Consider the following 44,762-nt stretch of genomic DNA (forward strand, 5'->3'; position numbering starts at 1 on the left):
TCGCCACGGCTGCGCTTGTCGGCGCCGACCGCACTACCGCCTGCGCCACCCAGCGCAGCGCCAATAGCCGAACCGGTGTTGCCGCCCAACTGCTGGCCGACAACCGAGCCTAGAACCCCGCCCAATGCGCCGCCTACACCGGCTTCGGTGGTGCCGCCGGCCATGGCTGCGCCACTGACCAGGCCAAGGGACAACAAGAGAATCGAGGAGAACTTCATTCAGGGAAACCTCAAGGGGATGACGGCGCGATCCTGAGGTTGTATCAAGACGCTGACAATCGAAATCCGACCGGCGGCAGAAGTTGTATACAATGTGTTAAGTTACTGTTTTGTATGGGGAACTTAAATTGTTTTTACGGGTCTTTAGTTACTTCGGAACGGCCGCTTTTAGGTAAAAGCGGCCTTTTTTGTGCCTGTAAAATGTTGGCTGAAAGTGCTGGCCTCTTCGCAGGGCTAGCCCCAATGCCTGTCAGTTAAAGTTTTTTGTAGGAGCGAGGGGGGCGCCTAGCTCTTGCTCGCGAAAAACTCACAGGCACCGCGTTCATTCAGGAAGCACGCGTTATCGTCGACGTTTTTCGCGAGCAAGCTCGCTCCTACAGAGGGCGGTCTACGCTTAACTGACTGGCATTAGGGCAAGTCAGGCCGAGCGCGCCATGATCAGCCCACTGTCACTCGCCGCTTCCAAACGAATCGCGACGAACTTCGACGTTGGCGTATGGCTGCCCTCTCCCGTGCTTTCCAGCGGCACCAGAGGGTTCACTTCCGGATAGTAAGCCGCCGCCTGCCCGGCCGGAATATCGAACGCCAGCAGGGTAAAGCCTTTCACACGGCGTTCACGGCCGTCTTCCCACAACGAGATGATGTCTGCCTTCTGCCCTGGCTTGAAGCCCAGGCGGATGATGTCGGCTTCGTTGACGAACAGCACATCCCGCTGCCCTTTGACCCCGCGATAACGGTCGTCCAGGCCATAGATAGTGGTGTTGTACTGATCGTGGGAACGCATCGACTGCATGATCAGGTCCGGCACCCGCCCTGTGGCGTGGGTGCGCTCATGAATCAGGTCCTTGGGCAGGATGTTCGGCCGGAAGTTGGCGCGGCCCGATGGGGTGTTCCAGCGGCGTGCGCCGGCGGAATTGCCCAGATAGAAGCCGCCGGGATGTTTGATCTTCTCGTTGAAGTCCTTGAAGCCTGGAATGGTATCGGCGATCAGGTCGCGGATGCGGCCGTAGTCGGCGACCAGCCAGTTCCAGTCCACCGGTTTGCTGCCCAGGGTCGCGGCGGCGATGCCGGCCAGGATCGCAGGTTCCGATTTCATCAGTTTTGACAGCGGCTGCAACTGGCCATTGGAGCCGTGGACCATGCTGAACGAGTCTTCCACCGTCACCGCTTGCGGGCCGTCGGCCTGAATGTCAATGTCGGTACGGCCCAGGCACGGCAGGATCAGGGCGTCTTTACCGTGCATCAGGTGGCTGCGGTTGAGCTTGGTGCTGATCTGCACGGTCAGGTCGCAGTTGCGCAATGCCTCGAAGGTACGGGTACTGTCGGGCGTCGCCTGGGCGAAGTTGCCGCCCAGCCCGATAAACACCTTGGCGCGGCCTTCGAGCATCGCGTGGATGGCTTCGACCACGTTGTGCCCATTGGTACGCGGCACCTGGAACTGGAAGCGGCGCTCCAGTGAGTCGAGGAACGCCGCCGGTGGGCGCTCGTTGATGCCCATGGTGCGGTCGCCCTGCACGTTGCTGTGGCCACGCACCGGGCACAGGCCAGCGCCTGGACGGCCAATGTTGCCGCGCAGCAGCATCAGGTTGGCGATTTCCTGGATGGTCGGCACCGAGTGACGGTGCTGGGTAATGCCCATCGCCCAGCACATGATCACGTTCTTGCCTTTGGCATACATGCGCGCGGCTTGCTCGATCTCCACCAGTGTCAGGCCGGACTGCTCGACGATTTCCTCCCATGAGGTGTCATCGATCTGGCCCAGGTAGTCCAGGACGTTAACGGTGTGTTCGTTGAGGAAGTCATGATCGAACACGGCTTCCTTGCCTTCGGCCAGGGCCTGGCGCTCCCACAGCAGCAGGAACTTGGCCATGCCGCGCAGGATGGCCATGTCGCCGCCCAGGGCCGGGCGGAAATAGGCTGTGTTGGTCGGCTTGTCGCCGTTGGTAAGCATTTCCAGCGGATGTTGCGGGTGCTGGAAGCGTTCCAGGCCCCGTTCTTTCAGGGGGTTGATACACACCACCTGGGCGCCGCGTTTCACCGCTTCGCGCAGTGGCTCGAGCATGCGCGGGTGATTGGTGCCGGGGTTCTGGCCCCAGACGAAAATAGCGTCGGCGTGTTCGAAGTCATCAAAGGTCACGGTGCCTTTGCCCACGCCCACACTCTGTGCCAGGGCGACGCCGCTGGCTTCGTGGCACATGTTCGAGCAGTCCGGGAAGTTGTTGGTGCCGTAGGCGCGCACGAACAGCTGATACAGGTAGGCGGCTTCATTGCTGGCGCGGCCCGAGGTGTAGAACTCGGCCATGTCCGGGCTGGGCAGGGCATTGAGGTGCTTGCCGACCAGGTCGAACGCGGCTTCCCAACTGATGGGTTGGTAGCGGTCGGTCTCGGCGTTGTAGCGCAGGGGCTCGGTGAGACGGCCCTGGTATTCCAGCCAGTAATCGCTTTGTTCCAGCAGCGCGGTCACGCTGTGCTTGGCGAAGAACGCCGCGTCCACGCGGCGCTTGGTGGCTTCCCAGTTGACGGCCTTGGCGCCGTTCTCGCAGAACTTGACCATGCCGCTTTCCGGCGAGTCGCCCCAGGCACAGCCCGGGCAGTCGAAGCCGCCGTTCTGGTTAGTCTTGAGCATCATGCGCAGGTTTTTCAGCGCGTTATCGCTGGTCAGCCAGGCTTGCGCCACGCTGATCAACGCACCCCAGCCGCCGGCCGGGCCTTTATAGGGCTTATAGCGTGGGGTTGGGGTCTGGTCGGCTTGGTGGTGAAGGCTCATGGCTGGTACTCCATCGCAGGGCTGTAGACCCGCGGCGCGCTTTTCTGCGGCAGGTGGATGAGATTGAGGTTATGTCGGCGCGCCCATTGCAGGGCCAGGCCGGTGGGCGACGACAGGCTGACCAGGGTCTGGATGCCCGCGCGCAGGACTTTCTGGATCAATTCGAGGCTGCAGCGGCTGGTGACAATCGCCAGCCCGCCGTCGGTCGGAATCTTTTGGCGAATCAAGGCGCCAATCAGTTTGTCCAGGGCGTTATGCCGGCCGATGTCTTCGCGGCCGATCAACAATTCGCCCTGGTCGTTCATGAACACCGCCGCATGCACCGCGCCGCTGTGTTGGCCCAGCGGCTGGAATGCACTGATGCGCTGGCGCAGGCCATCGAGCCATTCGGCCGGTGGCAAAGGGGCGCCGGGCAGCACCTGAAGGTCGGGCAAGGCCTGCTCCACCGCTTCGACACCGCACAGGCCGCAGCCGCTGGTACCGGCCAATTGGCGGCGCTGCTGCTTGAGGTTCCAGAATGCACGGCTGGAAATCTGTACCTGAGCATACTGGGCGGAACCCGAGCCACTGAGCTTCAGATCGTATATGTCGCTAACATCGCGGATGATGCCGCTGCCAAGGCTGAAACCGACGATAAAATCTTCAAGGTCGGTCGGCGTCACCAGCATGACGGCCTGGCTGATATCGTTGTAGGAAATCGCCAACGCCACCTCTTCGGCCAGCGCAGTGCTGCCGACGTCGGTGTGTTCCAGATTGCTGTACTGATAGCTCTGGCTGGCGGCGGGCGCTGGCGTTTCGAGGGCGGGCGCCGCGCAGGTGGGGCGCTTGGCGTTCATGGGGCAATACCACCGGCGGATTGATCAGTGTTCAGACTAGGCGCGACAAAGGGTCGCGTCTAATCGCCAGTATTGATGTATTGATAGATAGCGTCGATCAAGGTTCGTTTTTTAGTCAAGGAGTGACCCGGAACCCAGATCTTTGGGACTGGTCTAGTCTTGGGCATCAGGTACTTAAACCCAAGGAGAGCGCACCATGAGTATTTTCAGTTTTGTTAAGGAAGCAGGCGAGAAATTGATTGATCTGCTGACGCCGGGTAATGCCAACGCCAGTGAGCAGTTGAAGGACCACATCTCCAAGGTTGGCCTTGGAAATCCGAATGTGCAGGCCACCGTTGAGGGTGACAAAGTCACGGTAACGGGCGAAGTCGCAACTCAGGAAGAGAAAGAAAAAATCATCCTGGCGGCCGGTAATATCGCAGGTGTCGGCAGTGTCGAAGACAAGATCACCGTCTCCGGCCCGGCGGTTACCGCTGCGCGTTTCGTGGTTGTGAAAAAAGGCGACACCCTCAGCGCGATTTCCCTGACGGTGTACGGCAACGCCAATCAGTACAACAAGATTTTCGAGGCTAACAAGCCGATGTTGTCGCACCCGGACAAGATCTACCCAGGCCAGACCCTGCGTATCCCTGAGTAATACGCAGGATAAAATGAGGAAGCTCGCCCTTTTTGCAGGAGCGAGCTTGCTCGCGAAGAACTCACAGGCACCGCGTTTATGCAGGAAATACGCGTTATCGTTGACGTTTTTCGCGAGCGAGCTCGCTCCTACAGATTGGTATGAGGGCGTGTCCCCCCTCCCATACTCGCTCAAAGCCCGGTAATAAGTTCTCGATAATTCCCGACGGCTGCGAACTCTGCAGTGTCCTTTGGCCCCTTTTTGCTGTCGGGCTCTTTGACTGCCAGCAAATGGGCCACCCCGAAATCCCTGGCACTGCGCAGAATCGGCAAGGTGTCGTCGATAAACAGGCTCCGGGCCGGGTCGAAGTCGATGTCTGCTTGCAGCGCTTCCCAGAACTGCGGGTTCTCCTTGGGAAAACCGTAATCGTGGGAGCTGATCAGTTGTTCGAAGTACGGCGCCAACTCGATGCGCTCCAACTTCAAAGACAACGAATCGCGATGGGCGTTGGTGATCATGATCACGCGCTTGCCGGCCTGTTTGATCGCTGCCAGAAAAGTATCGGCGTCCGGGCGCAGGGCAATCAGGTGGGCGGTTTCCAGCTTGAGTTCGCGCACGGGGATTGCAAGCTCCGCGCTCCAGAAATCCAGGCAATACCATTGCAACTGTCCGGCGTTACGCTCGAACAGCGGCTGCAATTCCATTTGCGCCATGGCCAGGCTCACGCCGTGCAGCTCGGCGTAGCGTTGCGGCAGGTGCTCCATCCAGAAGTGGTTGTCGTAATGCAGGTCGAGCAGGGTGCCGTCCATGTCCAGCAGGACGGTGTCGATGGCGTGCCAGGGCAAAGAGGGCATGGGGCGTTCTCATGTAAGTAAAGATATCCGACACAGACAATCGGAAAAGCCACGGTATAGTAACCCGATCACGCCAAGGAGCCGTTTATGCGCCAGAAACCCACCGTCCTCGCCCGCGAAATAGTCGCCAGTAGCCGTTTGTTCCGCGTGGAGGAAGTGCAATTGCGCTTTTCCAATGGCGTTGAGCGCACCTACGAACGTCTGGTGGGCCGTGGTGCGGGTTATGGCGCGGTGATGATCGTGGCGATGATCGACGAAGACCATGCATTGCTGGTGGAAGAGTATTGCGGTGGCACCGATGAATATGAGCTGTCCTTGCCCAAGGGCTTGATCGAGCCCGGCGAGGATGTGCTGGCGGCGGCGGACCGCGAACTCAAGGAAGAGGCCGGCTATGGCGCACGCCAGTTGGAACATATCACCGAGCTGTCGCTGTCGCCCGGCTATATGAGCCAGAAAATCCAGGTGGTGCTCGCCACTGATCTGTACGAAGAGCGCCTGGAAGGCGATGAACCTGAGCCTATGCGCGTGGAGCGGGTCAACCTGCGTGAGCTGTCGGCACTGGCGCAGAACGAGCAGTTCAGCGAGGGCCGGGCGCTGGCCGCGTTGTACCTGGTACGGGACCTGCTGATCCAGCGTGGGGTGTTCACCTTATGAGCGAGTTGTTTCTGGGCCATCCGTTTATCGCGCCGGTCATTGAACTGGCGCGCCAGGCCGGTGAAGCTATCCTGCCGTACTGGCGTGCCGATGTGGCGGTGACCTCCAAGGCGGATGATTCGCCGGTGACGGCCGCCGACCTGGCCGCGCATCATCTGATTCTCGCGGGTCTCACGGCGCTGGACCCGAGCATTCCGGTGCTGTCCGAAGAAGACGCCGATATCGACCAGAGCGTGCGCGCCGGTTGGCAGCGCTGGTGGCTGGTGGACCCGCTGGACGGCACCAAGGAATTCATCAGCGGCAGTGAAGAGTTCACGGTCAATATTGCCTTGATCGAGCAGGGCCGTGTGGTGTTCGGCGTGGTCTCGATGCCCACCAGCGGTCGTTGCTACTTCGGCGGTGCGGGCCTGGGAGCCTGGCGCTCGGATGTGAATGCCGCGCCCAGGCAGATCCAGGTGCGCCAGACGCCGGCGGCGGGTGAAGCCTTTACCGTGGTTGCCAGCCGCCGGCATACCAGCCCGGAGCAGGAGCGTTTGCTGGAGGGGTTGAGCCAGGGTTTGGGCGAGCTGAAACTGGCGAATATCGGCAGCTCGTTGAAGTTCTGCCTGTTGGCCGAGGGCAGTGCCGACTGCTATCCGCGCCTGGCGCCGACGTCGCAGTGGGATACCGCAGCGGCGCAAGGTGTGTTGGAAGGGGCGGGGGGCGCGGTGCTGGAGTTGAACGGCAAGCCGTTCAGCTACCCGGCGCGGGAATCGTTGCTGAACCCGTTCTTCCTGGCGTTGCCGGCCAAGGCGGCATGGCGTGAACGCTTGTTGAGTCTGGCCAGGTCTTAGACCTGCGCAAATTAAAAATGTGGGAGGGGGCTTGCCCCCGATTGCGGTGTAACAGTCAGAAGCGGGTTGCCTGACACACTGCTATCGGGGGCAAGCCCCCTCCCACATTTGCTTTGTGTGATGGCGGCTAGCGGTGCAGGACGTATTGGCCGGTGAAGGTTACTGCGCGCTCTTCGCTGCCCTCATTCACAATCCATGTGTCCAGCGCCAACCGCGCCCGGCCATGGCGTTTGTAGGTCGCCACGAAGCGCTTCCACACCTTCTCCTCCGGCGCCGTGCAAATCACCGTCGCATCCTGCGTCACCGGCAACGGATAACTGATCTGTCCTTCCTGAATCACGATGTGCCCGTCTTCGATGCCGTCTTCGCGCAGTCTCAGGTGCAACCAACCCCAGCCTGCCAGGACGGCGCCGCAGTAGAGGCTGCCGCCAAACATGGTGCTCTTGTGGTTGATATTGGCTTGCAAGGGCAGCTGCAGTTGCAGCTGGTGGTGTTGCCAGTCGAGCACCTTGAGCTTCATTTCCCGAGTGAGGGGGATGTCGTGATGAAGGATGGATTCCAGGTAACGGCTGTCGCGGCTCATGGCGGTCTCTTGGCGGGTGGACGGGGTCATTCGTCGTCTGCGCTGTGGTTGACGCTGTCGGCGAAGTTCAGGCCGTGTTTGCGCAGTTTGTCGTGCAGGGTTTTGCGTGGCACGCCGAGGGCTTCGGCGAGGCTGCGCAGGGAGCTGTGGGGGCGGGTCAGTTCGGCGGCGATCAGGCTTTTTTCGAATTGTTCGACTTGCTCGCTCAAACCGCCAGGCGTGGAGGTCAGGGTGCTGGTGGATGGATCGTCCGGCGTACTGTCCAGGGCCAGTTCCAGGCCCAGGGCGAAGCGTTCGGCGGCGTTTTGCAGCTCGCGCACATTGCCCGGCCAACTGTGGCGCAACAGCAGGGCGCGTTGCCCCGGTTGCAACTCGTGCAGCGGCAGGCCGTGGCGGCTGCTGGCTTCGTCGGCGAAGTGCTGGAACAGCATCAGCGCGTCTTCGCCACGTTCGCGCAGCGGTGGAATGCGCAGCGGCGCGACGTTGAGACGGTAATACAAGTCGGCGCGGAAGCGGCCCTGGTCGGCGGCCTGGCGCAGGTCTTCCTTGGTGGCGGCGATGATGCGGATGTCCAGCGGGATCAACTGGTTGCCGCCCAGGCGCTCGACCACCCGCTCCTGCAGCAGGCGCAGCAGCTTGACCTGCACGTCCAGGCTCATGCTTTCGATTTCATCGAGAAACAGCGTGCCGCCGTTGGCGAATTCGAACTTGCCGATACGGCGCTTCTGCGCGCCGGTAAACGCGCCGGGTTCATGGCCAAACAGTTCGCTTTCCACCACCGACTCGGCCAGTGCCCCGGCGTTGATCGCCACGAACGGGCCGCTGCGACGGTTCGAAAGATCGTGCAGGGCTCGGGCGACGACTTCTTTGCCGGCGCCGGTTTCGCCGAGGATCAGCACATCGGCCTTGGTCGCCGCCAGTGCACCGATTTGCTCGCGCAGGCGCAGCATCTGCGGCGAATGCCCGACCAGGCGTGTGCTCAGTTGCTGCCGATCGCTGAGGGCCAGGCGCAGGCTGCGGTTGTCCAGCACCAGGCGGCGCAGGGCCAGGGCGCGGCGTACGCTGTCGAGCAAGGCGTCGCTGGCGAAGGGTTTTTCAAGGAAGTCGTAGGCGCCGGCGCGCATGGCCTGTACTGCCAGCGGCACGTCGCCGTGGCCGGTGATCAGCAGCACGGGCAGGTCCGGGTCCTGGCCGTGCAGTTCGGCGAGCAGCTCCAGGCCGTCCATGCCGGGCATGCGGATATCACTGACCACCACGCCCGGCCAGTCCCGCGACAGGCGCGCGGTGAGGCCGCTGGCTTCGCCCAGGGTCAGCACTTTCAGCCCGGCGAGGTCGAGGGTCTGGCATAGCGCCTGACGCAAATGGGGATCGTCGTCGATCAGCACCACCTGAATCTGGTTATCGATACTCATACACTGCGGTCCTCGGACGGTTGCACACTGACGCCCGGCGAGCCGGCGCGCAATTTCAAGGTTAACAGCGCGCCGCCTTCCTTGTGGTTGGCGAACAGCAGCTCGCCGCCGAACGCACGCATCAGGGTTTCACAGATGGCCAGGCCCAGGCCCAGGCCCTGGGTGCGTGTCTTGGTGGTGTAGAACGGCTCGCTGGCGCGGCCCAGGGCTTCCATGCAAAAGCCCGGGCCGTTGTCGCGGATGTACAGGTTGACGCCCTGGTCGGTGGTTTGGGCACTCAGCCAGAGTTTGCGCGGCGGGCCTTTTTCGGTGAGGGCGTCGAGGGCGTTGGCCAGCAGGTTGCCCAGCACTTGGCGCAGACGGGTTTCACCGGCTTGTACCCATAAGGTCGCCTCGGGCAGGTCGCGGATCAATTCCACCTCCATCGAGCGCCGCCGCTTGCCCAGCAACGCCAGCGCATCGTCCAGCGCCGGTTGCAACGCCACGCTTTCCGGCGCGTGGCGGTCGCGGCGGGCGAACGCGCGCAAGTGCGCGATGATCGACGCCATGCGCCCGGTCAGTTCACTGATCAACTTGAGGTTGCCGCGAGCATCGGCGGTGCGTTCATGGTCGAGCAGCACTTCAGCGTTTTCCGCGTAGCTGCGAATCGCCGCCAGGGGTTGGTTGAGTTCATGGCTGATGCTGGCCGACATGGTGCCCAACGCCGAGAGTTTACCGGCCTGTACCAGATCGTCCTGGGCGCGTACCAGTTCCTGCTGGGCGTGTTCGCGCTCCAGCACTTCCTGTTTCAGGCGCCGGTTCAGGCCCTCCAGGTCGCTGGTCCGCTCGGCCACGCGCATTTCCAGCTCGCGGCGGGCCTTGGCTTCGAAGGCGATGCGCTCCAGGTAATGGCGACGGCGCTGCATCATCAAGCCGAGCAGCAGCATCAGCACCAGCAATGTCGCGCCGCCGACGGCCACCACGGTGCGCACCGGGCGGTTGATCAGCGACTGGGGGGCGAGGATTTCCACGTTCCAGCCGGTTTCGGCGATGGCGGTGGATTGGCGCAGCCAGGCGCTGCTGCTGAGGTTCAGTGGCTGCGGATCACGGGTCGGGTAGGGCTGGATGGCAATAATGGCCTGGCGTTCTTCGTCGGTCAGCGGGCGTGTGGCGCGGAACCGCCATTGCGGGCGCGAGGTGAGGATCACCACGCCATTGTGGTCGGTCACCAGCAGTTGTTCCGGGGTATTGCCCCACAGGCTCTCGGTGTGGTCCAGGTCGACCTTGACCACCAGCACGCCGATGATTTTCTCATCATCGCGCACGGCGGCGGCGAAGAAATAGCCGCGCTTGGCCGAGGTGGTGCCCAGCCCGAAAAAACGTCCCAGGCGCCCGGCCATGGCTTCGCTGAAATAGGGGCGAAAGGAAAAATTGCGCCCGACAAAGCTGTCTTGCTTATCCCAGTTGGACGCGGCGAGGGTCTTGCCGGTGGTGTCCATCAGGTACATCACCTCCACCCCGGCCTGGGCGGCGACATCCTTGAGCAGCACGTTGGCATTGACCAGGTTGGTGCTGATCTGCGGCGCATCCAGCGCGGTGCGCAGGGCCGGCAGGTCACCGAGGATCTGCGGCAGCACTTCGTAGCGATGCAGGGTGCCCAACAGGTTGGCGACGTACAGGTCCAGGGTCTGGCGGTTCTGCCCGGCCAACTCGCTGCGGTAGTAGCGCTCGGCCAGATGTTCCAGCGGCCATAGCAGCGGCGCCAGGCACAACGCCAACAGGGCCAGGCTGCGCCAGCGGGGTCTTCGTGGAAGAGGTGGGGTCATGGGAATCGTGCGCCTGTGGGTACAGGCGCATTATGCCTAGTGCTGCCTGGCAAGACACTCGTGCAATGCGTCCTGCCATTGCGGCTGGCTGACGTGCCATTGCTGCTGCAGGCGGCTGCAATCGAGGCGTGAGTTCAGCGGGCGCCTGGCGGGTGTTGGGTAGGCGCTGGACGGGATCGCTTCCAGCTCGGCACAGGGTTTGCCTTCGGCGCGCAGTTGCTCGCCAATCGCCTCGGCAAAGCCGAACCATGAGGTTTCACCCTGGGCAGTCAGGTGATAAACCCCCCACTCGCCGGCGTCACCGGCTTGCCAGCGTTCGATCAGTGCGCGCGTACTGTCGGCGATGGTCCCGGCCCACGTTGGCGCGCCGATCTGGTCGGCGACGATGCGCATCTGCGGTTTTTCCTGCAGCAGGCGTTGCATGGTCAGCAGGAAATTCTTGCCGTGGCTGGAATACACCCAACTGGTGCGCAGAATCAAGTACTTGCCGCCCACGGCCGCAATCGCCAGTTCACCCGCCAGTTTGCTCTGGCCGTACACACCCAGTGGGTTGGGCGTGTCGTTTTCGGTGTACGGGGCAGGTTTGCTGCCGTCGAACACGTAGTCGGTGGAGTAATGAATCAGTGGGATGCCCAACGCCTTGGCTTCTTCGGCGAGAATGCCGGGGGCGATGGCATTGATGGCGAAGGCCGCGTCCGGCTCGCTTTCGGCCTGATCGACCGCAGTGTGGGCGGCGGCGTTGATGATCAGGTCGGGGCGGTGAGCGCGCACCTGTTGGCGAATCTGCTCGGCGTTAGCCAGATCAAGCTGGTCGCGGCCCAGCACGACGAGTTCGCCCAGGCCCTGGAGGCGCTGTTGCAGCGCCTGGGAGACCTGGCCGTGCTGGCCGGTGATCAATATCTTCAGGGGCGTTGTCACGGGAACAGGTCCGCATCCTTCAGGCTTTTACCGACCTGATCCTTGGCGGACAGGGTCGGTGGGCCATCGAGCTGCCAATCGATATCGAGGTCCGTGTCGTCCCAGCGAATACAACGCTCTGCCGACGGGGTGTAGTAATCGGTCGTCTTGTAGAGGAATTCGGCGTAATCGCTCAGCACAAGGAAACCGTGGGCAAAGCCCGGTGGTATCCACAGCTGCCGATTGTTTTCGGCAGACAGGCGCACGCTGGCCCATTTACCGAAATGAGGAGAGCTGCGGCGGATATCCACCGCCACATCCAGCACTTCCCCAGCCGTCACACGCACCAGTTTTCCCTGGGCGTGTTCCACCTGGTAGTGCAGGCCACGCAGCACGCCCTTCAACGAGCGTGAGTGGTTGTCCTGCACAAACTGAAGTTTCAACCCGCTGGCGTTTTCAAACTCGCGGGCGTTGAAACTCTCATAAAAAAAACCGCGGTCATCGCCGAATACTTTCGGTTCGATGACCAATACACCAGGCAGCTCAGTGGTGCTCACATTCATTTAGGGTTCCCGGCCAACATGTACAGATATTGACCATAGCCGGTTTTGCCGAAATATTTAGCGCGTTCCAGCAAATAGTCACGATCAATCCAGCCGTTGTCGTAGGCGATTTCTTCCAGGCAGGCGACTTTCAGGCCCTGGCGATGCTCGATGGTCTGCACGTAAGTGGACGCTTCCAGCAGGCTGTCATGGGTGCCGGTGTCGAGCCAGGCGAAGCCGCGGCCAAAACGTTCAACATGCAGGTCGCCGCGCTTGAGGTAGGCGTTGTTGACGTCGGTAATCTCCAACTCGCCGCGTGGCGAAGGCTGCACGGCCTTGGCGATCTTGATCACGTCGTTGTCGTAGAAATACAGGCCAGTCACCGCATAGCTGGATTTAGGCTTGGTCGGTTTCTCTTCAATCGACAGGGCGCGGCCGTCCTTGTCGAAATCGATCACGCCGAAACGCTCCGGGTCCTTGACCCAGTAGCCGAACACCGTGGCGCCGGATGGGCGTTTTGCGGCATTGCGCAACTGATCGCCGAAGTGCTGGCCGTGGAAGATGTTGTCCCCCAGGATCAGGCACACCGGGTCGTTACCAATGAACTCCTCGCCGATGATAAACGCCTGGGCCAAACCATCGGGCGAAGGCTGTTCCGCATAGCTGAAGCGCACGCCGAACTGGCTGCCGTCACCCAAAAGGTTGCGGTATTGCGGCAGGTCCACCGGCGTGGAAATCACCAGGATGTCCTTGATCCCCGCCAGCATCAGCACCGAGATTGGGTAGTAGATCATCGGCTTGTCATACACCGGCAACAGCTGTTTGGACACGCCCAGGGTAATGGGGTGCAAACGGGTGCCGGAACCGCCGGCCAATACAATTCCCTTCATCATGCGATCAGATCCTTCACGTCAGTATTGCCAAGTCGTTCACCTTGATAGCTGCCATCCTGGACCCTGCGGCACCATTCCAGATTATCGAGGTACCACTGCACGGTCTTGCGCAGTCCGGTCTCAAAGGTTTCTTCCGGGACCCAGCCCAGTTCGCGCTCGATTTTGCTGGCGTCGATCGCGTAGCGTTGGTCGTGGCCCGGGCGATCCTTGACGAAAGTAATCAGGTCGGTGAATTTTTCCACGCCGGCCGGACGCTGTGGCGCCAGCTCTTCCAACAGGGCGCAGATGCCGCGTACGACGTCGATATTCTTCTGTTCGTTGTGGCCGCCGATGTTGTAGGTCTCGCCCACCACCCCAGTCGTCACCACCTTGAGCAGCGCACGGGCGTGATCCTCGACGAACAGCCAGTCGCGCACTTGCAGACCATCGCCATACACCGGCAGCGGCTTGCCGGCGAGGGCGTTGAGAATCACCAGTGGGATCAGTTTTTCAGGGAAGTGGAACGGCCCGTAGTTGTTCGAGCAGTTGGTCAACAGCACCGGCAGGCCGTAGGTACGCTGCCAGGCTCGGACCAGATGGTCGGAGGCTGCCTTGCTGGCCGAGTACGGCGAGCTGGGGGCGTAAGGCGTGGTTTCGGTGAAGAGATCGTCCACGCCGTGCAGGTCGCCGTACACTTCATCGGTGGAGATGTGGTGGAAACGGAACGCGCTTTTGGCCGGTTCAGCCAGCTTCTGCCAATAGGCACGGGTGGCTTCGAGCAGGCTGTAGGTGCCGACGATGTTGGTCTGGATAAAATCCGACGGGCCGTCGATGGAACGGTCCACATGGGACTCGGCCGCCAGGTGCATGATCGCGTCTGGCTCAAAGCGCGCCAGGACGGCGCTGACAGTGGCCTGGTCGATGATATCGGCCTGGACGAACTCGTAGCGGCTGTTGGACGCAATGCTGGCCAGCGACTCAAGGTTGCCGGCGTACGTGAGCTTGTCCAGGTTGAGCACTTCGTGCTCAGTGTGCTGGATCAGATGCCGGATCAGGGCCGAGCCAATAAATCCGGCACCGCCGGTGATGAGAATGCGCATGTCGAGGGCCTTTTCCTTAGACGGACATTAAGCGAAAGAAGCATAGCTTGAGTTGTGAATCGAACGGGCGCAAGCACGGCGAGCAGGAGGGGTTGATTAACACCCCCGAACAATGGCGATATAGACGCCTGATAAAACCGAGGTCGTCACAATATTGCTCGCCATATTGGTCCACCGTGCCAGCCTGCCGTGCCTCTGGTTGAGCCTTGAGCAGGCAGCCATCTGCTTGAGCACTATTACGGCCTGAGTGGCACATTGCGATCTCTGGGCAGTCAGCAAGATCTTAACCTCAACATTGACAGCGCCCTGAGGGGCTTCGTTCTGAAAATTTGCCGGGTGACAGTTGTAAAAATCGATTGTTATCGGCTGAATACGATTGTTTTTATAGAATTCCATATTTTTAAGCTACTAAAGCCGATATTTATCCGTTATAAAGTCGGCTTTCACCCCATTCGGAGCCTTCATCGTCATGACTACCTTGCACAGCACGCCTCGCGCCGATGGCTTTCATATGCCCGCCGAATGGGCGCCACAAACCCAGACCTGGATGATCTGGCCCGAGCGCCCGGACAACTGGCGCCTGGGCGGCAAGCCGGCGCAGGCGGCCCACGTGGCCGTGGCCAAGGCCATCGCACGGTTCGAACCGGTGACCGTCGCGGTTTCCGCCGGCCAGTACGAAAACGCCCGCAGCCGCCTCGACGTGCCGAATATCCGCGTGGTGGAGATGTCCAGCGATGACGCCTGGGTGCGGGACACCGGCCCGACATTCGTGACCAACGACAGCGGCGAAGTGCGCGGTGTGAACTGGGATTTCAACGCCTGGGGCGGATTTGACGGCGGTTTGTATGCGCCGTGGAACCGTGACTCACAAGTGGGCGGCAAGATTCTCGAGATCGAGCGTGCCTCACGTTACCGCACCGAAGGCTTCGTACTGGAGGGCGGTTCGATTCACGTCGACGGCGAAGGCACCCTGATCACCACCGAAGAGTGCCTGTTGAACCGCAACCGCAATCCACACCTGGATCGCGCAGCCATTGAAGCGGTACTCAGCGCCAACCTGGCTGTGGATAAGATCATCTGGTTGCCGGATGGCCTGTTCAACGACGAAACCGACGGCCATGTGGATAACTTCTGCTGCTACGTGCGCCCCGGTGAAGTGCTGCTGGCCTGGACCGACGACCCGCAAGACCCGAATTACGCGCGCTGCCATGCCGCCATGGACGTACTGCAAAGCAGCACTGACGCCCAGGGCCGCTCGTTCACGGTGCACAAGATGCCGATTCCAGGGCCGCTGTACGCCACCGAGGAAGAATGTGCCGGTGTCGATCCGGTGGACGGGAGCCAGGAACGTAATCCGAGCGTGCGCTTGGCCGGCTCCTACGTGAACTTCCTGATCGTCAACGGCGGCATCATCGCGCCGAGCTTCGACGACCCGCTGGACCACCAGGCCAAGCAGATCCTGCAGAACCTGTTCCCGCAACACGAAGTAGTGATGGTGCCGGGCCGCGAACTGTTACTGGGGGGCGGCAACATACACTGCCTGACCCAGCAGCAGCCCGCCCCGCAGAGAAATTGAGTGCAGTTGTAACAGTGCCTTGATGGCGAGTGAGCACCGCGTGACAGCGGTGTTCCAGGCAAGCCCGCGGCCCTGCAAGGTCGCGGGCTTTTTTACGTCTCAATACCCGTGAATACGGGACATTGGCATAGCTCTTGTATCGCACAGAGGCGACAGGGACTCAGGTCAAGACCGCGTTGTTCTGTCACATACCTTGAGTACGTTAGCCGCTCACGCAGCAGGAGAGAGCGCTGAAATGAATGCCGAAATCAACCCGATGTACATGCGCACGTTCCACCCGGTGCGGGTCGATGGCGATGCCATCCACGCGCTGGGGCTCTGGTTGAAGGAAAACGGCTCGCGGCAAGTCAGGCAACAGCCTGACTTGCGCAGCGTGATGAGCGAACGCTACCCGGCGGGTTTGTTCACGGAGGATGAGGTGCAGGTGTTGTGCGAACTGATGAGTCACTGAACAGCTGCCACATCGCGCGAGAAACTTCAGAAGCTGTAGGTGCCTGTCACCACCACGCTACGCGGCTCCCCCGGCTGAATCTGCGCGACGCTGGTGGCCGAGGCGTAATAGCGTTTGTCGGCGATATTGTTCAGCGCAGCCCTCACGTCCCATTCTTTCTGACGGAACCCGGCCAGCGCGTCCCAGCGGCCATAACCGGGTAATACCACCGTGTTGAGGTTGTCGGCATAACGGTCACCGACCAGGGTCAGGCCGGTTTCCGCGTACCAGCCCATCTCCGGTTTCCAGGTGATGAACACGCTGGCATTGCGCTTGGCCACGTCGCTGATGCGCTTGCCTTCGAAACCGTTGTTGTCCTCCTCGACCTTGGCATCCTGCAGGCCGACGCCGCCGCGCACATACCAATGGCCGACGAGCTTGCCGGTGGCGGTCAGCTCGATGCCGCGCGAACGTTGCTTGCCTGTCAGCAGGGTAATGGTGCGGTCCAGCGGGTCGCTGGTGCGGCGGTTGTAGAGTTCAAGCTCGTACACCGCCAGGGTGGTGCTCAAGCGGTCGTCAAGCCAATCGCTTTTCACCCCGATTTCCTTCTGTTTGGTCAGCTCGGGGCTCAGGTCGTTGACGGTGCCGGCGGCGTTCGGCGTGATGCCGATCAAGCCGCCGCCTGCCGGGGAGAACGTCTTGCTCCACGAAGCATAGAAGGCGTGATGCTCCAGCGGCGTCCACACCAGGCCGACGCGGGGGCTGGTGCTGTGGCTTTTCACGTCCTGTTGAGTGTTGAGCAGCTTGTTGGTGGTATCGACTTCGAAGCGGTCATAACGCAGCCCGCCCAACAGTTGCCACTGATCGTTCAAACGCAGTTGATCTTGCACGTACAGGGCGAGGCTTTCGACTTCAGTGTGGTTGTCGCTCGAAACGCTCATGCGCCCGGTATGGCTGAGGTGACGGTTGGGTTGGTTCAGATTCAGGCTCGGTACAGCCTGGCCGCCTCGATTGGGCGCGGTGGCCGAGTAGAGTTTCGGGTCGCGGCGCTGGCTGCCCAGTTCAATCCCGGTAAGCAGGCGGTGCTCCAGCCCGAAGGTATCGAAACCTCCTTCCAGTTCAAGGTTGTTGAACACGTTGCGGGTGGTCAGGTCCTGCTGCCAGTGCTGGCGGCTGACGGTGTTGGTTCTCGCGTCGTAGCCGGTCTGGTAGGTGTTGTCGAAGTCGCTGTCGAGCTTGAACACGCCCAGGGTGTGGCGCAGTTGCCAGTTATCGTTGAGCTCATAGGCCAGTTTGGAGCGCAGGGACTGGGAGGTGTCATCGATGTAATCGCCGCTGGAGAAATAGGTAGTGCCGCGGCTCACATCCGCAGGACGCCCATTGACCCCAGGAATGCCGCGGTCCGGCGTGCGGTTGTAGCGGCTGTATTCGTATTGCACCAGCCAGTTCAGCGCGGGCGTGAGTTGCCAGCTCATCGACGGCGCGAACAATTGGCGGTTGCCACTGACGCCATCGCGAAAGCTGTTGTTGTCCTGGTTGCCCATGTTCAGGCGCAGGCTGATGTTATCGCTGGGGTCGGTACTCAGGTCGGCGTACAGGCTGCGCAAATCGTTGCTGCCGCCCTGGGCTTCGAGGCTGGAGCTGCGGCCGGGGCTTGGCAGTTTGCTCACACGGTTGACGATCCCGCCCTGGCCGCCGCGCCCGTAGAGCACCGCTGCCGGGCCCTTCAGCACCTCGACACGCTCGATGTTGTGCAGGTCACGCACGTATTGGCTGTCGTCGCGGATGCCGTCCAGGTAGAAGTCATTGCTTGCATCGAAACCGCGGATACGCAGGCTGTCGAAGCGCGTGTCGGCGCCGCTGCTGACGTTGGGAATACCGCTCAACGCCTGGCCCAGATCGTTGGTGCCATAGGCGCGCAGGCTGTCGGTTTTCACCGAATCAATCGCCTGGGGTACGTAACGCACGGCGGTCGCGGTGCGCGTGGCGGTGTTGCTTTGCTTGATGCGTGGGTCGTCTTCGTCGAGTTCCGCGCTGATCGAGGTGGCAGGCAACACTGTGGTAGCACAGGCAAAACCGGCAGACAGCACAGCAGAAAGTCCAAGAAGAACGGGCGTCAGGCGAGGGGCTGGCATGGGAAAAAGTGTCCGAATTGTCAGGGATGAGAAAGCGCGCAAATGGTAATGCTTTGCATTTGCTTGCGGGATCTATTCCCAAACGTATCGTCTGTTAATTTGTTACTTAGTGTGTTTTTTTGCGGGGGCTGTTGGGATTTCTGGGCGGTTACCCAAGCGCAATAGGTCTGTGCTTAGAATTATTTAGCCTAAATACAGGTGCTTCACGAAATTGACACATAGTTCAACGCGCGCATAGGATTGCGCCCAACGCCTGTGGCTGACAGCCATGACTCATCCAATAAGAAAAGGCCCGCGGCAGTTCAGTCGTCCGCGGGCCTTGTTTTTTCTGGAGAAAGTCGACACCGGAAAATGATAGGGGCCTGGTGTCATAGCGCGTACTCAACCAGTAATAAGGAATATAAGAACATGTTGAAGCAACGGATGAGTCTGATCGCTCTGGGGATTTTGAGCGCATCGACAGCCATGGCGAACGACCAGGAGCAATCCAAGGGTTTCGTTGAAGACAGCCACCTGAACATCGCAGCACGCAACGCCTACATCAGCCGTGACTACAAAAACGGCAAGCAGGACAAAGCCGAGTGGGGCCAGGGCTTCATCGGCAAGTTCGAGTCCGGTTTCACCCAGGGCACTGTAGGGGTGGGTGTGGACGTGATCGGCCAATACGCCATCCGTCTGGACGGCGGTAAAGGTCGCAGCGGCGCCGGCGGTATCGACTTCTTCAAGCAAGGCGACAGCGGCGAAGCGGCCAACGACCTGGCCAAAGGCGGCGCAGCCGTCAAGGCGCGCATTTCCAACACCGTAATCAAATACGGTCAGCAGATGCCGGCCGTGCCGGTCCTGCAGTACGACAACTCGCGCCTGTTGTCGGAAACCTACGAGGGCACCTCGATCGTTTCCAAGGAAATCGCCGGTCTGCAACTGGACGCCGGTCACTTCACCAAGGAAGCCCGCAAGAGCGCCGAAGGCAGCGACAGCGGCCGCCTGAAGAGCATCAACTACATCGGTGGCAGCTACAAATTCACCGAAAGCCTGTCGGCGGCCCTGTATGCCTCCGATATGCAGGACGTGCTGAAGAAGCAATACGTCAACGTCAACTACGTGCTGGCGCTGCCAGAGAAACAGTCGCTGACCTTTGACTTCAACGGCTACAAAACCAAGCTGGACCGCAGCTTCGCCCTGGAAAACCAAGGTGATGCGGACGCACGCGACAACAAGATCTGGAGCCTGGGCGCTACCTGGGCTGTTGGCCCGCACAGCTTCACCATCGCTCACCAGCGCAGCACCGGCGACACCGGCTACCTGTACGGCGGCTACCGCAACGCCGGCGGCATCGGCGATGGCGGCAATACCATCCTGCTGGCCAACTCCTACTGGTCCGACTTCAACGGCAAGGACGAGCGCTCCTGGCAGGCCGGCTACGGCATCGACTTCACCACCTTCGGTGTACCGGGCCTGACCTACAACGTTGCCTACGTGCGCGGTACCAACATCGACGACGGCACCGGCCGTGGCGATGGCACCGAGCGTGAAATCTGGAACCAGTTCAAGTACGTGGTCCAGAGCGGCCCGGCCAAAGACCTGAGCCTGCGTGCGCGTGCCTCGTGGTTGCGCGTTTCCAACAACGCCAGCAACTACAACGTAGGCGGTAACGAGCTGCGCCTGTTCGCCGACTACCCGATCAATGTTTTCTGATTGATTGCACGTCGTGCCTGATGCCAGGCCACGAAAAACCCCGACTGGTTCGGGGTTTTTTTATGCTCGAAATCAAGCTTATTGGAGGGTGATGGTGACCTTGCCTTTTGCCCTTCCCTGATCGACGTACCGCAATGCCTGCGCGGTCGATTCGAAAGGGAAGGAGCGATCGATGACCGGTTTGATAACGCCCGCCTCGATCAGCGCAGTGATTTTCTGCAGTTGTATTCCATCGGCATGCATAAACAAAAATGCATAGCTCACCCCGCGCTTGCGGGCTTTTCTGCGAATGCCGCTGCTCAGCAGGCGCATGACCTGCCCCAGCACCCAGGGCAAGCCTTGCGATTGGGCAAATTGCGCGGTGGGCGGTCCTGACAGAGAAATAAGCTGTCCACCAGGCTTGAGCACCTTTAGCGATTTCTCCAGTACATCGCTGCCGAGGCTGTTCAATACCATGTCGAAATCGTGCAACTCGTTGGAAAAATCCTGCTGTTTGTAATCGATGACCACATCTGCCCCAAGTGCTTTCACCCATTCGACATTCGCCGTACTGGTGGTGGTCGCCACGAAGGCGCCGAGGTGCTTGGCGAGCTGGATGGCGAGCGTGCCGACACCGCCGGAACCGGCATGGATCAACACCTTCTGGCCTCTTTTCACCTGGGCGGTTTCAACCAGCACCTGCCAGGCCGTCAAGGCGGCCAAGGGCATGGCGGCCGCTTCGGCCATGCTCAGGTTCGCGGGTTTGAACGCCAGCGCGTTTTCGTGCACGGCGATCAACTCGGCAAAGGTCCCGATCCGTGACTCGGGAGGACGTGCATAGACTTCGTCTCCCGGCTTGAATCGCGTGACCGCCGCACCTGTGCGAACCACCACTCCGGCCAGATCATTGCCCAATATCAACGGAAACCTGTAGGGCAGGATCAGTTTGAACTCCCCCGTACTGATCTTGGAGTCCAGCGGGTTCACGCTTGCTGCATGCACCTGGATCAGCACGTCATGCACACCGACCGCAGGGTCGGGCACTTGGCCAATCCTTCCGTCCTGTTTGCCGTAGCGGTCGATGAAAAATGCCTTCATGGTAGATAGCGCTGCGCCACGGTGGACTGCTTGATCTGCGCCAAAAGCCCCTGGCGCGCGGTTTGCAGCGCATCCCAACGCTCGCCGTCCTGCAGCGCGGGAATGGTCACCGGTTCGCGGCGGTCGAAGCCGAGCAGTGCGGCATCCACCAGCGCATCTACTTCCATGATTTCGCTCAGGGTGTTGATGTCGATACCGGCGCGATCCCAGATCTCCGTGCGGGTCGCGGCGGGCAGTACGGCTTGCACGTAGACACCCCGAGGCGACAGTTCCAGGCTCAGACCCTGGGACAGGAACAGCACAAACGCCTTGGTCGCCCCATACACCGACATGCCGAACTCAGGCGCCAGCCCCACCACCGAACCGATGTTGATGATCGAGCCTTCACCTGCCTTGGCCAGGCGCGGCGCGATGGCGCTCGCGAGCCGCACCAGCGCGGTGGTGTTGAGGGCCACCAGTTGCGCAACGCTGTCCGTGCTTTGCTCGATAAACGTGCCCGATTGTGCGGCGCCGGCATTGTTGACCAGGATACCGATGCGCGCGTCATCGCGCAGGCGCGCTTCGACGGCGTGCAGGTCGCTGAGTTGCGTCAGGTCGGCCTGGAGCACTTCGATGGCGACGTTGTGTTTGTCGCGCAAGGTGGCGGCGAGGGTTTCCAGGCGTGCGTGATCGCGGGCGACCAACACCAGGTCATGCCCGCGTTGGGCGAAACGCTCGGCATAAACCGCGCCGATGCCGGTGGAAGCGCCAGTGATGAGAACGGTAGGGCGAGTGGTCATGGTGTCAGCTCTTTGGTCAGGGACGGAGATTTCCGTTCGTTTGGAGGAAGGTCATACCGCTGGTGATTAGGATGATGATCGAAATCTAAACTGTCAACGGTTTTGATTATGAACGACATCTATGTATCATTGGCCAATGCATCCAGCGGTAGAGAGGAATCGAACATGCGCGTATCCAAGGCCCAGGCCCAGGCAAACCGGGAGCACATTGTCGAAACGGCGTCAGTGGTGTTTCGCGAACGCGGCTTTGACGGCGTCGGCGTGGCCGACCTGATGGCCGCCGCCGGCTTCACCCATGGCGGCTTCTACAAACATTTCGGCTCCAAGGCCGACCTGATGGCCGAAGCTTCGGCCAACAGCCTCGCGCAATCCCTGGCCGGCGCTGAACAACTGAGCGTGAAGGACTTCATCGATCTATACGTGTCCAGGGAACATCGCGACGGCCGCGCCACGGGTTGCACCATGGCGGCGTTGTGCGGTGACGCGGCGCGTCAGTCGGGGGAATTGAAATCGGCCTTTGCGCAGGGCATCGAGCACATGTTGCAGACGCTCGGCGAAAAATGCCCGACCGGTTCGGATGAAGCGCCGGAAGAGGCGAGGGGGAAAATGATTGATCTGCTGGCGCGTGCGGTGGGCGCGATTATGTTGTCGCGGGCTTGTCCGGATGATTCGGCGTTGGCGGATGAGATTTTGGAGGTGTGTCGGGCGCGGATGGGTGGGGCGCTGTCAACTCCAGAGAAGGCCGCTCCTCAAAGGTAGCCAGCACTGCTGTTCGCATAGCGTCCCAACTGTTTATGGCATTGGCGAAGTCAGCAATATTCAACAAGCATCGACTTGCTGAGGTTATTTCTTCTTCGGACTCGTAGATGCCTGATGCAAGGATGGCAGGAAAACCCAGGGTGAAATCGTCAGATAAGTTTTGCGTCCAACCCAATAGGTGGTCCAGGTTATCAACCCTGGCCCGCATGTTTTCCTGTAGAGCAGGCAACTGGCGATACAGCTCATGGGGCTGGATATCGACGGTTGCATCGCTGGATACGGCAAGCCAACCATCGAACAAATGCGCCATCTCTTCCATGTGATCGAACGCCTTATGAGCGGTATTTCCGATTGCGTCGCAAGCACCCATGAATAAACGCTTCATGCGGTCGCGCGAATTTCCATCTTCATGCATGAAAGCGGCAGGCGACTGAGGAGTGGCGAAATGCCGTTTCCATTCCGCCACCCAGTGCCTCGGCGATAACGCATCGGCAGCGAAATCGAGATGAGCTAGCAAATCCGCAGCCTTGAGGTGTCCAGTCTCTACCGCCATGACCATCGATTGGAGTGCAGTTTCCAGTGCCACAATGGCTTGGCTTGTCGAGAAGTTATCTTTGACCAGGCTGGCAGCATAGCCGTCCAACTCAAACACAATATCCCGGGATTCATGCAGGAAGTCGTAACCCTGTTCTCGTGGAGAATCAAACTGGTAGTCGCAAAATGGGATGCGCAACCAGTCCGGGCTTTCTTGGGTGTGAATATGGATATCCAATGGAAGGCATCTTCGAGCACCGTTCGAGGCGCACGTCATCCCGACATCACGAAAAACCTGCGCGACGAGCTGTGAGCAGACAATGCCCTCCTGGTCGTTAAACTTTTCAGAGGGGTTGCGAAGGGCAAGCAGCGAGTAGCGCTGGCCAAAATAGTAGTGTGCTCGGAGCAGCAGCTTGTCGCGCTGGTCATCGTCAAGGTATTGAAGCCTCGCGACTGATGACTCGCGGATACTGTACTGATCTCTTATCTCACGCCATGCCCGGATTTCTACACCCTTGCCTGGGGTGGCGTGGATGACGCGGAAAGGGCTGATAACCAATGCGACATGCGTGTACAACGCACGACTGTCTCGCACCAGCGATTGATAGCCGAGGTTGAGGGGGCGACTTTTGCTTGTGCCGCAGAGCAGCAATATGTCACCGGGAGCGGCGGCCCGGCTCAAGGCGGCATCATTACTCATTGGTTTGCGGGTTCTTCATGCCGACGCTACGTAGCAGACTGAAAACGAAGTGTGGACGTTTTTTGGACGTTTTGAAGAAAACGGCTCATTAAAATTTTGAGATTTCCAAACCCCAGAAACCACAAAGCCCCGTATTGCGGGGCTTTGAGATATGGTGCGGCACTAGGAATCGAAAATGATCATAACTATATGATTTCCAATATTTTATTATTTTTACGTGTGGGTCGCTATCTCTAAAAGTACCCTTTGTCACTCTCCCGATGCTTCATAGACGCAAGAAAAGCCAAACTAGGCCTGATTGAGCCAAATTTTGGTTCGCCTCGCTTGTTCGACAAGCCAAAGTACACGAAGCGAAATATCATTGAGCGGATGTTCGGCTGGCTGAAAGACAACCGCCGGATCGGTACTCGCTACGACAAGCTTTTCTGTGATGGTTTCGCTAGCTTATTCGTTGTGGTGCTTATGACAGCTAGTTTCGTACAGAGCCTAGACTCGCCTAGTGTTGCTGGGTATTCTCAGCTATCAGCTTGGGGTTATGGCTCTGCCTCGCGTAACTGGTATGACTGTTATCAAGGAATGAATTCATGAAGCTCGTAAGCGCAACTGTGGGACCCTTTCGCTCGATCAATGAGCCGCAAACAGTATCGATTGATCCGGAAGTAACCGTTCTGGTGGGCATGAACGAGGCTGGGAAAACTGTATTCCTCAAAGCTCTGCACAAAACTAATGATGCTTTGGGTAAAGAGTCTTTTAGTATCACGGACGATTATCCGAGAAAGGATGTTACCGCCTACAGGCGTCGTCATGAAGATGATCCGGATGTCGCAGTTAAGCTGACATATATGCCGAACGCAGCTGAGATCGCTCGGGTCAATAAATTGCTTGGCACAGATATTGTGGAGGGCTTTGAATTTTCGATATCTTATTATTATAGTAACTCGGCAACTATTTCGATTAATGTTCCTGATGGTCCGGCGTTAAAGCGTATGGCGGCTGATGCTGCTCTGAGTGATGCTGTAAAAGATGTTTTCAAGAGTGCGACAAGCATCCGAGCAGCTTCGAAAACGCTGGCGACTCTGGAGTCTCCTAATGATGCTGATAAGGCATTAATGGACTCTATAGTTAAGCGAATAGCCGTAGCAGATAGGAATACTGGCTGGAACCAAATTTCCTCACACGACGCGTATATCAATTTTCAGACGTCTATACCAAAATTTTTGTATTTCAGTGACTACGACCTTCTTCCAGGAAAGCTAAATCTCTTGGACCTCAAGCAGCGAGTAAAGGCTGCTGCTGCGGATCCTGCAAATTCGCACAAGCAGATAGAGCCAAAGCACCAAGCGGTTCTGGCACTGCTGCGGATGGCAGAAGTTGATCTGGATGACTTCGATAGCGGCAAGTCTTACGAGGAGCTGAAATCACAAATTGAAGCCGTCTCTATTAGCTTGACTGATCAGGTTCTCGAGTTCTGGAAGCAGAACGAGGACCTTGAGGTTGAAATAGATATACGTACAGACACTTCTGAAGCAGCCCCATTTAATAACGGTCCTAACATTTACCTCCGGATTAGAAATCGGCGTCATCGTGGGGTTTCAACGCCGTTTGACCAGAGAAGTCGCGGTTTTATTTGGTTTTTCAGCTTCTTGGTGTGGTTTGATAGCGTCCAACATCAGATTGATGCAAGTGGTAAGATCAGCAATAAAGCGCTAGTTCATCCTACTGGATGAGCCTGCCCTTGCGCTCCATGCTCTCGCACAGACGGATTTCCTGAGCTACATCGATCACCTTTCCGAAGACTACCAAGTCATCTATACCACTCATTCGCCATTTATGGTGCACTCCGACAGGCTGCATCAAGTACTGGTTGTGGAAGACAAGCCAAAGGTTGGCACGGTGATTTCCAATAACCTTTCTGGATCTGATCCCCGCACCATTTTCCCCCTTCAGGCAGCGCTTGGTTGGAACCTGGCTCAAAATCTATTTGTAGCGAAATACAATTTGCTCGTTGAAGGTATATCTGAGCTATCAATATTGCAGGCTATGTCTCATATGGTAGAGGCAGCTGGTGGTGTGGGTTTGATCAGTAACGCTACTATCGTACCTGTCGGCGGACTGAGCAATGTGGCTACTTTTGTCTCGCTGTTGGGCGCCAATGGTCTAAATCTCGCCGTGCTGCACGATTACAACGGCAAGCCAGAACAGAAGCTGGAGTCGCTTGTGCAGCAAAAACTGCTCAAGAAAAAATCTGTATTTAACTTTTCCCAGTTTCGTGACTTAGACAAATTTGGTGAAGATAGTATCGCTACCGATGTTGAAGATCTGCTGGATCCTGAAAAATACATAGCCGTTTTTTCTCAGCTCTTCAAAAAGGAGCTTAATGGGAAGGTGGTGATGGAAAGCGATCTCCCGTCAGGTGATCGTATTATTCACCGCATTGAAAAATACCTTTCTGGCAACGGTATCAAGGTTCGTCCATCAGGAGGTTATAACCATTACGCGGTTGCTGCTGCTTTTGTGCTTGGCATCGCAGAAAACTGCACCGAAGACACCGTCACCCGTTTTACGGCGCTGTTCAAAGATATCAATTCCGCACTGAAGTAGTTGAGAAACTCAGCTTGGAAGGAGCCCAAGTTAGGCTACGGTCAGCCGCATTCATGCGTTCGGGTGTGGTTGGCGCTATGTTTGGCTCGAAGCGCGTGCGATCTAGCTATGCGCCTGTGTCCCTGGTGCGCGTTGTGATACTTGATCACGGCTCCGTTTGCCGAAATTGGCATGACGTTGCTTTTTCGTCATGCCAGGTCACGCCTGCGAGATTTAGGTCATTCAGGTCTGTCAGGCTTAATCATCGGCTCTGTGCCTGATCAGGCCGCTAGATGCATCGATGTAGTGATCGTCTCCAAGGTCAATTTCATAGATCTCTTTATTACCTGAAAAATAGCTTCCCTTACCCAAGGATCGAGGCTGCAAAGTTAATGGCTGTAGCCGAGAACTTGAAGAGGTTTGAAAGTAGCGGAAGATATCATCGTCACACCGATAGCGACTCATTTCACCGTGAAGGCTGTTTTCGTACGTCACTGAGGATCCGAATTTTTCTTCAATAAACTGCTCCACCAGCCCAGTCATTTGGTCTGGATTCAGGCGAAAGCATTCACTAGCGTTACCTGTACTCTGGTGAGCGATCCTCTCAAGGCCGCACTGATACTCAAGGTGGTGTAGCAATTTTTCTTCGATTTCGTGGACGTTGCCGCGAACGATGTTGAAAGCAGTGTAGATGCAATAGCTGGGGTTTTGCGAGGATCTGTGGCGAGTGTGTAGTTCATTAGTGGTTTTTCCAACTTTGGACCACTCGAATTTTTCAACATCGCAGCCGATGTATATCCAGTTGCCATTATCGAACATCTCATCTAGATCATCGTTATCGTCGTCATACGGGCTCAATTCTAATCTCCTTAATAGTACAGGTGTAATGCGAGAGTTTCATATGATCACAAGCTGCTTAGATCTGGCTGCGGATCACATCGAATAGTACATCTCATTGGACGAGTTGTTCGACATCCGAGCGGCCCACGTTTAACCATGTTTGCCAATTGCTGTCGGTTGTGATTATCAGGATATGGTCCGACTCATTGATTGAAATCCCATGGCTTCTCTAGGCGTCGAGCGAGCAGCCGGGCTGTCAGCACGTAGTAATACCGCGCTGCCTCACTGCGCTGGCTCATCCGATGTTCGAGAAACCAAATCAGATGCTTCCTCTGCAAGCCCCAAGGCGTCTCTCGCTGCCAACGTTTAGCAATCTCAGCTTGGATAAGCTTTGCTTGCCGCAAATGGCGTTGCTGCGTCGCGTGCGATCCGGTCAGCGCGCCAGCCAAGAACAGTTCCATATCGAAGGGCTTACTCACGTCCGCCCTCCAATGTAGCAGAGACCACATCGATCCGACCGTGCCCCAGTTCATAGCTGATTTGCCTCCGGGCCTCACGATCAAGGCACCGATCTACCTGGTGACATTCACCACCGTTGATGGGGGCGCGGTGCTGGGTGATTTGCTTGTAGCGCTCACACACGTATGCCGCTCGTAGTTCGTGAAAGCCTTTGAGGTTGTGTACATGGAGGGTGTCTCGTGCCGGACGGACGATTTGCTGCAGAACACTTAGGTAGTTTTCGTTTGGAGCAATCAGGTTGCGACTACCCGCAGGCGACACCTGCTGTGCAAACCCAAGCGCGCCCCGAATATACTCGGTCACCGTAATCCAACGGGGTGCCGATGCTCCGGCGCGTCCGCCCTTGGTGCCGTCCTGAATGTTGATCTTGCCTAAGTGTTCAGACTCACGAGTTAACCGTGGCAGATCAGCCAAGATGGCCTCACGCAAGCGCATGCCGGTGGCTCGCGCCAATAGAACAATCGCGGCGGTCCGCAGGTGATGATGGCTGCAAAGCGCGTCGACGATCTGTTTAACTTGTTCGCGGTCTTGACCCTGCGGCAACGAGTGTCGAACCCCGGTGCGCTGCATACCCAGCGCCTTGCTCGGGCTGGGCAATTTCACGTTCTGATCACCGCGAAGCGCAGCCATGGTCCTGTTAACGCTGGACAGCCGGTTTTGTGCGGTGCTGACGGCGAGGCCACCGCGCCCAACCACGTCGCGCAGGTACGCTGAGTAATCCGCCAACACCTCCCGATCAATCTGCCGCGCATCATTGATGCCGGGCCCGTTCTCAGAACGACACCACTTCACAAATGCCTGCCATCGATCACAGTGCGCTTTAACCGTGCCGTAGTGGCCACCGCCGAACAAATCTTTCAGCGCCTGCGGCCCCGCATAGCTCAGTTGCCTGCCGTAGCCAAAATTTCGTGCATCGCGCCTACCCACTAATGCCATATAGGTTCCCTCATCTTCTTTCTCCGATCCTCGCCCCACGTCATCCCGCCAAGAATGTTGAGTGTTATCAGGGATCAAGGCCCCTGCGACCTGTGAGGGTTGTCCACTAACGCGGGACTGGCGGCTCTTTACGACCGGAAGCTTGGGCATCTCATGATCTGGCCTCCTGAGCACTTCCGCAGAAGTGGGCAGGTGGAGGCTGCACTGGCTGACGAGACCGTTGCCGCGAGATCCTGAGTCAGGTGAAGGCAGTGAAGCGATGACCGGGGCATGCCTGACTGTCAGTCAGGTGCAGTCCATTCCGTGGGCTGCGGCACCATCATCTGCATCGCTGTTGCTGGTGACTTCGGTGTTTGTCACGCCAATTGTCACGATGGGGGATGCCGCAAAGCCTTGTACGAGGTGGGCTGCAACAGCGGTAGGAGCGCCCGTCTCTTTCCGGGAGAAAGAGACGGGCGCAGGTTGGCGCAAGGAAATGGCCAAGCGGATAGGTTGCTGCAGGGCAGCTATGAAAGGGGATGAGTTGCCGCAGTGGGCACACTGCTAAAAGTAGGCATCCATCACATCGCTGTGACCGTGCGAGCCGCCGGACGCTAATCGCACTTTGGGAGAACCACCACGGTGTGGCGTAGCCTTAAAGGTTCGGGCTACCTGGGTTGCTGTCAACGACAGCGCCTTGCCCGATCTTTTCTACGCCTGTGGATAATCGGGTTAAGGCTCGAACTTTTGGGAGTTCTGCAGCTGTGGATGGAATTACTCAGCGATGGAAATCTGTGGTTTTCCACAGACAGTTGCGTGGGCTTTAGATTAGGTGAGGTCCATTCAGCATGGCGGCTTTACAGCCCTGCTTGGATGGAGCCTCTTGGACAAGCGGGTCAGCGAGATTTAGAGAACGTACGCTCACTTTGCTGGGGACTAAAGGTGAGAGCTCCACTTTCTTATCCCTACCGCCCCTCAATCAACGCCCGCTCCTCCAACCAAATCTCCTGAACAAACTGATCCGTAATCGCATAAATCCCATGCCCGCGCCGCATGATGATGTTCTCCGCCACCAGCGCAATCACCACGGGTTGAATTTCTTCAACCCGCACTTCGCGACCTACCGTCTTGGAGTATTCCGCCGCCGCATCAGTAGAGAAAATCCCCCGAGCATCGCGTTCCGCAGACGCGATCTTGTTGAAAATCGCCTGAGCCAGGCTGCCCAGCTGTTCGACTTTTTCAAGCTCAATACTCGCTGCTGCCGAGCGTAAGGTGCTGGCGATTACGGGTAGGAAAACATCGGGTTCACCGTCCTGCTGCAAGAGTTGACGCAATGCCTTGAGCATTTCTTCAGGTCGATTGCCTAGGGTATTGAAGGCTTCGACTGCGGCCCCAAGTGAGGGGAGCTTTTCCTTCTTCACCGTCATTGCCAGTCGGTTGAGCAGGAATTCCACGTAGTCGCCCTTTAGCAGCGGGTACGCGGCCGATGTCGCACCGGAAAACGCTTGGTTGCGTTTGGCGGTCAGCTCGCTGACCTGGGCTCTGTGGGAGCCTGTGCCGATAAAGAGGAAGTAGCCCGGCGTATTCGGGCGTGGGTTGATTGCATCACGCGCAGCTTTGAGTGCCAGGAGCAGTTGGTTGCCATCGTCGGAGGAAATGGCATGTTGCACCTCGTCGATGATCAGCACGAGATCGGTCTTCGCTTGGTCGACAACCTCTGTGAGTGCTTGCGCCAATGTGGGGCCGTCGGGGTTGCCGATGCTGTCGAGTTTGAAACCGAACTTGAATCCTGCTGCGCCTAGATCGACATTACTGACGCGCTTGAGCGTTTCCAGGATTGAAGAGCCCGGCGTTTGCAGTTCTTTGAGGGTTTTGTGGATGGCGTTGTGCACGAGCGTCGCCGGGTTGGCCAGCGTGTCGCTCCAGAGGTCGACGTAAATCACCAGGGCGCCTGCTGCTTCCAGAGCGGGGATGAGGTCGCTGCGCAGGAAGGTCGTTTTACCTGTACGGCGCAGGCCGGACAGAAACAGACCCGAGCGCAGACCTTCATCTAATACGCCTGGATTGAGAAGCTGGTTTGCCATCGACTCGGCCAGTTCAGGGCGCTGAAATATGCTGCTCATGCAATTATCCCTTTTTATGGATACGCCATAATTATTGCCAGCACATAATTTAGCATAAAGGATGAAATCTGGAATTGTGGCGCAAAAAGGGGTGATTCGAAGGGACGGGAGGAAGCGGGAAGGGGGGATCGAGGATGAATATCCCAGAAACAACAAAGCCCCTGCATTTCTGCAGGGGCTTCGTCTTATATGGTGCCGGCACCAGGAGTCGAACCCGGGACCTACTGATTACAAGTCAGTTGCTCTACCAACTGAGCTATACCGGCGTGTTAGGGCGACGATTATAGCGACTGAAAAGGTTCTGTAAACCCCTGAATTCTGACTATTTTTGCAAACCCTGTGGTTTTTCGTGATCGCCTTGTTTTTTCCACATTTTCACCGGCTGAAAACCCGCACAGACAAATACACCAAGGAAGGTCATAAAATTGACCATTTACCGTTCATCCAAAATTCCATCGCCTATATCACCAAAATAATGACACTCGCTACTTTGTTGTCACAGAATGCCTCACACAAAGGCGACTGATAATAAGACCTGCGGTAAGTACCCGCGCTTGCCGAGCTTCACGTCTTAGGTTGCGTCGTGAGGAGCAGGTAATGGGGCTTGGCAGAGAAATCCTGGCGTTATTCGGCAAGGACGTCATCCGTGATGCCGACGGCATCAATGCGCGAATGCATTTTTTCGGCACTATCCCTCAAGAATCTCATCAACCTGTCCAGCCGCTGGAGAGCCCTGTGTTGCGTCCAAAAATAGTGGCGCTGGTGTCTATCAATGGCGGTGTGGGTCGCAGCACGCTGGTGACGGCGTTGAGCAGCGGTTTGCAGCGTCATGGGGAGTCGGTGGTGGCGCTGGATCTGGACCCGCAGAATGCCTTGCATCACCACTTTGGCGTCAGTTGCACATTGCCGGGTGTCGGGCGCACCAGCCTGGAGCATGGGCAATGGGCCCCGCTGCAGCAGTTGGGTTTTGCCGGGTGCCGGGTGATTACTTTCGGCGATATCGATGTCCAGCAGCAGGAGAGCCTGGAGCGTTGGCTCAAGCAGGAGCCCGCCTGGCTGGCGCGACGTCTTGGGGCATTGGGCTTGAGCGAGCGGCAGACGGTGATTATCGATACGCCCGCCGGTAATAACGTGTATTTCCATCAAGCGCTGAGCGTTGCCGATGTGGTGTTGGCGGTCGTGCAGCCGGACGCTGCGTGCCTTGTCACGCTGGATCAGCTGGATACGCTGCTCGCGCCGCATCTTGAAGGCCAGTGCCCACCTGCCGTGCACGTGGTGGTTAACCAGGTGGATGAAAGCAGTGCGTTCAGCCTGGACATGGTCGAGACGCTCCAACATCGCCTCGGCAATGAGCCGTTTGAAGTTCACCGCGACGTGGCGATCAACGAGGCGTTGGCCTCTGCGGGAGACCCCTTGGAGTACGTGACGAAGCGGCTCGCCAGTGACGACATCAATGCGCTGTGCCTGCTGCTGAAGGCATCGAAAAAAAACGCGTGAAAGCGCGGTTTATACGGTTTAGCCCAGATGCTTATGCACAATCGGTTAGTAACCGGCGTCACATAACCGCCATTTTGTGGAGGCGTTCTCAACAGGCTGCAACTGCCTGTTTTGTGTGCGTTTTATTTTGTGAACAAAAAATGACCAGGGCTGCTTTTGGTCTGTAGCGCTGATGGTTACAGCCTTCGTAAAGAATTCATCAACAGAGTTATCCACAGGGCGCTGTAGGAATTTTTGCCCCTTAATCGCGCTGGGCCAGCACCATCAAGTTGCGTGGCGTGAGGCTCGGTTCACAGAAGCTGCCCAGCTCGATGTTGTAACCCTGCTCCATCAGGAACAGGGCCCGATCCAGCACCAGCCATAATTCCAACGGGCGACGAAACAGGCCTCTGACCAATTCCAGGTTTCGTACTTCGGCCAGGCGCCGCCAGCCATGGGCTTCCAGCGCCAGCCAATCCTGATCACCTGTGGATAAACCCTTGAGGCTTGCCAGCTCCCGGCAATATTCAGCGAAAGATTTATCCAGCCATTTGACGGGCAGGGAGGGCGTGGGCAGGTAGTCGTCGCATCCGCGCAATTGCCGTTGCAGGCGGTCGAAGCCCAGGCGCCGAGCCATGGAGGTATCGCGTTGCTGGCGTACGCGGTTGCCGGCGGTGACGGTTTCGCTCAGCGGCAGGCCCAGGTCATCGATTGACAGTTGCAGGGCAGAGGCGCGCCCGGTCGCGGACAGCGCTTGATAGCGGTCGGCGTTGATGCGGTTATAGCAGCACGGTGCCAGCGCCAGTTGTTTGCAGCCGGCAGCGCTGGCCAGTTGCAGCATGCGCACGTGAAGGTCGCCACAGGCGTGCAGGGCGACTGGCGTGTGTTCGGAGTTGATCGTTACCTCTGCCATCACGTCTTGCAGGCGATGGGTGACGGGCAAGCCGTGGTGATCGCTCAAGGCTTTGCCTGAGGCAATCAGGGCCGGATCATATTCCAGGCAGGTCAGTTGTTGGCCAGGTTGCAGCAGGCGGCGGCCGAGGTGGCCTTTGCCGGCGCACCAGTCCAGCCAGTGGTTGGGCGTTCCGGCAAAATTCAGGGCGGCGCCGAAGGCTTCGATCTGTTGCCATTTACGCCCCGGAACGTCGACGTTCAGGCGATGGCGGGCGGGTGCAAGCGCGTGGGTCGGCAACTTATCCACAGTGCCCAGGCGCAGCGCCTGAGCCGCCAGTTGTGGAAAAGGCGCGGGCGCCGGCAGGTCGTGGGGATGATTGTGACTGGCTTCGGCGTCGTCCAGCGAGCGCTGGCGCAGCCACTGCGATAACGCGCGATGCTCGGTTTCCCAGGATAATTGCAGGTGGGTGAAGGGCCGTGGTCGCCACAGCCCCTGGTGCTCGATCAGAAACGCATCCAGTGCCTGGAAGCGTGCCTCAACGTCCTTGGCACGCATCGACGCGCAGCCATTTTTCCAGCAATTTGAAACCGCGCACCAGCACATAGGCCATCAGCAGGTAGAACAGCCCGGCCGCGAAGAAGATCTCCACCGGCAGGTAGGTGCGAGCGATGATGGTCCGGGCCATGCCGGTCAGTTCCAGCAAGGTCACGGTACTGGCCAGGGCGCTGGCCTTGAGCATCAGGATCACTTCGTTGCTATAGGCCGGCAGGCCGATTCGCGAGGCGCGGGGCAGGATGATGTAGAACAGCGTCTTGGGCCTGGACATGCCCAGGGCGCGAGCGGCTTCGATCTCGCCTGGGGGAATGGCCTGGATCGCACCGCGCAGGATTTCAGCGATGTAGGCGGCGGTGTGCAGGGTCATGGTAGCGGTGGCACACCAGAACGGATCGCGCAGGTAGGGCCACATGAAGCTGTGGCGCACAGAGTCGAACTGCGCCAGGCCGTAATAGACCAGGAACAACTGCACCAGCAGCGGCGTGCCACGGAAGAAGAAAATGTAGCCATAGGGCAGGGCGCTCACGTACCAGCGGCGCGAAGACCGAGCGATGCCGAGCGGGATCGCCAGCAACAGGCCGGCAATCACGGCGATCGCCACCAGCTCCAGGGTCAGGGTTGCGCCCTGGGCCAATTTGGGCAGCCACTTGATGATCACGGCCCAGTTCAGGCCCAGATCGAAATGCGACAGCCAGCTGTAGTCACCGCTCATTGGGCGCTCCTTGCAAAGCCGCGGGCGGCGCGTTTTTCCAGGAAGTGCATGCTGGCCATGGCCAGTACGGTCAGGCCCAGGTACATGAATGCGGCGACCATGAAGAAGGTGAACGGCTGCTTGGTCACGGTCACGCCGATCTGCGCGTGGCGCATGATTTCTTCCAGGCCGATCACTGACACCAGTGCAGTGTCCTTCATCAGGATCATGAACAGGTTGCCCAGGCCCGGCAGGGCGATGCGCCACATCTGCGGCATGATCAGTCGCGTGAAAATCCGGAATTTCGACAGCCCCAATGCCACACCGGCTTCGCGGTGGCCCTTGGGAATGGCGAGGATCGCGCCACGGAACACTTCCGTGGCGTAGGCGCCAAAGCACAGGCCCAGGGCGATGACTCCGGCGGCAAAGGCGCTCAGGGAAAGGTCGGGGTTACCAAAAAACTCCCCGAGGGCACGCATCAGGTTGACGGTGCCGAAATAAATCAGCAGCACCCACAGCAATTCGGGAATGCCGCGAACGATGGTCGAATAAGCACCGCCCAGCCATTGCAACGGCTTGTACGGTGAAGTCTTGGCCAGGGCGCCGGCCAGACCCAGCACCAGCCCCAGGCACAGGGCCGTGAGCGCCAGTTTGACGGTCATCAGCGCGCCGGCGGCAAGCGCCGGGCCGAATCCGTAGAGATCGAAATTCATGGTGTTTTCATATCGCGGCAGGCATTGCTGAAAGCCGACGCGCTCAGGTGAGCGCGCCGGGCAGGCCGTTCAGATCATTCGATGCTGAACGGGAAGTACTTGTCGTTGATCTTCTTGTAGGTGCCGTCTGCCTTGATCTCTGCCAGGGCTTTGTTCAGGCGCTCGCGCAGCGGGTCGCCCTTGCGTACGGCGATGCCGATCTTGTCGCTCTCTACAACCGGGTCGCCCTTGAATTCATAGGCCGAACCGCCTTTGCTCTTGAGCCATTCGTACTGCACGTACTTGTCGGCCAGGATGCCGTCGAGGCGGCCGGACGTCAGGTCGAGGTAGGCGTTTTCCTGGGTGTCATACAGCTTGGCCTCGGTGTCGGGCAGCTTGTCTTCCAGGTAGGTACCGGCCAGCGTTGCGCGTTGTGCACCGATCACCTTGCCCTTGAGGTAGGCGGCGTCGGTCTTGAAATCCGCCGTGGCTTTGGGCGCAATGAACTGCAGCTTGTTGGAGTAGTACGGGTCGGTAAAGTCGACGGCCTGCTTGCGCTCATCGGTGATGGACAGCGAGGACACCAGGAAGTCGAACTTCTTGGCGTTCAGGGCCGGGATGATGCCGTCCCAGTCGGACACATACACTTCGCACTTCTCGACTTTCATCTTGGCGCACAGGGCGTCGCCGATGTCCTTGTCGAAACCGACGACATTACCGCTGGCGTCTTTATTGTTGAAGGGCGGGTAGGCCGCTTCGATCCCCATCTTCAAGGTTTCCGCCATGGCCGTGGCGCTGAACGCCATCGAGACGGCCGCGGCCAGAAGGAATTTTTTATAGGTCTGCATGCATGTTGCTCCGTTAGCGGTTGCTGGACATGAATTGTTTGCAGCGCGCCGAAAGCGGGTTGTCGAACACCTGCTGTGGCGATCCTTGCTCTTCGACCAGGCCCTGGTGCAGGAACACCACTTCGCTGGACACTTGGCGGGCGAAGCCCATTTCGTGGGTGACCAGCAGCATGGTGCGGCCTTCTTCGGCCAGCGCGCGGATCACATTAAGTACTTCCTGGACCATTTCCGGGTCAAGCGCCGACGTTGGCTCATCGAACAGAATGACTTTAGGCTGCATGGCCAACGTCCGCGCAATGGCGGCGCGTTGTTGCTGGCCACCGGACAGTTGCGCCGGGTAGGCGTGACGCTTGTCAGCGATGCCGACCTTGGCCAGCAAGGCCTCGGCCACTTCTATTGCCTCGGCCTTGCTCTGGCCGAGTACACGGCGAGGCGCCTCGATGATGTTGTCGAGGATGCTCATGTGCGGCCACAGGTTAAAGTTTTGAAACACAAAACCGATTTCGCTGCGCAGGCGGTTGATCTGCTTGCCGTCGGCAGCAAACAATTCGCCGTTTTTCGCGGCCTTGAGCTTGAGTTCTTCACCGGCCACCAGGATCTGCCCCTGGTGCGGGTTTTCGAGCAGGTTGATACAGCGCAGGAAGGTGGACTTGCCGGAGCCGGAGGAACCCAGGATCGAGATCACATCGCCGTCGCGAGCGGTCAGCGAGATACCTTTGAGTACCTCCAGCTCACCATAGCGTTTATGCAAGTTGCGGATTTCAAGCGCGGGCGTGGCCTCGGCCATGTGCGGTCCTCATTGTGTTCGTTGCGATCTTCGCTGTTGGGCCGCCTTCCTGGCGAGGCGCCAAGCTAGCATAGCGTTTGGATGACAGCCAACAGCGCTGCGGACGGTTAACGGGTGGTCTGCGGCAGGGTGTCGCATCGGCACAGCGGCGTGTCGCGCCATCTACAACCGAACAGACGTTTGAACCCGGAGCATCTACAGGCTTCGCGTAAAAAAGGGCGCGATGGTGCCAGCTTTGGGCAGGTGTTGGAAGGGTTAACCGGGCAAACGGCGCTTATCAGCGCTTTAATGGAGCGTCACGCACTTTCTGTGTGTGTTTTTGGTGCACCTGTCCGTCTGCAAGGTGAGTCGCACGGTAACGCTATAGCGGAATGCCATTGTTCTCAAAGACTTGCGATCACTACTGAATTTTCCTACAGCCCACGTCAACTGTGCCTTTGTTACATTTTGGCGCAAATCTTGCGTAAAAAATAAAGAACGCCCTGTTGGTTTCTTTTCACGAGAAAGACCGCAGGCCCGGCGAACCGTTTTCGCAATTCCTCGCAAAGGTGTGTCAATGAGTAGTACGCAAAGCTCCAATGACCTCGAACAGGGGCTCAAACCGCGGCATGTCACCATGCTGTCGATTGCCGGTGTTATCGGTGCCGGTTTGTTTGTCGGCTCCGGCCACGCGATTGCTGCCGCCGGCCCGGCCGTACTGCTGGCCTATGCGGCTGCCGGTACGCTGGTTGTACTGGTGATGCGCATGCTTGCCGAGATGGCGGTTGCGTCGCCGGACACCGGCTCATTCTCGACTTACGCCGACCGTGCAATCGGCCACTGGGCCGGGTTCACTATCGGCTGGTTGTACTGGTGGTTCTGGGTGCTGGTGATTCCGCTGGAAGCCAACGCGGCGGCGACCATCCTGCATGCCTGGTTCCCCGACGTGGCGATCTGGGCCTTTACCCTGATCATTACCTTGCTGCTGACCGCGACCAACCTGTTCAGTGTGAAGAACTACGGTGAGTTCGAGTTCTGGTTCGCGCTGATCAAGGTCGTGGCGATCGTGGGCTTCGTTATCCTCGGCCTGGCGGCGATTTTCGGCTTGCTGCCCACCAGCCAGGTCAGCGGTGTATCGCACCTGTTCGACACCCAGGGCTTTATGCCGAACGGCATGGGCGCGGTGCTGGCGGCGATTCTGACCACCATGTTCTCGTTCATGGGCACTGAGATCGTCACCATTGCCGCCGCGGAGTCGAAGAATCCCGGCCAGCAAATCACCAAGGCCACCAACTCGGTGATCTGGCGGATTGGTTTGTTCTATCTCTTGTCGATCTTCATCGTCGTGTCCCTGGTGCCGTGGAATGATCCGACACTGGCTGCAGTGGGTTCCTACCAGACCGTGCTCGAGCGCATGGGCATCCCGAACGCCAAGCTGATCGTCGACCTGGTGGTATTGGTTGCCGTGACCAGTTGCCTCAACTCGGCGCTGTACACCGCCTCGCGCATGCTGTTCTCCCTGGGCCGTCGTGGTGACGCCCCGGCTGTGGCCAAGCGCACCAATAAAAGCGGTACGCCTTACTGGGCGGTGCTGCTGTCCACCGGCGCTGCGTTCCTGGCGGTATTTGCCAACTATGTGGCACCGGCGGCGGTCTTTGAATTCCTGCTGGCCAGTTCCGGCGCCATTGCCCTGCTGGTGTACCTGGTGATCGCAGTGTCGCAACTGCGCATGCGTCAGAAGCGTGCGGCGGCGGGTGAGAAGATTGTCTTCAAGATGTGGCTGTTCCCGGGCCTGACCTACGCGGTGATGGTGTTTATCGTGGGTACATTGACCATCATGCTGTTCCAGGAAGCCCATCGGGTCGAAATCATCGCGACGGGCATTCTGAGCTTGCTGGTGGTGTTGGCGGGGCTGTTTGTAGCCAGTCGTCGCAAGGCCCAGAGAGCCGGCGCTCCCGTACTGAACTGACAAAATGTAGATCAAAATGTGGGAGGGGGCTTGCCCCCGATAGCGGGGGGTCAGTTACAAATAAGTGACTGACCCACTGCCATCGGGGGCAAGCCCCCTCCCACATTTGATATGCGTCAGTCTGCTGAATTCGTCAGGGCTTGGGATGCGGCGATTCGATCTACGCCAATGTACGGCGGCGGGTGAGCTGTTCCAGGAAGCCCGTTGGGTCGAAATCATCGCGACGGGCGTTCTGAGCTTGCTGGTGGTGTTGGCGGGGCTGTTTGTTGCCAGTCGTCGCAAAGCCCAGAGAGCCGGCGCTCCCGTACTGAACTGACAAAAATGCAGATCAAAATGTGGGAGGGGGCTTGCCCCCGATAGCGGGGGGTCAGTTAACAAATAAGTGACTGACACACTGCCATCGGGGGCAAGCCCCCTCCCACATTTGATATGCGTCAGTCTGCTGAATTCGTCAGGGCTTGGGATGCGGCGATTCGATCCACGCCAATGTACGGCAGCGGGTGAACTGTGCCAGGAAGCTCATCGCGACGGGCATTCTGAGCTTGCTGGTGGTGTTGGCGGGGCTGTTTGTAGCCAGTCGTCGCAAGGCCCAGAGAGCCGGCGCTCCTGTACTGAACTGACAAAATGCAGATCAAAATGTGTCAGTCTGCTGAGTTTGCCAGCGCTTGGGATGCGGCGACGTAGTCCGCCTGGAACTGCGGCGATTCGATCCATGCCAATGCGGCTGCCTCGTCATCGCTGTCAGTGGCCCATTGCCGATATTCAATCAGCGCGGCCAGGATAAAGTCGGTCGCTTCCTCTTCGCCTTCCTGTTCCAGCACCAGCGCCAGCAGCGGGTGCGCCAGGAATACCGCACACAGCGCCTGCTGGCTGGTTTCGCCCGCCGTGCGCATCTCCACGAACAGCTCGGTCAAGTCCACCGACTCAAGGTCGATACGGCTGTCGTCGCCGGCGAACGCATCCGGCTTGGTGGCGACGGCGCGCTGGGTACGGTTTTGCTTGGCCTTGGTTTTTGCCCGCTGGGCGCGTTTTTGCTGCTTGTTTGGCGAGGCCATGGGCGTCACGTCCTTGGGTTGGGGCAGGTATTGAAGCGCAGGTTGGGGGAAATCCCAAGCAGGTTTGCTCGCTCATCCAACTCGACCGCCAGGCAATAGATGAATAGGCTTGGCCTTCGCCACCTGCCAGAGCGTCTTCATGACCCGCGACACCCTTGAGCACACTCAGATTCCCCTCTATTTTGCTGCCACCCTGCTGGCCGCGCTCTGTGGTGCATTTGCGCCGTCCTTTGCTCAGGGGCTTGGCGTACTGGTCACGCCCGCCATCGCGGTACTGATGTACGCGATGTTCCTGCAAATCCCTTTTCTCGACCTGCGCCGTGGCTGGGGCAGCCGGCGCTTTATGCTGGCGTTGTTGCTGGCCAATTTCATCCTGGTGCCCTTGCTGGTATGGGCGCTGACCCGTGGCCTGTTGGAGCACCCTGCGCTGTTGGTGGGCGCGTTGCTGGTATTGCTGACGCCGTGTATCGATTACGTGGTGGTGTTTACCCACATCGGCAAAGGTGATTCGCGGTTGATGCTGGCGGCCACGCCGTTACTGTTACTGGTGCAATTGGCACTGCTGCCGGTGTATCTGGGTTTGATGCTGGGAGCGCACTCGGAGGTGGTGATCGCGGTCGCGCCGTTTATCGAAGCGTTCCTGTTATTGATCGCGTTGCCTATGCTGCTGGCCGCGTTGACGGCCTTTTTCGCGCGACGATCATTGCTGATCAACCGGTGGAACAGCGCCTGGGCCTGGTTGCCGGTGCCGGCGATGGCCCTCGTGCTGTTTGTGGTGATCGGGTCGCAGATCACATCAGTGATTCGGGATATCCGCCTGCTTGTGCCGGTGCTGCCCATCTACGCAGGCTTTGCGCTGCTGGCGCCGCTGATGGGGATGTTGGCCGCACGGCTGTTCGCACTGCCGGCGGCAACGGCACGTGCGGTGACGTTCAGCGCATCCACCCGCAATTCCCTGGTGGTGTTGCCCCTGGCGCTGGCGTTGCCTGACGGTGTGCGCGGTTTGGCCGCGACGGCGGTGATCCTGCAAACATTGGTCGAACTGGTTGCGCAGTTGATCTACATCCGCCTGATCCCGGCCCTGGTATGGCGCGCCAGTCGGTAATGCATGAATGTGCAGGTTCGTTCAGACGCTGTTCAGGGGGGCGGTCGGCACCATAAGCCCGCGCTTCCCACCTGACAGGTCACCCGATGGATCATCACAACCGCTTTCGCCTGGAGTCACTGGGCATCTTTCTGCTCGCCTTGTTGCTGTTCACCCTGGGTATCTGGGATCAGCAGCCTCAGGGCTTCGACGGACGATGGGCGTTGTTCCTGCAGGAAATGTTTCGCCACGGCGCGAGTCTTTTCCCTACCACCTACGGCCAGCCGTACGCGGATTACCCCGGCACTGCGACGTTCTTCAGTTTTGTCTTTGCCCGGCTGTTTGACGCACCGAACCATCTGGCGAACGTGCTGCCCACCGCGCTCGCTTCGGCGGGGGTAGTTGCCCTGATCTATCGCCTGCTCGCACCGGCCAGCCGGCCTTGGGCATTACTGACGGTGCTGCTGACACTGCTCACCACCCAACTGCTCGAAAAGTCGCGCTCGGTGTGCCTGGACCAGATGGTCGCGCTGCTGTGCGTCGGCAGTTTCTACCTGCTGCACAGTGGCGAGCGGTTGGGCTCACGGTTCAGGCACCTCGCGGTTTTCCCCTTGTTTGTCTTGGCCTTCGCGATTCGTGGGCCGCTGGGGTTGATCGAGGTGTGTGGCGTGACATGTGTGTACTGGGCGCTGGGCCGGCCGGGGGAGCGGGTCAGGCAGGTGCTGGTTCACGGCGTGGTCGGCTTGGTGATGCTGGCGGTGTGCTGGTGGGTGCTGATGAAACTCGCCCGAATCAGCGGGGGCGATGCCTTTGCCGATGAGGTGTTCAAGATGCAGGTCGGCGGGCGGCTGGATGAGTCCGGCGAGCCGTTTTACTTCTACTTCCAGCTGAGTTTGTACCGGTACTTCCCGGTGGTGCCGTTGGCCCTGGCGACGTTGATCGCACTGCGTCATCGTTGGGCGCAGCGTTGGGCCAATGAGGATGTGCAGTTGCTGATGCGCCTCGGCGCGTGCGGCTTGATGATTTTGCTCGGCCTGTCAGTACCGCACTTCAAGCGTGCCTATTACATCCTGCCCATGGTGCCGATGTTTGCCGCTGTGGCGGCCTATGGGCTGCTTCAGGCGCAAGGCTGGCTCGTTGGCGTGCGCCGCTGCTACGAGGGGCTCGTCGTCGCGCTGCCGGCGCTGTGCGTGGTGGTGCTGTTTGCGTGTCGGTATGCCTGGCACAAGCACGGCTATTGGCCTGATGTTTCGATGCCGCTATTGATCGGCGCTCTCGTACTGATGCAAGTGGCGGCGCTGGTGGCGTGGCGTCGGGCCGGGCGGTTGGTGTGGCTGAGCATGATCGCCCTGGCGGCGCAGTGGTTGCTACTGGTCACCGTCATCGAGCCGGCCAAGGATCTTCAGTTCGATACGCGGGAGTTTGTCAGCCAGGTGGAGGCGTTGCGGGATGCGCAGGCGGGCCCTCTGGTATTTGTCGACCTCGGCCGGGACACCTGGGCGGTGCGCTATATGATGAACCTGGACCACGATGAACAGCCGTTTTTCGTCGGGCGTAACGAGCTGGAAAAGCTCGCCACATTGCCCCGGCCATCCTGGGTGATTGTGGCGCGCAAGGACGCGGCGCTGTTGAAGGACTCGCCGGTCGAGCCGTTGGCGCCGAGCTTTCAGGGGCGGTTGAATGACAATGCGTTGATGGTGTTTCTGCTCAACTGAGAAGCCCTTTTTAGAAAGCATCTGAGGCGACGCTCGGCGCGTTACCGTTACTCATCAGTTAGATCATTGCTACCGTCTATCGGAATCGCCAGGCAAGATACGGATATTTAATAAAATTTAATTTAAAAATCAGTCGGTTAGTTGTTTTTAAGGCGTCTACCGATAAAGCAGTCGGGATATTGGCATGACGCATGCTTCGATGTTAATTTGCCGCCCTTTGTAAATCGACGGATCGAACATGTACTTGCTCCTGCCATGGACTCGGCTGCTGGGCGTCTGCCTGCTGACTTTCTTCACGCTGAACAGCGCATTCGCCGCCCCCACGCCCGGGGACCAGGACCTGATCCGCGATCGGCAAAACCGCCTGCTCGAAGAGCAACAGCGGCGCCTCCAGGAACTTCAAGACCTGCCCGGCAAAGCGGCCAAACCCGAGGCGCCCACCGCGCCCGCCGACACCCGTTGCTTCCCGATCAAAGACATCGAACTCAAAGGCGCCGACAGCCTGCCGGCCTCCGAGCGCGAGCGCCTGCTCAAGCCCTACGTCGGCCAATGCCTGGGCGTGTCCCAGCTCAACGACCTGCTCAAGGCCATCACCGACTACTACCTCGGCAAAGGCCGCGTCACCAGCCGCGCCTACCTGCCGCAGCAGGACCTCTCCACCGGCCACCTGCAAGTGCTGGTGGTGGAAGGCAAGCTCGAAGCCTTGCGCAGCGCCGAAGGCAGCACCGTGACCGAACGCGAACTGGCCATGGCGTTTCCCGGCAAGGTCGGCGAAGCGCTGAACCTGCGTGAAATCGAGCAACTGGTGGACCAGCTCAACCGCCTGCCGTCCAAACAGGCGCAAATGGAACTGACCCCCGGCAAGCAAGTCGGCGGCAGCGACGTAGTGGTCAAGAACACCGCGCAAAAGCCCTGGCGCGCCAGCCTGTCGCGCAATAACGACGGCCAGAAAAGCACCGGCGAACAGCAATGGGGCGCCGGCCTTGAATGGGACAGCCCGCTGGGCCTGGGTGACCAGTTGATTCTGCGCGGCGGCCACGACGCCATCAGCGACCACCAGAAAACCTCGAAAAACACCATGCTCTACTACAACGTGCCGTGGGGCTGGTGGAACTTCAGTTACACCTACAGCGAGAGCGACTACCGCACCTTCGGCGTGACCGATGACTTCAAATACAAGCAGGACGGCGACAACCAGAACCACCAACTGCGCGCCGAACGGGTCATCCACCGCGATGACGTGAGCAAGACCTCGGTCAACGTCGGCCTGGCGCACCTGCGCACCAACAACTACATCCTCGACGTGCGCACCCCGCCCAGCAGCAACCGCCTCAGCGAACTGCAACTGGGCGTCAACCACGGTCGGCGTATCGGCACGGCCTTCGTCAACCTGGACCTGGGCATGCAAAACGGCATCGGCCTGCTCGACGCCCAGTCCCAGGAAGAGCGCGACGCCTTCGGTCGCCGCCAGCCGAACTCGCGCTACCGCAAATACACCGCCACCGTCAGCTACCTGCAACCGTTCAGCCTGTGGGGCGAGTCGTTCAGCTTCAGCAGCCTGGCCACCGGCCAACGCAGTGAAGACCCGCTGTTCTCGCCCCAGCGCATGAGCCTCGGCGGCTCGGCTTCGGTGCGCGGTTTCAAGGACCAGTTGCTGACCGGCGACAGCGGCGGCTACTGGCGCAACGAAGTGCGCTGGGCGCGCCCGGTGACCCTCGACTGGATGCGCCCGGCCTTCTTCGAATACGGCGCCAGCGTCGGCTACGACCAGGGCGTGATCCGCAACGACCGCTACAACGACAACGTTCATGGCCGCGTGTCCAGCAACTCCCTGGAGCTGTTCGCCCGTGGCAAGAACGTCAGCACCAGCGTGACCTTTGCCCACTCGCTGGAAAGACCCGGCGTCGTCACCGAGCGCGAAGCGCCGATCTACTTCCGCCTGGATTTCTTCCTGTAATTCAACGTTGCGCCGCAGCGAGAAACTGAAAATGGACGTTCGACAATTTGCCTTCCTGGCCCGCCAACCTTCCGCCGCCCTGAAGCCGCGAAACGCGTTCTTCGGTTTGCCCAAGCGCGGGCTGGCGCTGATTCTCGCCAATGCGCTGTTCTGGCAGCCGCTGCTGGCCCAGGCCGAGGGCATTGTGGTCAGTGCGCCGGGTACCACGGTGGGCGCGGCGGGCAATGGCGTGCCGGTGGTGAACATCGCCACGCCCAACGGCGCGGGCCTGTCCCATAACCAGTTCCAGCAGTACAACGTCGGTCCCAACGGCGTGATTCTCAACAACGCCAACGGCGCGCTGCAAAACACCCAACTGGGCGGGATCATTGTCGGCAACCCCAACCTCAAGGGCGGCGCGGCCAGCGT

General features: G+C 59.2%; 40 protein-coding genes, 1 tRNA gene and 3 pseudogenes. 18 read left to right on the plus strand and 26 right to left on the minus strand.

The genetic code is table 11. The features are described from left to right. The 3 genes and pseudogenes from BFQ00_RS03360 to fdhD all read right to left on the minus strand — a co-directional run. A pseudogene (locus tag BFQ00_RS03360) lies at positions 1-218 on the minus strand (hypothetical protein); the annotation flags it as partial. 418 nt (positions 219-636) lie between these two features. Further along, positions 637-2,985 (minus strand): FdhF/YdeP family oxidoreductase, encoded by a 2,349-nt coding sequence (locus BFQ00_RS03365; protein ID WP_065932597.1) that lies wholly within the window; start codon positions 2,983-2,985, stop codon positions 637-639. Beyond that, complete coding sequence (fdhD, locus tag BFQ00_RS03370; protein ID WP_065932598.1) at positions 2,982-3,821, minus strand: formate dehydrogenase accessory sulfurtransferase FdhD; 840 nt, start codon at positions 3,819-3,821, stop codon at positions 2,982-2,984. The genes BFQ00_RS03365 and fdhD overlap by 4 nt, the downstream gene beginning before the upstream one ends. Before the next feature lie 196 nt (positions 3,822-4,017). Here fdhD and lysM point away from each other — a divergent pair, with 196 nt between their 5' ends. Beyond that, complete coding sequence (lysM, locus tag BFQ00_RS03375) at positions 4,018-4,458, plus strand: peptidoglycan-binding protein LysM (protein WP_065892659.1); 441 nt, start codon at positions 4,018-4,020, stop codon at positions 4,456-4,458. A 170-nt stretch (positions 4,459-4,628) separates the two neighbouring features. On the opposite strand, the gene yrfG is transcribed toward lysM, so the two are convergent. Then, positions 4,629-5,291 (minus strand): GMP/IMP nucleotidase, encoded by a 663-nt coding sequence (gene yrfG / locus BFQ00_RS03380; RefSeq protein ID WP_065932599.1) that lies wholly within the window; start codon positions 5,289-5,291, stop codon positions 4,629-4,631. An 87-nt stretch (positions 5,292-5,378) separates the two neighbouring features. Here yrfG and nudE point away from each other — a divergent pair, with 87 nt between their 5' ends. Together nudE and cysQ are read left to right on the plus strand one after the other, a co-directional pair. Beyond that, a complete protein-coding gene (nudE, locus tag BFQ00_RS03385; protein ID WP_065932600.1) occupies positions 5,379-5,945 on the plus strand; it encodes an ADP compounds hydrolase NudE in 567 nt (188 codons plus the stop codon). Next, positions 5,942-6,778 (plus strand): 3'(2'),5'-bisphosphate nucleotidase CysQ, encoded by an 837-nt coding sequence (gene cysQ / locus BFQ00_RS03390; protein WP_065932601.1) that lies wholly within the window; start codon positions 5,942-5,944, stop codon positions 6,776-6,778. Before nudE ends, cysQ begins: the two co-directional genes overlap by 4 nt. Positions 6,779-6,905: 127 nt before the next feature. Here the strand turns inward: cysQ and BFQ00_RS03395 are convergent, their stop codons facing one another. Genes BFQ00_RS03395 through rfbB form a run of 7 tightly spaced genes read right to left on the minus strand, consistent with a single transcriptional unit; the run spans position 6,906 to position 13,989 of the window. Further along, a complete protein-coding gene (locus BFQ00_RS03395; protein WP_065932602.1) occupies positions 6,906-7,361 on the minus strand; it encodes a YiiD C-terminal domain-containing protein in 456 nt (151 codons plus the stop codon). 26 nt (positions 7,362-7,387) lie between these two features. Further along, complete coding sequence (locus BFQ00_RS03400) at positions 7,388-8,773, minus strand: sigma-54-dependent transcriptional regulator (protein WP_065932603.1); 1,386 nt, start codon at positions 8,771-8,773, stop codon at positions 7,388-7,390. Further along, complete coding sequence (locus tag BFQ00_RS03405) at positions 8,770-10,578, minus strand: sensor histidine kinase (RefSeq protein ID WP_065892663.1); 1,809 nt, start codon at positions 10,576-10,578, stop codon at positions 8,770-8,772. The genes BFQ00_RS03400 and BFQ00_RS03405 overlap by 4 nt, the downstream gene beginning before the upstream one ends. Positions 10,579-10,614: 36 nt before the next feature. Next, positions 10,615-11,496 carry a dTDP-4-dehydrorhamnose reductase gene (gene rfbD, locus BFQ00_RS03410; RefSeq protein WP_065932604.1) on the minus strand — a complete coding sequence of 294 codons (882 nt, stop codon included), beginning with the start codon at positions 11,494-11,496 and terminating at the stop codon, positions 10,615-10,617. Continuing rightward, on the minus strand, positions 11,493-12,038 hold the full coding sequence (gene rfbC / locus BFQ00_RS03415) for a dTDP-4-dehydrorhamnose 3,5-epimerase (RefSeq protein ID WP_065932605.1): 546 nt from the start codon (positions 12,036-12,038) through the stop codon (positions 11,493-11,495). The genes rfbD and rfbC overlap by 4 nt, the downstream gene beginning before the upstream one ends. After that, positions 12,035-12,910: a glucose-1-phosphate thymidylyltransferase RfbA gene (rfbA, locus tag BFQ00_RS03420; RefSeq protein WP_065883189.1), complete on the minus strand. Its 876-nt coding sequence runs from the start codon at positions 12,908-12,910 to the stop codon at positions 12,035-12,037. The genes rfbC and rfbA overlap by 4 nt, the downstream gene beginning before the upstream one ends. Continuing rightward, positions 12,907-13,989, minus strand: a complete 1,083-nt coding sequence (rfbB, locus tag BFQ00_RS03425) for a dTDP-glucose 4,6-dehydratase (protein ID WP_032894082.1) — start codon at positions 13,987-13,989, stop codon at positions 12,907-12,909. Before rfbB ends, rfbA begins: the two co-directional genes overlap by 4 nt. Positions 13,990-14,140: 151 nt before the next feature. Here rfbB and BFQ00_RS30295 point away from each other — a divergent pair. The 3 genes and pseudogenes from BFQ00_RS30295 to BFQ00_RS03440 form a co-directional block, all read left to right on the plus strand. Further along, positions 14,141-14,325 (plus strand): annotated as a pseudogene (locus BFQ00_RS30295) (hypothetical protein); the annotation flags it as partial. Between the two features lie 133 nt (positions 14,326-14,458). After that, positions 14,459-15,565, plus strand: coding sequence for an agmatine deiminase (gene aguA / locus BFQ00_RS03435; RefSeq protein WP_065932607.1), 1,107 nt, complete (start codon positions 14,459-14,461; stop codon positions 15,563-15,565). Positions 15,566-15,800: 235 nt separating this feature from the next. Further along, positions 15,801-16,016, plus strand: coding sequence for a hypothetical protein (locus tag BFQ00_RS03440; protein ID WP_057725459.1), 216 nt, complete (start codon positions 15,801-15,803; stop codon positions 16,014-16,016). A 26-nt stretch (positions 16,017-16,042) separates the two neighbouring features. On the opposite strand, the gene BFQ00_RS03445 is transcribed toward BFQ00_RS03440, so the two are convergent. Continuing rightward, positions 16,043-18,130, minus strand: coding sequence for a TonB-dependent receptor (locus tag BFQ00_RS03445; RefSeq protein ID WP_065932608.1), 2,088 nt, complete (start codon positions 18,128-18,130; stop codon positions 16,043-16,045). Between the two features lie 408 nt (positions 18,131-18,538). Here BFQ00_RS03445 and BFQ00_RS03450 point away from each other — a divergent pair, with 408 nt between their 5' ends. After that, positions 18,539-19,825 (plus strand): OprD family porin, encoded by a 1,287-nt coding sequence (locus tag BFQ00_RS03450; RefSeq protein ID WP_065932609.1) that lies wholly within the window; start codon positions 18,539-18,541, stop codon positions 19,823-19,825. A gap of 78 nt (positions 19,826-19,903) precedes the next feature. Here the strand turns inward: BFQ00_RS03450 and BFQ00_RS03455 are convergent, their stop codons facing one another. Together BFQ00_RS03455 and BFQ00_RS03460 are read right to left on the minus strand one after the other, a co-directional pair. Continuing rightward, a complete protein-coding gene (locus BFQ00_RS03455; RefSeq protein ID WP_065932610.1) occupies positions 19,904-20,902 on the minus strand; it encodes an NADP-dependent oxidoreductase in 999 nt (332 codons plus the stop codon). After that, positions 20,899-21,681 (minus strand): SDR family NAD(P)-dependent oxidoreductase, encoded by a 783-nt coding sequence (locus BFQ00_RS03460; RefSeq protein WP_065932611.1) that lies wholly within the window; start codon positions 21,679-21,681, stop codon positions 20,899-20,901. Before BFQ00_RS03460 ends, BFQ00_RS03455 begins: the two co-directional genes overlap by 4 nt. A 165-nt stretch (positions 21,682-21,846) precedes the next feature. Here BFQ00_RS03460 and BFQ00_RS03465 point away from each other — a divergent pair, with 165 nt between their 5' ends. Then, positions 21,847-22,440 (plus strand): TetR/AcrR family transcriptional regulator, encoded by a 594-nt coding sequence (locus tag BFQ00_RS03465; protein ID WP_065932612.1) that lies wholly within the window; start codon positions 21,847-21,849, stop codon positions 22,438-22,440. On the opposite strand, the gene BFQ00_RS28895 is transcribed toward BFQ00_RS03465, so the two are convergent. Then, positions 22,322-23,674: a hypothetical protein gene (locus BFQ00_RS28895; protein WP_130184059.1), complete on the minus strand. Its 1,353-nt coding sequence runs from the start codon at positions 23,672-23,674 to the stop codon at positions 22,322-22,324. The two genes, BFQ00_RS03465 and BFQ00_RS28895, sit on opposite strands and share 119 nt — an antisense overlap. A 300-nt stretch (positions 23,675-23,974) precedes the next feature. Here BFQ00_RS28895 and BFQ00_RS27610 point away from each other — a divergent pair. The 3 genes and pseudogenes from BFQ00_RS27610 to BFQ00_RS29785 all read left to right on the plus strand — a co-directional run. After that, positions 23,975-24,140: pseudogene (locus BFQ00_RS27610) on the plus strand (IS5/IS1182 family transposase); the annotation flags it as partial. A 118-nt stretch (positions 24,141-24,258) separates the two neighbouring features. Next, positions 24,259-25,401, plus strand: coding sequence for an ATP-binding protein (locus tag BFQ00_RS29780; RefSeq protein WP_207223910.1), 1,143 nt, complete (start codon positions 24,259-24,261; stop codon positions 25,399-25,401). 139 nt (positions 25,402-25,540) lie between these two features. Continuing rightward, complete coding sequence (locus tag BFQ00_RS29785) at positions 25,541-26,275, plus strand: TOPRIM nucleotidyl transferase/hydrolase domain-containing protein (protein WP_207223911.1); 735 nt, start codon at positions 25,541-25,543, stop codon at positions 26,273-26,275. Between the two features lie 237 nt (positions 26,276-26,512). On the opposite strand, the gene BFQ00_RS03480 is transcribed toward BFQ00_RS29785, so the two are convergent. The 5 genes from BFQ00_RS03480 to BFQ00_RS03500 form a co-directional block, all read right to left on the minus strand. Continuing rightward, positions 26,513-27,112: a GIY-YIG nuclease family protein gene (locus tag BFQ00_RS03480; protein WP_207223912.1), complete on the minus strand. Its 600-nt coding sequence runs from the start codon at positions 27,110-27,112 to the stop codon at positions 26,513-26,515. A gap of 185 nt (positions 27,113-27,297) precedes the next feature. Further along, positions 27,298-27,573 carry a hypothetical protein gene (locus tag BFQ00_RS03485; protein WP_065932614.1) on the minus strand — a complete coding sequence of 92 codons (276 nt, stop codon included), beginning with the start codon at positions 27,571-27,573 and terminating at the stop codon, positions 27,298-27,300. After that, positions 27,566-28,549, minus strand: coding sequence for an integrase domain-containing protein (locus BFQ00_RS03490; RefSeq protein WP_065932624.1), 984 nt, complete (start codon positions 28,547-28,549; stop codon positions 27,566-27,568). The genes BFQ00_RS03485 and BFQ00_RS03490 overlap by 8 nt, the downstream gene beginning before the upstream one ends. Positions 28,550-29,493: 944 nt before the next feature. Further along, on the minus strand, positions 29,494-30,651 hold the full coding sequence (locus tag BFQ00_RS03495; protein ID WP_065883177.1) for an AAA family ATPase: 1,158 nt from the start codon (positions 30,649-30,651) through the stop codon (positions 29,494-29,496). Positions 30,652-30,841: 190 nt separating this feature from the next. Next, a tRNA-Thr gene (locus BFQ00_RS03500) sits at positions 30,842-30,917 on the minus strand. A 331-nt stretch (positions 30,918-31,248) separates the two neighbouring features. On the opposite strand from BFQ00_RS03500, the gene bcsQ reads away from it, so the two are divergent. Beyond that, the gene (bcsQ, locus tag BFQ00_RS03510; protein WP_065932616.1) at positions 31,249-32,148 is read left to right on the plus strand and encodes a cellulose biosynthesis protein BcsQ; all 900 of its coding nucleotides are present in this window, start codon (positions 31,249-31,251) and stop codon (positions 32,146-32,148) included. A gap of 241 nt (positions 32,149-32,389) precedes the next feature. On the opposite strand, the gene BFQ00_RS03515 is transcribed toward bcsQ, so the two are convergent. From BFQ00_RS03515 to BFQ00_RS03535, 5 genes are all read right to left on the minus strand, one after another. Beyond that, positions 32,390-33,577 (minus strand): methyltransferase, encoded by a 1,188-nt coding sequence (locus BFQ00_RS03515; RefSeq protein ID WP_065932617.1) that lies wholly within the window; start codon positions 33,575-33,577, stop codon positions 32,390-32,392. After that, positions 33,558-34,247: an ABC transporter permease gene (locus BFQ00_RS03520; RefSeq protein WP_065883214.1), complete on the minus strand. Its 690-nt coding sequence runs from the start codon at positions 34,245-34,247 to the stop codon at positions 33,558-33,560. The genes BFQ00_RS03515 and BFQ00_RS03520 overlap by 20 nt, the downstream gene beginning before the upstream one ends. Before the next feature lie 38 nt (positions 34,248-34,285). Next, the gene (locus BFQ00_RS03525) at positions 34,286-34,981 is read right to left on the minus strand and encodes an ABC transporter permease (protein WP_065932618.1); all 696 of its coding nucleotides are present in this window, start codon (positions 34,979-34,981) and stop codon (positions 34,286-34,288) included. A 74-nt stretch (positions 34,982-35,055) separates the two neighbouring features. Beyond that, positions 35,056-35,808: an ABC transporter substrate-binding protein gene (locus BFQ00_RS03530; protein WP_065932619.1), complete on the minus strand. Its 753-nt coding sequence runs from the start codon at positions 35,806-35,808 to the stop codon at positions 35,056-35,058. A 13-nt stretch (positions 35,809-35,821) separates the two neighbouring features. Continuing rightward, on the minus strand, positions 35,822-36,595 hold the full coding sequence (locus tag BFQ00_RS03535) for an ABC transporter ATP-binding protein (protein ID WP_065932620.1): 774 nt from the start codon (positions 36,593-36,595) through the stop codon (positions 35,822-35,824). Between the two features lie 556 nt (positions 36,596-37,151). Between BFQ00_RS03535 and gabP the strand changes: the two genes are divergently transcribed. Next, positions 37,152-38,543: a GABA permease gene (gene gabP / locus BFQ00_RS03540; RefSeq protein WP_065883169.1), complete on the plus strand. Its 1,392-nt coding sequence runs from the start codon at positions 37,152-37,154 to the stop codon at positions 38,541-38,543. A 145-nt stretch (positions 38,544-38,688) separates the two neighbouring features. Then, on the plus strand, positions 38,689-38,859 hold the full coding sequence (locus BFQ00_RS29570) for a hypothetical protein (protein WP_165386155.1): 171 nt from the start codon (positions 38,689-38,691) through the stop codon (positions 38,857-38,859). 325 nt (positions 38,860-39,184) lie between these two features. Here the strand turns inward: BFQ00_RS29570 and BFQ00_RS03545 are convergent, their stop codons facing one another. Beyond that, positions 39,185-39,598: a hypothetical protein gene (locus BFQ00_RS03545; RefSeq protein WP_065884460.1), complete on the minus strand. Its 414-nt coding sequence runs from the start codon at positions 39,596-39,598 to the stop codon at positions 39,185-39,187. 139 nt (positions 39,599-39,737) lie between these two features. Here BFQ00_RS03545 and BFQ00_RS03550 point away from each other — a divergent pair, with 139 nt between their 5' ends. From BFQ00_RS03550 to BFQ00_RS03565, 4 genes are all read left to right on the plus strand, one after another. Beyond that, entirely contained in the window at positions 39,738-40,703 is a 966-nt protein-coding gene (locus BFQ00_RS03550) for an arsenic resistance protein (RefSeq protein ID WP_065932625.1), read from the plus strand. Positions 40,704-40,789: 86 nt separating this feature from the next. Then, entirely contained in the window at positions 40,790-42,397 is a 1,608-nt protein-coding gene (locus BFQ00_RS03555; protein WP_065932621.1) for a glycosyltransferase family 39 protein, read from the plus strand. A gap of 238 nt (positions 42,398-42,635) precedes the next feature. Beyond that, complete coding sequence (locus BFQ00_RS03560; RefSeq protein ID WP_065932622.1) at positions 42,636-44,354, plus strand: ShlB/FhaC/HecB family hemolysin secretion/activation protein; 1,719 nt, start codon at positions 42,636-42,638, stop codon at positions 44,352-44,354. 31 nt (positions 44,355-44,385) lie between these two features. Further along, positions 44,386-44,762, plus strand: a 377-nt coding sequence (locus tag BFQ00_RS03565) for a two-partner secretion domain-containing protein (protein WP_139114960.1), incomplete at its 3' end; no start/stop codon positions are given.

It is taken from the genome of Pseudomonas sp. 28 E 9, from assembly GCF_900004785.1.
GTDB classification, from domain to species: Bacteria; Pseudomonadota; Gammaproteobacteria; order Pseudomonadales; family Pseudomonadaceae; genus Aquipseudomonas; species Aquipseudomonas orientalis_A.

What these genes read in the sequence shown, in the direction of transcription:
- yrfG (WP_065932599.1), bottom strand. Translation starts at nt 5,291, where the DNA reads ATGCCCTCTTTGCCCTGGCACGCCATCGACACCGTCCTGCTGGACATG.
- fdhD (WP_065932598.1), bottom strand. Translation starts at nt 3,821, where the DNA reads ATGAACGCCAAGCGCCCCACCTGCGCGGCGCCCGCCCTCGAAACGCCA.
- BFQ00_RS29570 (WP_165386155.1), top strand. Translation starts at nt 38,689, where the DNA reads ATGCGGCGATTCGATCTACGCCAATGTACGGCGGCGGGTGAGCTGTTC.
- BFQ00_RS03450 (WP_065932609.1), top strand. Translation starts at nt 18,539, where the DNA reads ATGTTGAAGCAACGGATGAGTCTGATCGCTCTGGGGATTTTGAGCGCA.
- BFQ00_RS03535 (WP_065932620.1), bottom strand. Translation starts at nt 36,595, where the DNA reads ATGGCCGAGGCCACGCCCGCGCTTGAAATCCGCAACTTGCATAAACGC.
- BFQ00_RS03465 (WP_065932612.1), top strand. Translation starts at nt 21,847, where the DNA reads ATGCGCGTATCCAAGGCCCAGGCCCAGGCAAACCGGGAGCACATTGTC.
- BFQ00_RS03365 (WP_065932597.1), bottom strand. Translation starts at nt 2,985, where the DNA reads ATGAGCCTTCACCACCAAGCCGACCAGACCCCAACCCCACGCTATAAG.
- aguA (WP_065932607.1), top strand. Translation starts at nt 14,459, where the DNA reads ATGACTACCTTGCACAGCACGCCTCGCGCCGATGGCTTTCATATGCCC.
- rfbB (WP_032894082.1), bottom strand. Translation starts at nt 13,989, where the DNA reads ATGCGCATTCTCATCACCGGCGGTGCCGGATTTATTGGCTCGGCCCTG.
- BFQ00_RS03490 (WP_065932624.1), bottom strand. Translation starts at nt 28,549, where the DNA reads ATGGCATTAGTGGGTAGGCGCGATGCACGAAATTTTGGCTACGGCAGG.
- lysM (WP_065892659.1), top strand. Translation starts at nt 4,018, where the DNA reads ATGAGTATTTTCAGTTTTGTTAAGGAAGCAGGCGAGAAATTGATTGAT.
- BFQ00_RS03440 (WP_057725459.1), top strand. Translation starts at nt 15,801, where the DNA reads ATGAATGCCGAAATCAACCCGATGTACATGCGCACGTTCCACCCGGTG.
- BFQ00_RS03405 (WP_065892663.1), bottom strand. Translation starts at nt 10,578, where the DNA reads ATGACCCCACCTCTTCCACGAAGACCCCGCTGGCGCAGCCTGGCCCTG.
- BFQ00_RS03455 (WP_065932610.1), bottom strand. Translation starts at nt 20,902, where the DNA reads ATGAAGGCATTTTTCATCGACCGCTACGGCAAACAGGACGGAAGGATT.
- BFQ00_RS03395 (WP_065932602.1), bottom strand. Translation starts at nt 7,361, where the DNA reads ATGAGCCGCGACAGCCGTTACCTGGAATCCATCCTTCATCACGACATC.
- BFQ00_RS03545 (WP_065884460.1), bottom strand. Translation starts at nt 39,598, where the DNA reads ATGGCCTCGCCAAACAAGCAGCAAAAACGCGCCCAGCGGGCAAAAACC.
- BFQ00_RS29780 (WP_207223910.1), top strand. Translation starts at nt 24,259, where the DNA reads ATGAAGCTCGTAAGCGCAACTGTGGGACCCTTTCGCTCGATCAATGAG.
- BFQ00_RS03525 (WP_065932618.1), bottom strand. Translation starts at nt 34,981, where the DNA reads ATGAATTTCGATCTCTACGGATTCGGCCCGGCGCTTGCCGCCGGCGCG.
- nudE (WP_065932600.1), top strand. Translation starts at nt 5,379, where the DNA reads ATGCGCCAGAAACCCACCGTCCTCGCCCGCGAAATAGTCGCCAGTAGC.
- cysQ (WP_065932601.1), top strand. Translation starts at nt 5,942, where the DNA reads ATGAGCGAGTTGTTTCTGGGCCATCCGTTTATCGCGCCGGTCATTGAA.
- BFQ00_RS28895 (WP_130184059.1), bottom strand. Translation starts at nt 23,674, where the DNA reads ATGAGTAATGATGCCGCCTTGAGCCGGGCCGCCGCTCCCGGTGACATA.
- BFQ00_RS03555 (WP_065932621.1), top strand. Translation starts at nt 40,790, where the DNA reads ATGGATCATCACAACCGCTTTCGCCTGGAGTCACTGGGCATCTTTCTG.
- BFQ00_RS03400 (WP_065932603.1), bottom strand. Translation starts at nt 8,773, where the DNA reads ATGAGTATCGATAACCAGATTCAGGTGGTGCTGATCGACGACGATCCC.
- BFQ00_RS03560 (WP_065932622.1), top strand. Translation starts at nt 42,636, where the DNA reads ATGTACTTGCTCCTGCCATGGACTCGGCTGCTGGGCGTCTGCCTGCTG.
- rfbA (WP_065883189.1), bottom strand. Translation starts at nt 12,910, where the DNA reads ATGATGAAGGGAATTGTATTGGCCGGCGGTTCCGGCACCCGTTTGCAC.
- BFQ00_RS03515 (WP_065932617.1), bottom strand. Translation starts at nt 33,577, where the DNA reads ATGCGTGCCAAGGACGTTGAGGCACGCTTCCAGGCACTGGATGCGTTT.
- gabP (WP_065883169.1), top strand. Translation starts at nt 37,152, where the DNA reads ATGAGTAGTACGCAAAGCTCCAATGACCTCGAACAGGGGCTCAAACCG.
- BFQ00_RS03445 (WP_065932608.1), bottom strand. Translation starts at nt 18,130, where the DNA reads ATGCCAGCCCCTCGCCTGACGCCCGTTCTTCTTGGACTTTCTGCTGTG.
- BFQ00_RS03550 (WP_065932625.1), top strand. Translation starts at nt 39,738, where the DNA reads ATGACCCGCGACACCCTTGAGCACACTCAGATTCCCCTCTATTTTGCT.
- BFQ00_RS03460 (WP_065932611.1), bottom strand. Translation starts at nt 21,681, where the DNA reads ATGACCACTCGCCCTACCGTTCTCATCACTGGCGCTTCCACCGGCATC.
- BFQ00_RS03495 (WP_065883177.1), bottom strand. Translation starts at nt 30,651, where the DNA reads ATGAGCAGCATATTTCAGCGCCCTGAACTGGCCGAGTCGATGGCAAAC.
- BFQ00_RS03530 (WP_065932619.1), bottom strand. Translation starts at nt 35,808, where the DNA reads ATGCAGACCTATAAAAAATTCCTTCTGGCCGCGGCCGTCTCGATGGCG.
- rfbC (WP_065932605.1), bottom strand. Translation starts at nt 12,038, where the DNA reads ATGAATGTGAGCACCACTGAGCTGCCTGGTGTATTGGTCATCGAACCG.
- bcsQ (WP_065932616.1), top strand. Translation starts at nt 31,249, where the DNA reads ATGGGGCTTGGCAGAGAAATCCTGGCGTTATTCGGCAAGGACGTCATC.